The sequence below is a fragment of the Candidatus Tectomicrobia bacterium genome, assembly GCA_016192135.1.
Taxonomy (GTDB): Bacteria; UBA8248; UBA8248; order UBA8248; family UBA8248; genus 2-12-FULL-69-37.
Genome location: JACPUR010000019.1, coordinates 161372 through 216283, shown reverse-complemented (window position 1 = coordinate 216283; position 54912 = coordinate 161372). Strand labels below are relative to the sequence as shown.

Below are 54912 nucleotides of genomic sequence, written 5' to 3'. Positions count from 1 at the left end.
GGCGGGTTTCAAACCCGCCCCTGCGGGCGTGCCCCGCCCCTCGGTAAGATACCCCCTCCCCGCCCGCCGCCCGCTACCGCAATTTCGCGCACTTTCATGCATACCGGATTTTTGAGGAAAACAGCCGGGAACAAGCGGGATTCGGGGCTTTCCTACCGCATCTCCGAGACGAAGCGCGCCACGTTCTCGAGGGCCTCCCCCCGGACCCCCGGGAGGGGGGGCATCCGGCCCCGGCCCTTCTGGACGATCTCCTTGACCTCGGCCACGGAGAGGTTCCGCCCCCGCATGGGCGGGGCGAGGCCCGCCATCCCCTCGCCCTGGGGGCCGTGACAGGAGGCGCAGACCTCCCGGAAGACGGCCGCCCCCGGGCCCGGCGCCGGGGCGGGCCCCTGAACCGCCGGGCGGTGCGCGAGCATGAAGGTGAGCAAAAACCCGGCCCCCACGAGGAAGGCCGCCAGGAAGATGCGGTGCACGCGGATCTCCTTCCCGGCCGGACGGGGCAGGCGAGAGCGGCTTGGATGACCGTGAAGGGTTCCGCGGGGGCGATGCTTGCCATCGCCCTTTCCCGGCAGGCGCGCCCGGGGCGAACACGAGGTTCGCCCCTACGGAAAAATGATAACCCGTTATTTCGTTCCCGGTTCCGGCGGCAGGGGGCGGTGCAGGAAGGGGCGGGCCCCCTCGCCGTCGTACTCGGCGACGCAGTGGCCCTCTCCCTCGACCTGGTACTTGTAGGTCACCAGGCCCTCGAGGCCCACCGGCCCCCGGGCGTGGATCTTATCGGTGGCGATGCCGACCTCGGCCCCGAAGCCGTAGCGGAAGCCGTCGGCGAAGCGGGTGGAGGCGTTCCACATGACGCTGGCGGCGTCCACCCGCCGCATGAACTCGCGCGCGGCGGCGGCGTCCCCCGTCACGATGGCGTCGGTGTGGCGGGAGCCGTAGCGGTTGATGTGGGCGATGGCCTCGCCGAGATCGTCCACCACCCGGACGGAGAGGACGAGGTCGAGGTACTCCGTCTTCCAGTCCGCCTCGCTCGCGGGCAGGGCGTCCCGCAGGATGGCCCGGGTCCGCTCGCAGCCGCGCAGCTCCACCCCCTTCGCCCGCAGCGCCCCGGCCGCCCGGGGCAGGAAGGCGGGGGCCGCCTCCCGGTGCACCAGGAGGGTCTCGATGGCGTTGCACACCGCCGCGTACTGCGTCTTGGCGTCCACGGCGAGGGCCACCGCCATGCCGATGTCGGCCGCGCGGTCCACGTATAGATGGCAGACGCCGTCCGCGTGGCCCAGCACCGGGATGCGCGAGCGCGCCTTGATGTGGCGGACGAACTCGTTGCTCCCCCGGGGGACGATGAGGTCGATGGCGTCGTCCCGCGCGAGCAGGGCCTCCACCTCCTCCCGGGCCTCGAGGAGCTGGAGCGCGGCCCGGGGGACGCCCTCTTGCCGGGCGGCCGCCTCGCCCAGGAGGTCCGCCAGGACCCGGTTCGTGCGGGCCGCCTCGCGCCCCCCCTTCAGGATGGAGGCGTTCCCGGCCTTGAGGCAGAGGGAGGCGATCTGGACCAGGGCGTCCGGGCGCGACTCGAAGACGGCGGCGATGACCCCGATGGGGCAGGTGACGCGGCGGAGCCTCAGGCCCTCGTCCAGCAGGGTGCCCAGGGTGACCCGCCCCACCGGATCGGGCAGGGCGGCCACCGCGCGTACGCCCTCGGCCATCTGGCGCACCTTGGCCGCGTCGAGCCCGAGGCGCTTGAGGAGGGGAAGCGGGATCTGGCCCCGCGAGGCCTCCACGTCCCCGGCGTTGGCGGCGAGGATGGCCTCCGCCCCCTTCTCCACGGCCTCGGCCATGGCGCGAAGGGCGGCGTCCCGGGCCTCCCCCGGGAGGGGAGCCAGCGCCAGCGAGGCCTCCCGCGCCCGCGCGCAGATTGCGTCGATGCCGGACATTTTCGCCTCCCGGAAATCAGCAGCACGAGCGGCATTCCCCGCTCGTTCGCGCTCATTGTCATTCCGAGGGAGCACCGCGACCGAGGAATCTGCTTGTAAGGCTTACAACCGAAAAGCAGATTCCTCGCTGCGCTCGGAATGACAGGCAAACCATTTCAAAACAGCCGCAACGGTCGGTGCGAGACGTACCGCCCCGGCGATTATAGAAGCCGTCCGCCGGGCCCGGCAAACTCACGCCTTCGGAACGCGCCCTTCCAGATGGGAGACGATGCGGGAGGCGATGTCCCCGCCGCCCGACTGCTCGATGGCCTCGAAGCCGGGGGCCGCGTTCACCTCGAGAACCAGGAGGCCGCGCTCCGATTCGAGCAGGTCGACGCCCGCGATCTCGAGGCCGCACAGCGCCGCCGCGCGCAGGGCCAGCTCCCGGGCCTCCTTCGAGGGCCGGGCGCGGGCGGCGCTCCCGCCCTGATGGAGGTTCGATCGGAACTCCCCCCGGGCCGCCCGGCGCCGGACCGCCCCGGCGACCCCGCCCCCCACCACGAGGAGGCGCAGGTCGCCCTTCCTCCCCCTCGGCACGTACTCCTGCACGAGCACCTCGCGCTCTAGGCTCCACATGAACTCGGCCACGGCGCGGGCCTCCTCGCGGCTCGCCGCGAGGGTGACGCCCTTGCCCTGGGTGCCGCGTGGGGGCTTCAGGACGGCCGGGGGGCCTCCCACCGCACTGAGGGCCTCATCGAGCCGGGCCGGGTCGGGCGCGAAGGCGGTGCGGGGGACGGGCAGGCCCCGGCCCGCGAGGAGCTGGAGGGTGCGCAGCTTGTCGCGCGCGATCTCGATGGAAGCCGGCGAGTTGATGACGAGGAAGCGCGCCGCGTGGAGGTGGCGAAGGAGTGCGAGGGAGTGCTCGGAGATGCCGGCCCCCAGGCGGGGCAGGAAGAGGTCGGCCCCGCCGAAGGGCCGGCTCGCGTAGCGGAGGGAGAGCCGCCCGCCGCCCAGCCCGAGGCTGAAGCGGTAGGGCTCGAGAACCCGGACCGCGTGCCCGCGCGCCCCGGCGGCCTCGGCCAGCCGGCGCACGCTGTAGAGCCGCGGGTCCCGGCAGAGCATGACGAGCCGCATCCGTCCTCCGGCGATGGGGAAAAAAGGCGCGGCCGCGGAGAGGGGCCATCCTAGCACAGGGGCCGGGGCGAAACGCATAGGGGGAGAAGAGAGGAATCCCTCCCCGGCGGTCCGGTGCCGGATGGCGAGGCCGCCGGGGAGGGAGGCATGGAAGCGCGGCGTTGGAAGTAGCCGCGGCAGGATTTCGAATGTCGGGCCTAGGCGGCCTGGGTGACGCGGACCTCCTGCGGCGCTTGGTCCTCGGCCGCGCGAATGTCTGCTTCCCGAACCGTCAGGACGGCCGCCTTGACCCTCCGCACGATCCGGGGGGCGAGCCCGGCCAGCCCCGTGGGACGCCGGAACCACCCGCCTTCCTCGCCGCCGAGCAGGACGAGTTCCACCTTCAGGTTCTCGGCCGCCTTGGCGATGGCCGCCCCGGCCTCGCCGAACTGGACGGACTGGGTGACGGACAAGCCCGCCTTCCTGAGCTCCTCGGCGATGGGGCGCAGGTAGTCCTCGGCCATCTCGCGGCGGATCCGGTACCACTGGTCCACGTACAGGACGTAGCCGTCCAGCCGGATCGAGCTGCGGACGGGCTCGTCCACCATCAGCAGATGAACGGACCGGATGGCCGGAGCCATGCGGACGGCCTCCTTCACGGAGGCCTCGGCCGCTTTCGACCCGTCCAGTGGAATCAGTACATGCGTATACATCGGCTCTTCAGCCTCCAATCCAAAGGGCGCCCTCGGGCCCCCTAAAAGACTTCCCAGCCCTCGGCCGGAAAGCCGCCCCGCGCCAGGCGGGCCCGCATCCTCCGGCGGGCCTCGGTGTCGGCCGCGTGATCGTTCCCGTTCCCGCCGGTGAGGATCGCCAGCGCGATGAACGCGGCCGTGAAAAACACCATCAGCAGCAACGTCATGGACGCATCTCCCCGGCTAAGCCGCCCGCCGCTCGGCCTTCCCTTCGTCCTGCCGGGACGTCTCGGCGGGGTGTCTCCGCGGTCCCGTGAAGAGGAGCGCGTAAAGCATCACCGGAAAACCCAGAACAACGGCGGCGACCACGAAATCCATTCTCTGCCTCCCTCACGCGGCCCGGCGGATGAGCTCTTCCTCGAGCAGGGCGTTGATCCGCCGCCGGTCGGCGCGCCTCACCGCCTCCGTCTCCCAGGGGCGGACCTCCCCCTCTCGGTAGGGGCGGAGGCCGAGGCCCACCAGTTCCTGCCGCCTCCGGAGGATGACCCCCAGGGCCAGCGTGGGGACCGCCAGAACCAGCAATCCAACCAGAAAGTCCATGATGCCTTTTCTCCTTTCCTTCTCACCGGCGGCAGACGGCGCCGGGAAAACCACGGAAATCCACAGCGATTTCATCTAAAGCAACCATTGTGCCAAAGACATCCGATACCCTAATATCATTAAAATCAAATATTTACGTCGAATTTTCGGCGAGCGGACAATTGGAAGTGCTTGGAGAGTGACACGAAATTGAGATAATTTACGACATATCGTTATATAGGAGATGAGGAAAACCGTCACATGGGGGCGAAAATCAGGAGTGCCTGGATATTTCGGAGCCGGATGGACGCAATTCTCGAAGCTGGGGAAGCTCGAACCCGGCCAACCGGGCGGGGGACGCTAGCCGGCGATGCGCTCGCCCACCTCGCCGAACTTTCGCTGGGCGCGGATGCCGAGCTTCTTCATCCGCGACTGGAGGGTCGTGGGCTTCATCCCGAGGATGCGGGCCGCGCCGCGCTCTCCGGACACCACGCCGCCCGTCTGGGCCAGCACCCGGAGGATGTACTGCCGCTCGTGCTCCTCGAGGGTGGTGAGGCGCTCCTTGCCGTCCTCGCGCGCCTGGGGGGCCTCGCCGATGAGCTGCTTGTCGAAGCGCAGCACCTCGCCCGCTCCCAGCACCAGCCCGCGCTCCACGACGTTCTCGAGCTCGCGGATGTTCCCCGGCCAGCCGTAGCGGATGAAGCGGTCGAGGTCCCGCGGGTCCACGGCCTTGATCCGCCGGTTGAGGCGGGTGGCGTGCCGGCGGACGAAATGCTCGACGAGAAGCGGGATGTCCTCCTTGCGCTCCCGCAGGGGGGGCACGCGGATGGGGATGACGTTCAGGCGGAAGAACAGATCGCTCCGGAAGCGCCCGTCGCGGACCTCGGCCTCGAGGTCGCGGTTGGTGGCGGCGATGATGCGCGTGTCCACCTGCACCGTGCGGGTGCCGCCTACCCGCTCGAATTCCCGCTCCTGCATCACCCGAAGCACTTTCACCTGGGCCTCCGGGGGGAGCTCCCCGATCTCGTCGAGGAAGATGGTCCCCTTGTGGGCCAGCTCGAAGCGGCCGATCTTGCGCTCCACCGCCCCGGTGAAGGCGCCCTTCTCGTGGCCGAAGAGCTCGCTCAGCAGCAGCGTGTCCTGGAGAGCGGCGCAGTTCACCTTCACCAGCACGCGGCTGCGCCGGGAGCTCAGGTTGTGGATGGCGCGGGCGACGAGCTCCTTGCCGGTCCCCGTCTCGCCCAGGATGAGCACGGTCGCCTCGGTCGGCGCGGCCCGGCGGATGAGATCCTGGACCTTGTGGATGGCCGGGCTCTTCCCGATGATCTCCTCGAAGTTGTGCAGCTCGCGCAGCTCGTCCCGGAGGAGGACCGCCTCGTGGTAGAGGTCCTGGCGGCTGGCCTCGAGCTGGGCGTAGGCACGGGCGTTGGCGACGGCCGTCGCGATGGAGGGCGCCAGGTCCAGCAGGAAGCGCGCCATCTCCTCCGTGAAGCGCCGGGGCGTGTAGCTGGCCACGGCGAGCTCGCCGAAAACCTTATTGTCGATCTCGAGCGGGACGCGGATGCCGCTGCGGATGCCCCGCTTGAATACGATCTCGTCCTCCGCGAACGGGCGCTCGCGCTCGAGGTCCTCGTAGATGACGTGCGGCATGTCGCCCCGGTGCTCGATCAGCCAGCCGAGGGCGCCGCCCTGCAGCGGGACGTTCTCGCCCGGCAGCGCGACCCCGCCCTCGTCCGTCGTGATGTTGGTCCAGCTGTAGCTCTTCCCGTCGGGGTTGATGATGCAGAGCGCCACGTGGTCCAGGGGGAAGATCGCCTTGAGCTCCTGGGCCAGGCGCGGGAGCACCACGTTCAGGTCCAGGCTCGAGTTGAGCACGTGGCCCACCCGCCTGATGACCCGGTAGCGCTCCTCGGTGGTAAGATGCGTGATCGGCACGGCGGTTGGCTCCTCGGCCGCTTTTTAGCGAATATGAAACCGGAAGCCCGAATATAGCAAGGTTTGCCTTCTCCATGCATTCTCACCGGGCCCGCCGCGGAAAACGCGGCGCTCCGCGGAGATAAATCAAGGGGTTCCCCAACATGCCGCGAGCGGAGAAGAACCAGCGGGCCGGCTCCCGCCCGGCCCCCGGAAGCCTCCCCGGCGGCCCGCCGCGGGAAGCCCCCCTCTCGGTCTACGTCCACATCCCCTTCTGCCTCGCCAAGTGCGGCTACTGCGACTTCAACTCCTACGCCCTCGACGGCCTCATCGCCCTCGGCCGAGCCGGGGAGGACTGGGCCGCCCGCTACGCGGACGCGCTCATCCGCGAGGCGGAGGGCCGGAGCCGCACCCTGGGCCTCGGGGGCAGGCGCGTCGAGACCGTCTTCTTCGGTGGGGGGACCCCCTCCCTCATGCCCCCCGGGGAGACGGCGCGGTTGCTGGATGCCCTGCGCCGGCTCTTCCGCTTCGCGCCGGACGCCGAGGTCACGGCCGAGGCCAACCCCGGGGCCGCCGACGCGGCGCGCTTCGCCGCCCTGCGCGCGGCGGGGGTGAACCGGATCAGCGTCGGGGTCCAGTCCTTCGACGACGAGGCCCTGCGCCGCCTCGACCGCGTCCACACGGGGGAGGAGGCCCGGGCCGCCTTCCGCGCGGCGCGCGCGGCGGGCTTCGACAACGTCTCGCTGGACCTCATGTTCGGCATCCCGTTCCAGACGGTGGAGGCCGCCCGGGCCGACATCGAGGCGGCCCTCGCCCTGGGCCCCGAGCACCTCTCGGCCTACGAGCTCACCATCGAGCCGGGCACCGCCTTCCACGCCCTGCACGGCCGGGGCGAGCTGCGCGGCCTCCCGGACGAGGAGACGGCCCTCGCCATGTGGCGGATGCGCGACAGGCTCCTGGCGCGGGCGGGCTTCGAGCGCTACGAGATCAGCAACTTCGCCCGGCCCGGCCGCCGCTGCCGCCACAACCTCAACTACTGGAAGCGCGGGGAGTACCTGGGCCTGGGCGCCGGGGCGCATTCTTTCGTCGGGAACAAGCGCGTCTGGAACCACGCCCGGCCCGATGTCTACCAGGCGCAGGCGGAAGATCCGACCTCGGGGGAGGAGATCGTCGGGGATCCGGCCAAGGCCATGGGAGAGGCCCTCATGCTGGGCCTGCGGCTCAGGGAGGGCGTCTCCCTCGGCGAGGTCGCCCGCGCCTGCGGGGCGGACCCGGAGGAGGCCTTCGGCGCGCTGTTCGAGGAGCTCGGCCGGGGCGGCCTCCTGGAGCGGGAGAACGGGGCCATCCGCCTCACCTCCCGGGGCACCCTCCTCGCCAACCAGGTGCTGGCGCGGTTCCTGTAGCCCGGCATGCGCTCGGCGGCGCGAGGCGGCGCGGCGGTCCCCGAGAATCCCCCGGCCCCCTGTGCGGGAGCCGGGGGAGGATGCTTCTCAGGCCGTGACCTTCACCTTCTCGCCCGGCTCCGGCTCGGGAAGCGCGTTCCACGCCTCCTCGAACTTGGCCCGGTGCGCCGCCGGCGCCGGCGAGGACAGGAGCGAGATCACCACGAACAGGATGAAGTTGACCAGCAGGGCGAAGAAGCCGGGCGCCGGCGCCCCGCCCACGTTGATGGGAGGCGGGCCCGAGGCCCAGAACGTGTAGTAGGTGCCCAGGATCACCCCCACGGCCCAGCCCACCTCGGCCCCCAGCTTGGAGGCCCGCTTCCAGTAGAGCCCCAGGATCAGCATGGGCAGGAACTGCATGTGGAACATCACGACCAGCCGGACGAGCGCCCAGATGCCGGGCGGGCGCTGCAGGGCGATCCAGGCCGCGAGGAGCCCGAAGACGATCATGGCCCACCGCCCGATCCGGACGAGCTGGGAGTCGGAGATGTCCGGCTTGATGTAGCGGCGGATGATGTCCTTCGAGAGCATCGCGTCCGCCCCCACCAGCCCCGAGTCCATGGTGGACATCCCGCACGCCCACACCACCACCACCATCCACGCCATGAGCCAGGGGGCGTGCCGCTGGATGGCGCCCAGGATGGCCTCATCGTTCGGCTTGATGCCGGGGCCCATGATCTTCTGGCTCGCCATCCCCAGCAGCACGAAGACCAGGCAAACCATGAGCAGCGCACCGCCCGTGAGCAGGACGTTCGTGCGGAAGGCGCCCAGGCTCCGGATGGTGTACATGCGGGTCATACGGTCGGAGAGCGTGAGCGGGTGGGAGAACATGAACACGATCCAGCCGATGAAGAGCCCGTAGGCGGCCCAGTCGGTGCCGTGGACGGTCATCTTCGGCGGGAGATCGTCCATCAGCTTGGTGTAGCCTCCCACCGCGTTCAGGATGACGAACACCGCCACGATGCCGAAGAGGAGCAGGATGACCCCCTGCAGGACGTCCGTGTAGATGACGGCCCGCATCCCCCCGTAGGTGGTGTAGACCACGGTGAACACCACCAGGAGCCAGACCCCCCAGACGTAGGGGAGGCCCGCGAACCGCTCCAGGACGAACCCCATGGCGACGGCGTTCGAGGCGTAGTAGGGGATGAGGAAGATGATGCTCCCCACCGCCCCGAACAGCCGGAGGAACTCGCTCTGATAGAAGTCGCCGTAGAAGTCCTGCGGGGTCGAGTAGTTGAACTTCTTGCCCACCGGCCACAGGCGCCTGCCCACGAACCAGAGGCCGAACACCAAGCAGACGTATGCGAAGCCGTAGCCCAGGAAGTTCACCCCGTGGTCGTAGAAGAAGCCCACGGTCCCCAGGTAGATGCCGCCCGAGGCGATGGTGGCCACGATGGACATCGTGTTGGCGAAGGGCCCCACGCTGCGCCCCGCGACGTAATAGTCTTCTTCGGTTTCGACCCCGGTGCTGTACTTCCACGCGACCCACGCCGTGACGACGAGATAGGCGGCGAGCCAAGCGAAAATGTAGTAGGGCGATCCCCAGTTCATCGGTAGCCCTCCTCTCGCGTCACCTTGGCCATCAGCCACAGCCCATAGACGGCGACGGCGGCGTACCAGACGATGGGCAGGTACCGGTGGGTGATGAAGGGGTTGAAGGGTGTGGTGAACACCAGCACGAGGAAGACAACGAAAAGCCAGCCGTTTGTGGTGAGACTCCCGTCCTTGATCATGGAGCTCCCTCCTCCGGGCGCTTGCAGCCGCCGCGGGAGCGGGCTTCCTCCCGCGCGTCTGCCTTCCTGAGCCGAACCGGCGCCGCCTTCCGCGCCGATGGAGAACTCACTGGCGCTGGCTCCAGATGGACGGAACGGGCTCCGGCAAATGGGAGCCTCACCTCCATCTTTCATTATTATAAGATTTCAAGCGAATCTTACGGATTGCGGCGAGGAAATGTCAAGAAAATACGAGAACGTTTTTCCCTGAATGAAATCCGGGTGTTCACTGGGGGCGCCCAGAGGCGCACGGGCGGAAAGCGCCTATTTCCGAGGGAAACCCGGCTGGCCCGCCACGCGCGCCATCTGGTCCTGGTGCAGGTAATCGTGAATTCCGCAATACACAATGCGGTCGTAGCCGTTCAGGTGGCCGAGCCGCTTGCTCATGAAAATGATGAGGCGGCCGAGGTCGCGGGCACGGTAGGGCAGCAGGACCTCCCGGGTGGCCATGCGGTCGGGCCAGAGCGCCGCCTTCATCCCCTCCCAGGTTCCCTCCCCCGCCGGGTGGAGGTGGGCGGGGGCCATCGACGGCCCCTGCTCCCGGCGCCGCATGGCCTCCCAGCCGTACTTCACCACCGGATCGGGGGCGTTGTCCCACACCCCCGTGGCCTCGGCCTCCCGGAGGCCGGCCAGGAAGTTCGCCCGGAAGGACCACTCCTCCCGCATGACGTGCTCGAGGCCCTCCAGGATGGACCACTCCCCGTCCGGCGGCTTCCAGCGCGCCTGCCCCTCGGAGAACGCCCCCAGGAAGCCGATGAGGCCGCGCCTGTCGGCGAGGATGATCTCGATCGCCTGGTCGAAGCGCTCCGCCGGGGTCACGGCCTACTGGGCCTTCGCCCGCTCGTATCCTCTCGCCTCCATGCAGCTCACGTAGCGCTTGGTCACCTCGACCTCCTCGCTCGGAGAGGAGCTGGTGTATCCCGGAGTTCCCGTCGTGCCGGGCAGCGTCCCCGCCGGCGCCGTCCGCCGGATCGACTCGGCGTGCCGCTGGCAAAGCTCCTCGTCCCGCATGACCTGCTGCGGCGTCGCCCCCGCCTTCCTCCATTCGTATCCCGCGCACCCGGCCAGCGTCCCCCACACCACGAGCGCGGCCGCTCCCCGGTACATGATCTTCCTCATCGCGTCCCCCTTTCCCGGCGACGGAACCGGCGGTCAGCCGTCCCGCTCGGACAGCTCCTTCAACAGGCGGCCCCCCTCCTCGGGCGAGGCCAGCACCGTGCCCTGCCCCGTGAAGATGACCTGGCCGGGGCGCGCCCCCCGCGGGCGGCGGAGCCGCTCGACAGGGAGATAGTCCACCCGCACCCGGCCGTCCCCGCGCCCGCGGCTGTGGTAGGCGGCGAGCGCCGCCGCCTGGAGGAGGGCATCCTCCCCGGGCTCCCCCGCCGCGCGCAGGAGCACGTGGCTGCCCGGCAGCCCCTGGGCGTGGAGCCAGGTGTCCCCCGCCCGCGCCACCCGGCGCAGGAGCGCCTCGTTCCCGAGGGCGTTCTTCCCGACGAAGATCTCCCAGCCCCCGGGCGCGGCCAGCCGCCGGTAGGGCCGGGCGGGAGGGGCCTCCGCCCGGCGCCGCCCGCGGGCCGGAGAGGCCGCCTTCTTGGAGAAGCCGCCCGCCTCCAGCGCCTGGCCCACCCCGGCGAGCGCCTCCGGGCCCTCGGCCTCCTCCGCATCATAGAGCAGCCCCTCGAGGAAAGCGCGCTCGGCCTCGAGGTCCTGCCGGCGCCGGCCGCCCGCGCCGAGGAGGCGCTTGAGCTTCTTGTAGCGCCGGAAATACCGCTGGGCGTTCTCGGAGGGCGGGTAGCGGGGGTCGAGCGGGACCTCGATCTCTGTCCCGTCGTGCGGGAGCCGGACGGAGGCCGCGCGCTCCTCCAGCCCCTCCAGGTTCCGGAGCAGGAGCTCGCCCTTCAGGCGGCAGTCCTCGGCCGCCTCCGCCTGGAGCAGGTCCCGCCCGACGGCGGCGAGGTTGCGCTCGGTCCGCTTGAGAAGACTCTTCACCCGGGCGGCCAGCGCCTCCCGCGCCCGGCGCAGGGAAGTCCCGCCGGCCGCGCCGCGGTAGAAGTCGTCCGCCGCCTCGTTCATGGAGGGAAAGGGCCGGGTCCGGCCCGGGTGCAGTCCCGCCGCCCCGAGCGCGCTCAGCCCGGACGGGGCCCCCCGCGCATCCAGGAGGAGGGCGGGCTGGAAGCGGCCCGCCCGGTAGCTTTCCACCGCCCAGGCGAAGGCCTCCCAGAAGGACCGGGTGTCCCCGCCGGCGCGGGCGGCGATCTCGGAAGCGGCGCCGGGGCTGATGCCCGCGAAGGCGCGCACCAGCCAGCGCGCCCGCTCCTTCGGGTCCGCCTCCGCCAGACCGGCCCCGGCCAGGAGGCCGAGGAAGGCCGCCTCGTCCACCGAGTCCGGGGCGGGCTTCTTTTGGGCGGGGGGCAGGCGGTAGGCGCTCCCGCGCGCCACCGGGCGCCCGGGGTTCGCCTCGTCCGTCGAGAGGCGGGTGGCGTCCAGGATGGCGCCCGTCTTCCCGTCCAGGAGGATGAGGTTGCTCCAGCGCCCCATCACCTCGGCCAAGAGGGCGAACGTGGCCGTCCCCTTCCCGGCCGGCCGCTCCAGCGAGAGCTGCACCACGCGCTCCCACTCCCCCGCCGCCACCCGGGAGACCCGGGCGCCCGCGAGGTGCTTGCGCAGGCTCCGCAGGAAATCCCCCGGCTCGGGCACGGAGGGGGGGGACTCCGAGGTGAGGTGGAGCCTCGGGTGGGCGGGGTCCGCGCTCAGGAGGAGCCGCCGCGCCCGCCTATCCCGGCAGGCGAAGCCGAGGAGGTAGGTGCAGGGGCCGGCCTGGGCGGCCTTCTCGAGGCGGGCGCCCCGCAGCGCCGCGTCCAGCTCGCGGGCGACGGCCTGGAGGATGAATGCGTCCATGGGCTATTGTCCGGGTTCGGGGGGCCGCCGGAGGCCCGGCCCCCAAATTGACACGGCTCCCTCCGGAACTTACTGTAATCTTTTTTGATAGCGGCGTTAAATCGCTTGACGGAGGAAACATGGCCACGGAGAGCATGACCGGCTACGGCTCCGGCCAGCGCCCCCTGCGCGGGGGCACCCTGACGGTGGAGGCCCGGTCGGTGAATCACCGCTTCCTCGAGGCCTCCGTCCGCGGCCCGCGCTGGTCGCTCTCCCTGGAGAGCGAGGTCCGGGAGGCCATCAAGGCCCGCTTCGCCCGGGGGCGCTTCGACGTCTACATCCGCCTGGACGAGACCGCGGACGGCGCGCCCGCCGTGGACCCGGCCGCCGCCCGCGCCCTCGTGAACTCCCTCCGGGCGCTCGCCAAGGACCTGAAGCTGCCGGGGGACGTGGACATCTCCCTCCTGGCCGGGTTCCGGGACGCCCTGCGGCCCCAGGAGTCGTCCTTCGCCGAGGAGGAGCTGCGCGGGCCCCTGCTCGGCGCCCTCGGCGAGGCCCTGGACACCCTGGGCGGCATGCGCCGCCGGGAGGGGGCGGCCCTGGACCTCGACCTCATGGGCCTCCTGGCCGAGGTGGAGCGCATCTGCGGCGAGATCCGGGAGCGGGTGCCCGAGGCGCGCGAGGCCATCCAGTCCCGGCTGCGCGAGCGCCTCGTGAAGCTCGCCGAGGGCCTGACCCTGGACCCGGGCCGGCTGGAGCAGGAGCTCATCTACGCGGCCGAGCGCGGGGACATCAGCGAGGAGCTGAGCCGGCTCGAGAGCCACATCGTGCAGTTCCGGGAGATGCTGGCGGCGCCCGGCCCGGCGGGGCGGAAGCTCGACTTCCTCGTGCAGGAGATGAACCGGGAGGCCAACACCATCGCCTCGAAATCCTCCGACCTTCCCCTCACCCAGCGTGCCGTGGACCTCAAGAGCGCCATCGAGCGGATCCGCGAGCAGGTGCAGAACGCCGAATGAGCCGCCGCCGAGGCCACATCTTCGTGCTCTCCGCGCCGTCGGGCACGGGAAAGTCCTCCCTGATCGAGCGCGCGGTGCGCGAGATCCCGGGCATCTGGCACTCCGTCAGCGCCACGACGCGCCCGCCCCGGAGCTACGAGAAGGAGGGCGTGCATTATTTCTTCCTCACGCCGGAGGACTTCCACCGGCGGATCAAGGCCAGCGGCTTCCTGGAGTGGGCCGAGGTGTTCGGCGACCACTACGGCACTCCCTCCGACGGGGTGGACCGCAAGCTGGAGGCGGGCGAGGACGTGATCATGGACCTCGACGTGCAGGGGGCCCTCCAGGTGAAGCGCCGCCGCCCGGACGCCACTCTCATCTTCGTCATGCCTCCCTCGATCGAGGAACTCGCCAAGCGGCTCCGCAAGCGCGGGGCCGAGGCCGAGGACCGCATCGCGCGGCGGCTCGCGCGCGCCGAGGAGGAGATGTCCCGGCGCGCCCTCTACGACTACGTCATCGTGAACGAGGACCTGGACGCGGCCTTCCGGGAACTCTCGGACATCATCGCCGCGCACCGGTCGAAGGCGGCGGGGGCGGGCGCATGAGCGGGGCGCTCGCCGGCAAGAGAATCGTACTCGGAGTCTCGGGGGGCATCGCGGCCTACAAGGCCATCGATCTCGCCCGCCAGCTCGCGCTCCAGGGGGCGGAGGTCCAGGCGGTGCTCACCCAAAGCGCCCTCGCCTTCGTCCAGCCCCTGCCCTTCGAGGTGCTGACGGGGCGCCCGCCCATCTCGCGCATGTTCCCCATCGAGGGCGCCGAGCGTCCGGGCGAGATGCCCCACGTCTCCCTCAGCGACCGCGCGGACCTGATCATCGTCGCCCCGGCCACGGCCAACATCATCGGCAAGTTCGCGGGGGGATCGGGGACGACTTCCTCTCGACCCTCCTCCTCTCGGCCCGGCCCCCCGTCCTCGCCGTCCCGGCCATGAACCCGCGCATGTGGGGGAGCCCCGCCGTCCAGGAGAACGTGCGCAAGCTCCGGGAGCGCGGCCACGCCGTGATGCCGCCCGGGACGGGCCGGATGGCGCGCGCCGAGGAGGGCGAGGGGGCGGGGCGGATGCCCGAGCCGGAGGACATCCTCCGGGAGGCGCTGCGCCTGCTCGTGCCCAGGCACGACCTGGGCGGAATGCGCCTCGTGGTTTCGGCGGGGCCCACCCGGGAGCGGTGGGACGCCATCCGCTACCTCACCAACCGCTCGAGCGGCAAGATGGGCTACGCCCTCGCCGCCGGGGCTGCCGCGCGCGGGGCCGAGGTCACCCTCGTGAGCGGCCCGGCCAGCCTGCCCGACCCGCCCGGCCTCCGGACGGTGCGGGTCGAGTCCGCCGCCCAGATGCGGGAGGCGGTGCTCGCCGCCTGGCGCGAGGCCCACGCCGGCATCATGGCCGCCGCCGTGGCGGACTACCGCCCCGTCCGGCCCCTCGGCCGCAAGCGCAAGAAGGAGGACGGCCCCCTCGTCCTCGAGCTCGAGCGCACGGCGGACATCCTGGCCGAGATGGGGAAGACGAAGGGGGATCGCCTCCTCGTCGGCTTCGCGGCCGAGACGGAGGACCTGGAGAAAAACGCGCGGGAGAAGCTCCGCCGCAAGAAACTCGACCTCATCGTGGCCAACCTGGTCTCGGGGGGGCAGGACGCCATGGGGGCGGACAGCTCGGCGGCCCTTCTCATCGGGGCGGACGGAAGGGAGGAGTCCCTCCCCGCCCAGCGCAAAGAGGCCCTGGCCGGTCTCATCCTCGACCGGCTGGCCGGGATGTGGCAGGCGAGGCAGGGTTCCGTTTCGTAGGGGCGACCGGCCTTCAGTCGGCCGAAGCCGTCCGGGAACGCCGGCCGCGCTGGTTTGTGTAGGAGCGGTTCGCGAACCGCCCCTACGGGACCCGCATGGCGAGCATGCCTCGCCCCTGCAAAGCGTGTCCGCAGCCTTTCTTTTCCATGACGCGTGCATTAGAATTTGCCTGGATAATGGTTTTCCTCCGCCCCGCCCCCACCGGTGACGCCGTGGCCGAACGCGACGAGATCGCCCGGGCCCTGCTCGGGCACATGAAAAGCCTCCGCGCCGCGGGGGTGCAGTACGTCTCCCTCGCGGCCCGGCCCCGGGCGGAGGGGACGCCTTCGCCCGCCCGGACCGCGCCTTCGGCCCCCGCGCCTGTGCCGCGCCCGGCGGCCTACCCCCCGGCGGAGGCCCCCTCGGCCGTGAAGGAAGCCCCTGCGCAGGCTTTCTCCCCGCCGCAGGCGCCGCCCCGGACGGTCCAGCCCGGGCTCCTGCCGATGATGGAGATTTCCCCGATGTCCCCTCCCGCCGCCTCCGGGCGCAAGGGCTCCCTCCCCGCGCCCCCGCCCCTGCCCTTCGACCCGGAGGAGGAGATGACCCTGGAGGCGCTCGGCCTCGCGGTGGCGGGCTGCCTGCGCTGCAAGCTCGGGGCGGGGCGGACGAACCTCGTCTTCGGCGTGGGGAGCCCCAAGGCCAAGCTCGTCTTCGTGGGGGAGGCGCCGGGGGCGGACGAGGATGCCCAGGGCATCCCCTTCGTGGGGCGGGCGGGCCAGATGCTCACCAAGATGATCGAGAACGTGATCGAGGTCCCGCGCAGTGAAGTGTACATCTGCAACATCCTGAAGTGCCGCCCGCCTGGCAACCGCAACCCCGAGCCGGACGAGATCGCCTCCTGCGAGCCCTACCTCAAGAAGCAGCTCGCCATCATCCGGCCCCGGCTCATCGTGGCGCTCGGCAAGTTCGCCGCGCAGTGGCTGCTCCAGACCAAGACCCCCATCGGCAAGCTGCGGGGGAAGTTCGGCCGCTACCAGGGCGTCCCCTGCCTCGCGACCTACCATCCGGCCTACCTGCTGCGGAACCCGGGCGACAAGCGCCTCGTGCTCGAGGACCTGAAGAAGGTGAAGGCGGTCTACTTCGGCGAGAAGGAGCCGGAGATCGAGATCTTCGGGTAGGGGGGCGGAACAGGCTGGCCGGTTGATCGTAGGAACGATGCAGACGCCTTGCCCCCTCTCCCTTTGGGAGAGGGCTGGGGTGAGGGCAGCTCCACCAGCGGCTTTTCCCTCACCCTACCCTCTCCCGGAGGGAGAGGGAAAACCAATCTCTCCCGCGAGCCGACCACGATGCCCTTCCCCGCCTTCGCCACGTTCATCCCCCTGGAGACGGCGCGGCTCATCCTCCGCCCCGCCAGTCCGGCGGACGCCCCCGCCATCGAGCCCCTCCTCTCGGAGTGGGAGGTGGCCCGCCACACGGCGCGGGTGCCGCATCCTTTCCCCGAGGGCGGCGCGGAGGCCTGGCTCGCCCTCGCCTCGGGGGAGCGGGAGGCGGGCCGGGGCCTCATGCTCGCCATCGAGGAGAAGGCGGCGGGGCGGCTCACCGGGTGCATCGGTCTCGAAACCGGGGACAACGAGGGCCGGCTGGAGATCGGCTACTGGATCGGCCGGCCCTTCTGGGGGCGGGGCTACGCCACCGAGGCGGTGCGGGCGCTGACCGGGTGGGCGTTCGGCCATTTGCCGATACGCGAGATCAAGGCGGGGGTTTTTCCGGACAACGCGGCCTCGATGCGGGTGCTGGAGAAGGCGGGCTTCCGGCTGGCGGGGCGGGGAGTCCATCCCGCGCCCGCGCGGGGCGGGGAGCGGGAGGTGCTCCTTTACGTCCTGCGACGGGAGGCGTAGGGGCGGCCCCCTGTGGCCGCCCAATTCCCAGGCAGATATAGGTGTGAGCAGGCACAGGGGCCTGCCCCTACATTTGGCGCTACGCCACGCCCTGCGCCGTCCCGCCAGGAATGCTAGAGTATGCCCGCCCCGGGCGGCCCCGCCCCGGCGGAGGAGGAAGGAGAGAGCATGGAGTGCCCGCGCTGCGCCCGCGAGATCGTGCCCGATCGCCTCTTCTGCATCTGGTGCGACGCCTTCATCCCCAAGCCGGCGGCAGGGGTGAAGGCCAGCCTGGTGCGGCGCCTGCTGGCCACCGTGGTCGACCCCCTGCTCGGCTACATCGTCTTCACCGTGACCCTCCAGATCGCCTCCGGGTGGTCCCGGAGCCCCTTCGACGATTCCCCCCTTTGGTTCGCCCAGGTGGCCTCGATCGCCTACATGGCGATCGGGCTCCTGCTGATGCGCCGGGGGCTCACCCCGGGCAAATGGCTGCTCGGGGAGCGGGTGGTGCACAAGATGACGGGCGAGCCGGCCGGCTTCTGGCGGATGGTGCTCCGGGAAGTCGTGGGCAAGGCGGTGAGCGGGATATTCTTCGGGCTGGGCTACCTGTGGGCCATCTGGGACCGCGACGCCCAGGCCTGGCACGACAAGATTGCGGATACCGTGGTGCTCAAGGAGGAGCGCCCCGCGCCTCTCACCCCAGCGCGCAGCGGCTTCCGGCCCGGCACCAGCACGCCCTGACAGGCCAGTGGCGGAAGATCGCGTTTACGTCGACATCCTGGAGCGGGCGGCCCGCATCGCGGGGACCGCCCTCCGCGACCCCGACGCCGCGCATCTCTTCGCCCTTCCGCTCTTCGACGACGGGACCCCCGGGGGGCGGCGCATTCCCGTGGGCCGCGCGCGGATAGACGACGAAATCCTCTGCTATCCCGAGGGCTCGGCGACACGGGAGAGCAGCGTCCGGGCCCTCGGCCACTATCTCAAAGAGACGCTCCGCTCGGGCTGAGCACGGGCACGGGCGCCCATCCGGTTCCACTCTTTGCAACGAACTGAAACAATTCCCTCTTTACCCGGACCATTCGTTGTGGGACGATTGCTCCATTCTCTTCAAGCGGTGGCTCCCTCTTCACTTGTGCGGGAGGACTCCCCATGCGCATCCGCGTCGCTTTCGTGCTGTTCGCCGCCATGTCTCTCCTCTGGGCCGCCCCGGCGCCGGCCGCGCCCCGGGGCACCATCACCATCGCCATCAACGGCGAGGCGGAGACGATGGACCCCCACGTCTACTCCAGCTTCATCGGCGCCATGGTGTGGCCCTGGACGTCGGACAAGCTGCTGCTCTCCGACACCAAGACGGGCGAGATCATCCCCTGGCTGGCCGAGAAGTACGAGCGGCTCGACTCGCGGCGGATGAAGTTCACCCTCCGCGCGGGGGCGAAGTTCACCGACGGCACGCCCATCAACTCCGAGGCGGTCAAGTTCTCCATCGGCCGCATCATGGATCCCGCCAACCAGAGCTACCAGCGGGCCTACTGGAAGGACTTCGACAAGATCGAGGTGCTAGACGACCGCACCTTCATCTTCCACATGAAGGTGCCCGACAACGGCCTCGTCCGCCGGCTGGCGGGCTGGGGGCACATCGTCTCGCTCGCGAACAAGGGGAAGAGGAAGGAGGAGCTCTCGCGCGGCATCGTCTCGGGCGGCCCCTACATCATCAAGAGCCTGACCAAGGGCCAGCGCTACGAGTACGAGGCCAACCCCACCTGGTGGGGCAACTCCATGTTCCCCAACCGGCCCCAGAGGGTGATCATGCGCCCCATCACCGAGGCCACCACGCGGGTGAAGGCGCTCCAGGCGGGCGAGATCGACATCGCCCACAAGGTGCTCCCCCACTTCATCCCCCAGATCAAGGCGGACCCCAGGCTGGACGTGGTCAACAAGTCCTCCGTCCGCATCGCCTACATCGGCTTCTTCACCCCGGAGGGAAGCCCCTTCAAGGACGTGCGCGTGAGGAAGGCCGCCAACTACGCCCTGAACGGCGAAGCCATGTACAAGACCTTCCTCCGGGGCTACGCCGAGCCGGTACACCAGATCTACCACCCCTGGACCCAGTTCGGCTACAACGAGAGCAAGCGCTGGTACGGCTACGACGTGGCCAAGGCCAAGCAGCTCATGAAGGAGGCGGGCCACGAGAAGGGCTTCAAGGCGGACCTGATCAGCCCGGACGGGAACTCCCCCTTCGACCGGGAGAGCTGCGAGGCGGCGGCGGGCATGCTCAAGCAGGCCGGCATCGACACCCGGTGCATCCCGCAGCCCTTCGCCCTCTACCGGCGCACCTTCAACACCTACCTGGAGGGCAAGAACAAGACTCCGGCCATGCACTTCCTCTCGTTCGGCAACTCGAGCGGCGACAACAGCATCATCCTCCGCGGGACCACCGCCTGCAAGGGTGCCTGGAGCCCCGCCTGCTACCCAGAGATCGACGCCATGATCGACAAGGCGTCCGCCCTCGAGGACCTGAAGGAGCAGCATCTGGCCTTCGAGAAGGTCTCGGACAAGATGCTCGAGCTGGCCACCCACAAGCCGCTCTACCGGCTGCACGACATCTTCGGGATCAACAAGCGGATCGAGTTCACGCCCCGGCACGACGAGCAGCTGCACCCGTGGGAGATCGTGGTGAAGTGACGGGTAATTTGTCATTCCGAGGGAGCGAAGCGACCGAGGAATCTGCTTTGCTCCTCGCCTGTCATTCTGAACGAAGCGAAGCGGAGTGAAGAATCTACGAGTGTGGCCACTCGCGAAGATTCTTCGCTCCTTTCAGTCGCTCAGAATGACATCTTAAGGCAAAAGCGGATTCCTCGCTGCGCTCGGAATGACAAGAACATAGCAGGTCAACATTTTACTTCTCCCCGGGGCCGGCCGCGAGGCCGGCCCCGGGCGCTAGGCCTCTCCCTCCGGGTAGTTCGACACCTCGACGAGGTTCCCGTCCGGGTCGCGGAAGTAGAACGACCGGATGTCCCCCAGCGCCCCGCTCTTGCGCACCGGCCCCAGCTCGATCCCCACCCCGCAGGCGCGCACGTGGGCCATGGCCTCCGCGAGGGGGACCCGGGTGATGAAGCAGAGGTCCTGGGTGCCGGGCAGGGCCTGGGCCGCCCGGGGCAGGTACTCCCGGCCCGCCTGGTGGAGGTTGATCTTGTGGCGGCCGAAGCGCAGCGCCACCCGGCCCCCGTCGAAGGCCACCCGCTCCATGCCCAGCACCCGCTCGTAGAAGGCGCAGGCCGCCTCCACGTCCCGCGCGGTGAAGACCACGTGGTCGAAGTACTCCACCTCCATGCGCATCCCTCCCCCATCCCGCCGCCGGGACACGGAAATGCGGGGGCGTCCAATCGAGCGCCCCCGCGGAACCCGGTGCGATGGCCTCCGAAGGGATGGCGCGCGGGGGCCCCGCCTATCGCCGGGTCTGCTGCCCGCCCGGGCGCGGGTTGACCGGCTGGATCACCCCGCACGCGATGCGCCCTCCGGCGTCCCCGGCGGGCTGGCTCTTGAGGTCGTCCGGCTTGGCGTGAAGGACCACCGCCTTCCCCAGGGCGGACGCCCGCCCGCGGGCCAGGGTGAAGCCCTCGTGCAGGCTCTCGTACTTGATGTTCCCCCCCTCGTCCGCCAGCAGGTTGCCCAGGTCGCCCGCGTGGTTCCGCTTCGCGCCCGGGGCGCCGTGGGGCCGGTTCGCGGGGTTGAAGTGCCCTCCCGCGCTCGTGGCGTCGGGCGCCGAGCAGTCGCCCTTCTCGTGGATGTGGAAGCCGTGCAGGCCAGGGGGCACGTTCCGGGCGTTCACCCGGACCAGGACGCCCCGGCCCCGGATCTCCTCGAAGGTCACCTCGCCCGAGACGTTGCTGCCGCTCTTCGCCTCGAGCGCCGCCCGGGCCGCCCCCTGGCCCCGCCTCTCCGGAGCGGCCGCCTGGGCCCCGGCGGCCAGGAAAGCGAACGCGGCGGCTGTCACGACGATGGGTGCGCGCATGGCGGTTCTCCTGCGGGTCGGCGGCGGGGGAATGAAGTCCAGGATATCAAAATGGGGCTTACGGTTCCTTCCTCTTCTTCCCCCGCTTCCCCGGCATGGCGGGGTCGGAGGGCCGAGGGTCCTCCTCGTAGGGGGGGATGCGCGGGAAGTTCACCCGCTCGGCGATGCGTCCCGTGAGGAGATCCTCCCGCCGGGCCATGCGGCGCCCCACCTCCTCCTCGAAGCCGCGCTGGGTGGGCTTGTAGAAATGCCGCCCCCTGAGCCCGTCGGGCAGGCCCTCCATCTCGACGACCGCGTCCTCGAACTGGTGGGCGTGCTGGTAGCCCTTGCCGTAGCCCAGGTCCTTCATGAGCCGGGTGGGGGCGTTGCGCAGGTGGTGGGGCACGGGCTCGGCCGGGCGCTCCTCGATGGCCCGCTCGGCCTCGCCGAGCGCCCGGTAGACGGAGTCGCTCTTGGGGGCGGTGGCGAGGTAGACGACGAGCTGGGCGATGGCGAGCTTGCCCTCGGGCAGGCCGATGAAGTGGAAGGCCCGCTGGGCGGCCATGGCCAGGACGAGGGCCTGGGGGTCGGCCATGCCCACGTCCTCCGAGGCGAAGCGCACGAGGCGGCGCAGGACGTACATGGGGTCCTCGCCGGACTCGATCATCCGCGCCATCCAGTAGAGGGCGGCGTCGGGGTCGGAGCTGCGCAGCGTCTTGTGGAGGGCGCTGATGAGGTTGTAGTGCTCCTCGCCCGCCTTGTCGTAGAGGAGGGTCTTGCGCTGGGCGGCCTCGGCCACCTCCGCCTCCCCGAGCTGGGGCTCCTCGCCCGCCTGACGGCCGATGGCCGACTCGTCGAGCGCGATGGCGGCGGCCAGCTCGAGGATGTTGAGCGCCTGGCGCGCGTCCCCGCTCGAGAGGACGGCGATGCGGCGCAGGGCGGCCTCCTCGGCCCGGAGCCCCGCGCCGCCCAGGCCGCGCTCCGGGTCCTCGACGGCGCGGCGCAGGAGGGCGGTGATGTGCCCCTCGTCCAGGGGGTTCAGCACGAACACGCGCGAGCGGGAGAGCAGCGGCGCGATGATCTCGAAGGAGGGGTTCTCGGTGGTGGCCCCGATGAGGATGAGCGTGCCGTCCTCGACGTGGGGCAGGAGGCCGTCCTGCTGGGCCTTGTTGAAGCGGTGGATCTCGTCCACGAAGAGGATGGTGCGCTTCCCCCGGCGGCGCATGCGCCGGGCCTCGTCCACCGCCTCGCGCAGCTCCTTCACGCCGTGCAGGACGGCGCTCAGGGTGATGAAGTGGGCGTCCGTGCGGTGGGCGATGATGCGGGCGAGGGTGGTCTTGCCCGTGCCGGGGGGGCCCCAGAAGATGATGGATCGGATCTCGTCCCGCTCCACGGCCCGCCGGAGCACCTTGCCCTCTCCCAGCAGGTGGTCCTGGCCCAGGACTTCCTCGATGACGCGGGGGCGCATCCGCTCGGCGAGGGGAGCGTAACCGGGGGCCGGCGCGCCGCGCTCGGTGGGGAGAACCTCCTTGTCCCTCTCCTCCGGATTCGGGAAGAGTTCTCGTTCCATCGCCCGCCTCCTTTCCGCGACGGCGGCTCCTTGACGCGGAACCAGGGGCCAGGGTATCAGGAAGAAGTCCACCGCTCCAATCCCCGCCATGCCCATTCGGAGGCCCGCGCGGATGAACAAGGAAGTCATCAAGACCGATAAGGCGGCGTCCGGAAAGGTCCCGCTCTCCCAGGCCATCCGCGCGGGCGGGTGGCTCTTCTGCTCGGGCCAGCTTCCCATCGATCCAAAGACGGGGGAGATCGTCCCGGGCGGCATCGCCGCGCAGACGCGCCGGGTGCTCGAGAACCTCGATGCGGTGTGCGAGGCGGGGGGAACCTCGCTCGCGAACGCGGTCAAGGTGACCATCTTCATGGAGGACCTGGCCGAGCTCCGGGAGATGAACCAGGTGTTCGAGGAATTTTTCGGGGTCGTCAGCCCGCCCGCGCGCACCACCTTCCAGGCGGCCAAGCTCATCGCGGGCGCGAAGCTCGAGATCGAGCTCCAGGCCTATATCCCCTGAGGGCGCGGATGGCGGAGGTCCGGGTCGGCATCCTGATGGGCAGCGCCTCCGATCGCCCGGCGATGGAGGAGGCCGGGAAGGCCCTCGACGAGCTGGGCGTGGGGTGGGAGCTGCGGGTCCTCTCGGCCCACCGCACCCCCGAGGCCGTGCGCGAGTACCTGCGCGGGGCGCCGGGGAGGGGCATCCGGGTGCTGATCGCCGGGGCGGGCATGGCGGCCCACCTGGCGGGGGTCTCCGCGGCCGGGACGGATCTTCCGGTCATCGGGGTGCCGATGGGGGGCCCGGCCCTGGGAGGGCTGGACGCCCTGCTCTCCACGGTGCAGATGCCCCCCGGCATCCCGGTGGCCACGATGGGCATCGGGGGCCCGGGCGCGCGCAACGCGGGGCTCTTCGCGGCCCGCATCCTCGCCCTCTCGGACAAGCGGGTGGCCCGGGCCTACCGGCGGTTCGCCGAGGGCCAGACCGAAAAGATCCTGGCGGCCGACCGCGCCCTCCAGGACGAGCGGGGGCGGAAGAAGCGGGCTTCCGCGAAGAAGAACGCCGCCCGCAAGGGCTGACCCTCCCTTGGCCGAAATCCTGACTGTCGATCCTGCGAACCCCACGGAGGAGGTGCTGCGCCGGGCGGGGGAGGCGCTGCTCCGGGGGGAGGTGGTGGCCCTCCCCACCGACACCGTCTACGGCCTGTGCGCCCGGGCGCTGGACGCGGAGGCGATGGAGGCCCTCTACCGTGCGAAGGGAAGGACGGAGGAGAAGGGGGCGCCGGTGCTCATCGGCCACCCGGGCCAGCTCGCCCTCCTCGCGGAGCCGCCCTCCGCGCGGGCCCGGGCGCTCCTGGACGCCCTCTGGCCGGGGCCCATCAGCTTCGTCTTCCCGGCGCGGCCGGGGCTCCCGGCCCGCCTGACGGGAGGGCCGGGAGGCGTCGCGGTGCGGCTGCCCGGGCAGAACCTCTGCCGCGCCCTCGCCCTCGTCGCCGGCCCCTTCGCCGCCACGAGCGCCAACTGGCCGGGCGACCCGCCCCTGCGCGATCCCTCCGCCCTCGTCATCCGCTTCGGGCCGCGGATTTCCCTTCTCCTGGACGGCGGCTTCCTGGACGAAAGGCCCCCTTCCACCGTGGCGGACCTGCGGGGGGAGCGCCCTGCGCTCCTGCGCAAGGGGGCGGTGCCCTTCGACGCGGTGCTGCGGGCCTGGGACCGGGCGGAGCGGCGGGGGATTACTCCGGATCGGGCATCCGGATGACGATGGGGCCGTCCTTCTCGATGACGCACTGGCAGGCGAGGCGGTAGGCGTCCGGGTCCCAGCCGTAGGCGTCGAGGGTGTCGCGCTCGTCCTCGCCCTGGGCGGAGAGGCTGTCGCCCCCCGAGACCACCACGACCTTGCACGTCGAGCAGGCACAGTTGCCCCCGCAGTCGTGGGGATGGTCAATCTCCCGGACGAGGTCGCACTCCAGGAGGTTCCAGCCCTTCTCGGCCTCGTATTCCACGCCGTGGTTCTCGATCCGGACGGTGGGCATCGGCGGTTCTCCCGCGCCCGGGCGCGGCGCGGGCGCCGCGGCGGGGGGCGGTTCGTTGGGTTGTAAGGGTGGCGGAGACCAGAGCGGAGGGGTCAGTTCTCTCCCTCTTCCCCCTCCGCGGGCGCGACGACCTTGTAAGCCACCTCGCGCTGGCGCTTGAAGCTGTAGGCGACGATCTCTTCTTGGTCCTGCTCGTTGATGGCGGTGAACTGGATGGCCGCCTCGCACGCCTTCTTCCCCGACGCGAGCCGCACCTCGCCGTTCTTGACCACCTTTCCGATGGCGCTCACGGTGACGGGGTGGAGGGGCGGCAGCGGGATGACGATCTTCAGGTGGTCACCCTTGTTCAGGGGGACGGCCGTGATGAACCGCATGCCGCCGGAGGAGAGGTCGATGCACATGGCCTTCAGGCGCTTGGCCTGGCTCATCTCCCTGCCGGTGACGGCGGCGTAGAGCTGGTCCACCTTGTCCTCGAGCTGGCGGATGAGCCGCACCGTCTGCTGGAACATCTGGATCTGGGCCTGGGAGGCGCCCATGGAGCTGAACTGGTCGCCCAGGTTGTCCCCCCCGCCGGCGAGGTCCTCGCGCTCCGCGGTGCGCTTGGCGAGGTAGGCCCGCTCTAGGCCGCGGGCGTCGCTTTCGGAGATGCGCTCGAATTCCACGGGAAAGCGTTCCTCGGTCCGCGCCGCGGTGCGCTTCTGCCCGCTTTCCTTGCCCAGTTCCTCGAACTTCTCCTCCGCCATGGAGCCTCCGCTAGATCTGGTCCGTCTCAGCGCCTTCCGGCTCGTCCTGGCCCCGCCGCTTCTGGGCGAGCTCGCGGTGACGCTTGAAGATATAGGCGATGAGCTCCTCGCGGTCTTCCTCGTGGATCGAGTCGAACTGGCAGGCGGTGACGTAGAGGTTGCCGTTCGGCTCCTGGTCCACCCGCACCACGCGGCCCAGCGCCACGACGGAGAAGCCCTGGGGCTCGGGGACGTCCACCACAAGCTTCAGGAACCAGCCCTTGCCCATCGCCCAGAGCGAGGTGAAGAGGATGCCGGAGCCGGAGAGATCGATGCACTGGCCCTCCTCGAGGCTCTTCTCCTTGTCCTGGGCCGGGCCCGCCGACTGCGCGTTCAGGAGGCGGTCGAGCTTCCGCTCGATCCGCTCGAGCTGCGAGAGGATGGCGGCGCTCACCGTGCCGGGCGTGGCCTGGGCGGCGGCCGGGGGCGCCAGGGAGACCGTCTCGCCGCGCTCGCGGGAAGGGCGCTGGGCGTAGGCCTGCCGGAGCTTCTCGGCCTCCTCCTTCGAGACCGGCATGAACCGGATCGGGAAGGAGACGGGCACGCGCGTGTAGGAGCGGTCGGCGACGCCCCGCTTACCGAAGCTCTCCTGGAACTGCTCCCGGAACAGATCGTCCGCCATGCACTCCCCTTCCCGCCCCCTCCGGGGTCAGCCGCTGAAGCCCTCGCGCGAGATGATGACCTCCACCCGCCGATTCTTGGGGCGGTTCTCGGGCGTCGGGGCGAAGAGAGGGCGGAATTCCCCGTAGCCCGTCGCGGAGAAGCGCTCCGGCTCAACCCCTCCCTCCCGGGTCAGCACCCGGACGATGGCGGCCGCCCGCGCCGCCGAGAGCTCCCAGTTGGAGGGATACGAGCCCTGCGGCGGCGGAGGGGAATCGTCCGTGTGGCCCTCGACCATCACCTTGTAGGGCAGCTTCTTGAGCATCTGGGACAGCTCCAGGAGGAAGGGCATGAAGCCCCTCTCCACCGCCGCCGACCCGGCCCGGAAGAGGACCCCTCCCGTCATGTTCAGCACGATGCCCCGCTCGGTCACCTTCACGTCCACCACGTCCTGGAGGTTCCCCTCGAGGACCAGGTTCTTCACCTGGCTCCCCAAGTTCTGGAACGAGGCTTCGGAGCGCTTCTCGCTCAGCATGGCCATCTCGGCCGAGACGCCCGAGGTGCCGAGCGCGCCCTGGATGGACTTGATGGCCTTGTCGATCTTCCCCTTGTCGGGGGAGGACATCGAAACGATCAGGATGAAGAAGGTGAGGAGGAGGGTGACCATGTCGCCATAGGTCACAATCCACTCGTCGACCCCGCCCTCATCCTGGCGACGCCTGGGATTCAGCGCCATGGCCTACCCTCCCGCCTCCTGGGCTTCCTTGCGCTCGCGCCGCATCATGCGCTCGAAGTGCTGGATGCGCTGCTCGGGCTCGAGGTGGGCGTTCAGCCGCTGCTCGATGAGCCGGGGATTCATGCCCTCCTGGATCATCAGCACGCCCTCGATGACGACCCGGATCTGGAGCACCTCCTTCTCCGAGCGGCTGGCCAGTTTGTCCGCGACGGGGATGAAGAACAAGTTCGCGGACAATGCGCCGTAGAAAGTGGTGATGAGGGCGACGGCCATGCCGGGGCCCAGGGCCTCGAGCCCGCCCGACATCGACTTGAGCATGGCGATGAGGCCGATGAGGGTGCCGATCATGCCGAAGGCGGGGGCGTACTTGCCCATGGCCTTGAAGATGCGGGCCCCCTCCTCGTGGCGCGAGAGGAGGCTCTCGAGCTCGGTTTCCAGGACGGCCCGCACGAGCTCGGGCGGCTGCCCGTCGATGATCAGCTGCAGGCCCATGCGCATGAAGCGGTTGTTGACGCTGGCGGCATCCTGCTGGAGGCTCAGGATGGATTCCTTGCGCGCCTTGTGCGCCAGCCGGACGATGGCCGAGATGTAAGCGCTTGCGTCGGAGATCTCCCGCCGGAAGACGTTCCGCATGACGCGGAACACCCCCACCACCCGCTGGAGCGGATGGCTCATGAGGATGGCGGCCCCCGTGCCCCCGAAGACGATCATGACCGAGGGGGGATCCCAGAAGATGCCGATCCCGCCCGAGGTGATGAGGGAGTAGAACATCAACCCCCCGCCGACGATGATTCCGATCATGGTTCCCATGGCGGCTCACGCTCCACTCAAAACGCGCTCGGGGGCGGACCCCTGGCCCGGCCTCGACAGCCGGCCGAGCGGAGCCCCTCCCAGCCATTTCAAACCTTGGCTGCTTATTATCATGAAAACAAAGGGATTTCTCAATCCTCTCCGGAAGGCGCTACACCCGCCCGGCCGGGGGGAGGATCACCATCGTCTCGGTCCAGACCCGGCGGGACTGGGACAGGAGGAACTCCAGGGACTCGGCCACCAGGTCGGGGGGGATCATCCTTTCGGTGTCGAACTCGCCGGGGATGTCCTTCCACATGCTGGTGGCGGTGGCCCCGGGCCGCAGGACGCTCAGGCGGATGCCGCGGGGGCGCAGCTCCTCGGCCAGGGCCCGCGACATCCCCTCGAGGCCGGCCTTGGCGGCGCAATAGGCCGCCGCGCCCGGGAAACCGGTCACGGCGCAGATGGAGGAGACGTTCACCACCTCCCCGCCCGAGGCCTCCAGGTAGGGGGCGAGGGCCCGGATGAGGAGGAAGGGGGCCTTGAGGCAGACGGCCAGGGTGGCCTCGAACTCCCCCGGGGCGAGCGCCTCCAGCTCCCGGAAGACCCCCGCCCCGGCGTTGTTCACGAGGGCGTCCACCCCCCCGAGCCGCCGGGCGGCGGCATCGGCCAGGGCCTCGATCTCCTCCTCCGAGGCGAGGTCGCAGCTGTGGGCGAAGATCCGGCCCGCGGCGGGCTTGGCCTCGAAGGCGAGGGAGGTGAGGGCCTGGGCGTCGCGGGCCACGGCCAGCACCTGGGCCCCGGCGCGGGCCAGGCGCAGGGCCGCCGCCCGGCCGATGCCGCGCGAGGCCCCGGTCAGGACGATCCGCCGCCCCGCCAGCGGCCGGAGGCCCCCGGCGGCCATCAGCTCCCCCCCCGGTAGTCCACGAAGTTGCGCTCGTTCTCGAACAGGCGGACGCGGTGGAGGAGGCCCGGCGGAAGGTGCTCGGCCAGGCGCTCCCAGATGGCCATGGCGATGTTCTCCGCCGTCGGGATGCGGCCCTTCAGGTAGGGCGCGGCGTCCTCGTTCAGGTTCTTGTGGTCGAGCGGCTCGACCACCTGGCGGCGCAGGAGGCCCTTGAGGTCGGCGAGGTTGTAGATCATGCCCGTCTCGGGGTCCACGGGGCCGCGGAGCGTCACCTCCACGACGTAGTTGTGGCCGTGGTAGTGGGGGTTCGCGCACAGGCCGTAGAGGGCCTCGTTGCGCTCGGCCGGCCAGGCGGCGTTGAAGAGGCGGTGCGCGGCCGAGAACTCTTCCCGGCGGGTGATCTCGATCACGGCTCGTCCCCCCGGAGGCGGGGGCCCGGCCGCCTCCGCCGCATCCATGGGGCGTTGTGCGGGCCGGGGCGCTTTGATAGGGTGCCTTCCCACGAGCCAAGATACCCGCATCCCCGAGCCCCCTGCAAGGAGAGCCCGATGGCGCGCGCCGCGAAGGTCCTTCCCGCTCCAGCCAAGACGCAAGGCTTCGTCCAGGTGGTCAAGGGGGTGTACGCCTACATCGGGGGGAACGGCGCCACCAACTTCGGCTTGGCGCTGACGAAGGATCGGCCGGTCATCATCGACAACGACATCCGGGTCCGCAAGCCCTTCCTCGCGGGGATGCGCAGCCTCACCCGCAAGATGCCGGGGCTCGTCCTCAACACCCACCACAACTTCGACCACACCTCGGACAACGGCTTCTACCACGGGCACGGCGCCGTCTCCTTCGGCTGCGAGCTCACCGCCGAGGAGATGGAGCGCGAGGAGAAGGCGGGCGTCTGGGTGAAACAGATGGTGGGCCGGGGCCCCAAGGTGGACCACCTGGTGGGCAAGCTCCACGTCGCGCCCCCCATGGTGACCTTCGAGGAGATGATTACGGTCCGCTACGGCGGGCGCGCCTTCCAGATGATCTACATCGATCACTGCCACACCCTGGGGGACACGGTGGTGTGGATGCCCGAGGAGCGGGTGCTCTTCTCGGGCGACCTCCTCACCCACCGCACCCTGCCGGTGAACCGGCTGGGGAACTTCGCCAACTGGATCGCGGCGCTCGACGTGCTCGACATGTTCCCGGTCCGGCGCATCGTGCCCGGCCACGGGCCGCTCCCCCCCGCCGGCAAGGGGATCATCAAGGAGAACCGCGACTGCCTCCTGCGCCTGCGCGAGCGCGCCCAGGCCGCCCTGCGCAAGGCCAAGGCGCCCGAGAAGGCCGCCCAGCTCGTGCAGATGCCCGAATACCGGCGCTGGTTCCGCTACGGGAACGTGGGCGTGAACGCCCTCAAGATGGCACAGGAGCTGAAGGGGAAGAGGAAATAGGGTTCCCGTGCTCCCTCACGTTTCCTCGCCCGCCTCGCGGGCCCGCCGCGCGACGTCGGCGTGCTCGGGCTTGGGCCCCGCGAGGAGCGAGGCCGCGACGCCCGCCGCGAGGATGAGCAGGATCGCCCCCAGCAGATGGAAGTTGTAGTTCTTCCCGAGCATCTCCTTGATCCAGTCCGCCGCCAGCATCTTCGCTCCCACCAGCGCCAGCACCGCCGCGAGCGAGACGTTGAGGTAGCGGAACTTGTCCATCAGCCCGGCCAGCGCGAAGTAGAGCGCCCGGAGTCCCAGGATGGCGAACACGTTGCTGGTGAAGACCAGGTAGGGGTCGGTGGTGATGGCGAAGATGGCCGGGATGGAGTCCACGGCGAAGATCAGGTCCGTCGTCTCCACCATGATGAGGGCGAGGGCCAGCGGGGTGAGCATCCATGTCCCCGCCCCTGCGCGCTCGGCCGCCCGGTCCGGGGCGTGCGAGTCCGTCTCCCGCGCCTCCGGGGTCCCGGCCCGCACCATGAAGTGCGGGCCGTGGAACTCGTCTGCCACCGGGAAGAAACGCCGCGCCAGCCGCACCACGGGGTTCTTTCCCGGGTCGCCCCCGTGCTTCCCCCCCGTCCAGAGCATCTGGACGGCCGCGAAGAGGAGGAAGGCGCCGAAGGCGTAGAGCAGCCACTCGAACTCCTCGATGAGCCGCACCCCCACGGCGATCATCGCGCCGCGCATCGCCAGGGCGCCCAGGATGCCCCAGAAGAGCACCCGGTGCTGGTAGCGCGCCGGGACGGCGAAGTACCGGAAGAGCATGGCGATGACGAAGATGTTGTCCACGCTCAGGGACTTCTCGATGACATAGCCGGTGAGGTACTTCACCGCGGCCGCCGAGCCGTCGTTCGGGGCGCCGTCCACGGCGTCGCGGGCCTTCCCCAGCCCCAGCCATTGGTTCTCGTAGCCGAGATAGATGAACGCGGTGAAGGCGAGGCCGAGCGCGACCCAGAAGCCGGACCAGGCGAGCGCCTCCCGCATCGACACCGCATGCGACTTGCGGTGAAGGCCCAGGTCCAGCGCCAGCAGCAACAAGACGATGACGAGGAAAATCAGCCAGGACCAGGGCATGCCACTCCTCCGCCGGGACGGGCCCGGTGCATTGGACATCGATCGGCGGCGAGGCGTCCGCGGGATGGCGGCGATGAGCGGACGGATTGAGGCATTCAGGAAAGGCGAAAGCGGCCGGGCGGGCCGGGGTCCGCCCGGGGGATTCCCGCGCCTAGTCCCACCGGCCGGGCGCGGGCTCTCCCTTGAAGTAGCCCTCGGGCGCCTGGCCGCGCGCCTTACGGCCCAGCAGCCGCCCCGAGGGCAGCGCGAAGCGGCTCTCCATCTGGACGGAGGTGGACCAGGGGGCCCCTTCCCGGAAGCCGCCCGAGCGGACCTCGCCCTCCACTACGAGCACGTCCCCCTCGGCGCGCGGGGTCCGGCGCACCACGCCGGTGCGGTCGTCCCAGAAGCGCACCTTGCCGCCCAAGGCCTCGAAGGCGTAGACCGCCCCGCCCCGGCGCCAGTCCACCTGGGCGAATTCCCCGCCCTCCTCGCGGCGGCGCATGTCGGCCGTGCTCGTCCCCACGATGAAGAGGTCCTCCCAGATGAGCGGCGGGGCGATGACCCAGCCCGCCGAGTTCTCGACGCGCCAGAGGAAGTTCCCCTTCTCGCGGTCCACGGCGAAGAAGTGGCCCCGGTCGCGGCCGTTCAGGGCGGCAAAGACGTGCCGCCCGCTCGCGGCATAGAGGGGGGTGTGCACCCCGAGCCGGACGAGGAGCTCCTCCGCCGGAATCATCCGCCATCTCCCTACGGCAAAGCCCGACTTGCGGCCCGCCCGGCAATCCTGGGATCATCTCGGCGCGCGCCGGAGCCGCCGGCCGGCTTCTCTTCCACGGGGGTCCCCGATGCCCGAGTCCCGCCCGAGGGCCGCCGAGGAGCACGTCGCGATCATCGGGCGGGCCTTGCCCCACCCGCTCCGCCTGCCCATTCTAGCATTCGGGCTCTTCCTCTCCGACCAGGCCCACCTGCGGGCGGCGGCCCTCACCTACACATCGCTCCTCTCGCTGGTGCCCGTGCTGGCCTTCGCCTTCTCGATGCTGCGCGGGCTGGGCTTCGAGGAGAACCTCCTGACGTACCTCATCCTCCAGTACTTCCCCGCCACGGACCAGGGCCTGCACGAGAAGCTCCTGACCTACGTCCGCCAGGTCAACGCGGGGACGCTGGGGGTCGCGGGGCTGGCCGGCCTCCTGTTCTCGGTGTGGCTCACCCTCGGCACCGTCGAGCGCGCCCTGAACGCCACCTTCGGCGCCCGCCGGGAGCGCACCTGGGTCCGGAAGGTCACCGATTATTTCGCCATCCTGTTCCTGAGCCCGCTGATGATCGCCATCATCATGAGCGGCATCACATTGCTTCAGGTCCGGGAGACGCTCGGCGGCATCTGGCTCCTCTCCGAGGCCCTGGAGCTGGCCCTGCGCCTGGTGCCCATTCTGGGCGCGATCCTGCTCTTTTCTTGGATCATCATCGTCATGCCGAATACCCAGGTGTCCCCCCGGGCGGCGGCGTGGGGCGGGGTGGTCGGAGGGGCGATCTGGTTTTTCCTGCAATGGGGGTACGTGCGCTTCCAGGTGGGCTTCGCCCGCAACGAGGCCATCTACGGGGCCCTGGCCCAGCTCCCCCTCTTCATGGCCTGGGTCTATCTCTCTTGGTGCGCCCTGCTCTACGCGGCCGCCCTGGCGGCCCTGGCCGAGGGGCGCCGCCCCCCTCCGGAGCCGGGCGAGGCGCGCCACCCGACGGACCCGCGGGAGCTGGCCCTCCACATCCTGACCGAGGCGGCGGTGCGCCTGGCGAAGGCGCAGCCCCCTCTCGCCCGGGAGGACGCCCGGAGGGGGCTGGACGTCCAGCCGGAAATCCTGGAAACTGTCCTGGATCAGCTGCAAACGCGAGGCTACCTGACGGAGACGCGCGAGGGCGGGAGGTTCATGCTGACCGTTCACCCGGCCAGCATCCGGGCGGTGGAGGCGTGGGATCTCTTCACCCCCCCGCAGCCCCACTGCTCTCCCGGCGCCGAGATGGTCATCCAGGAGATGCGCCGCAGGGAGCGGTCCGCTCTGGAGGGCCTGACGCTCGAGGACCTGCGCCTCGCGCCGGAAAAGACCCGGGAAGACGACAAGCCGGCGCCCCGCGCCGCGGCCCCCGCCGAGGAGCCGGCGGCCGGCCCGGAGGGGTGACATCCGCGCGCCGACCCGCGCAGAGGAGGGTCCCATGGCCGTCATCACAGTCTCCCGTCAATACGGCACAGGCGGCATGACCATGGGCAATCACCTTGCCCAGCGGCTGGGCTACACCTTCGTATTCCGGGAGGAGCTGGCCCGGGGCTGCCGCGAGCGCGGGCTGGACATCGACCTCGACCGGATGGAGGGGCGGGCGCCCAACGTCATCGAGCGCCTCTTCGGCGTGAACCCGGAGAAGCTGCGCCGCGCGCTCAAGGAGACGATGGAGGAGGCCGCGCGGGCCGGCGGCGTCGTCATCGGGGGCTGGGGCAGCCAGGTGCTCCTCAAGGAGCGGTCCGACGCCCTGCACATCCGGGTGGTGGGGAGCAACGAGGCGCGCATACACCAGCTCATGGAGAGCGGGGGGGTGACGAGGTCGGCCGCCGAGGACATCGTCAAGAACGCCGACCGCGACCAGAAGCTCTTCTCGGAGTATTTCTTCGGCGTGGACTTCGCGGACCCCAAGCTCTACCACGCCGTGCTGAACATCGAGCGCTTCTCGCAGGACGGGATGATCGACTTCATCCACGCCATGCTCCACGAGAAGACGCAGGCGGTTTCCTAGGCCGCTTCGCGCCGGCGGGCGCCCGTGCCCCCCCGCACCGCCGCCGCCGCGACCGTCGCGAGCGAGAGCACGTCCACGATCACCACCAGCCAGAAGGCATACCGGTAGCTTCCCAGGACGTCATAGATGTAGCCCGCGAGCCACGGCCCCGCCGCCGCGGCCAGCCCGGAGCCGATCTGGCTGTAGCCCAGGATGCGGCCGAAGCTCCGCGCCGGGAAGAGATCGGCCTTGATGGACAGGAAGGTGATCCCGCGCGCGCCATCCCCCAGGCCGAGGAAAACGACGTAGAGGTAGGCCAGCAGCCAGCGCTCCGCGTTCACGTTCATCAGCAGAAACACCCCCGCGAGGCCCGCCGCGCTGGAGATAAAATAGGTGCGCGTCCGCCCGAGCCGGTCGCCGCACCACCCGCCCGCCATGCCCCCCAGGGTCCTGAGCGCGGCCAGCGCGCCCATGAGGGAGGCCGCCGTCATGGCGCCCACCCCGGCGTCCACCAAATGGGCCACCTGGTGGAGGCCCACGATGCTGAAGCCGACGCCGTGGAGGAGGCCCGCCGTGAAGACGAACCAGAAGGCCGGGCCCCAGAGCCCCTCCTCGGGCGGGGAGCCCGGGGCCAGGGAGCGCTCCTCCGCCGGGAGGGGAGGCCGCCGGTGCAAGGCGGCCGTCAGGGGGAGCAGCGGCAGGGCGATCCCCGCGGCCAGGATGAGGTAGGCCCCGCGCCAGCCGTAGGCGCCGATGAGGTAGGCGGAGAAGGGCACCAGCAGCATTCCGCCGAAGCTGCGGCCCGAGAGGGCGAGGCCCATGGCGGTCGCCCGCCGGCGGCGGAACCACCGGCTGACCACCGTGCTCGTCGGGACGAACCCGATGAGGGTGATGCCGAGCGCCACCACGACCCCGTAGTAGATATAGAGCTCGGCCAGGCTGTCCACCGTGGACATCAGCGCCAGGCCCGCCCCCAGCACCGCGACCCCGCAGGGGATGACGGCCCGGGGCCCCCAGCGGTCGATGAGCGAGCCGATCGCCCCGGCCGAGAGGGCGAAGGTCACCATGGAGAAGGAGAAGCCCAGGGCGGTGTCGCCGCGCGACCAGCCGAACTCCTCGAGGAAGGCCACGTAGAAGACGGAGAAAGTGCCCACGACGGCGCCGCCCGTCGCCATCGTGAGGAACGTCAGGCCGACGGCGAGCCAGCCGTAGTAGCGGAGGCTCGTCTCGCCGGCTTCGGCGGTGAAGGGATTTTTCAAGCGGGGGCCGGGCGGGCGAAGCCCGGCCGGGGGGCCCGGGAGGCTTCCCCGGGCCCTCCGGCCGGCTCAGTTGGCCGTGGCGTGGGCATGGACGATCAGGAACTGCGCGACCGAGCGCGCCGTGTTCTCGAAGGTCACCCGCCCGTTGGCTTGGTAGTGGAGGGAATCGCCTTCCTTGAGCTGGAACGTCTCGTCTCCCCGCTGAACGGCCAGCTCGCCCTTGAGGCAGTAGACGAAGTGCTCGCACCCGGCCTGGACGTGGGGGGCGCGGCTCCTGGCGCCGGCCTCCAGGGTGCGGAAGAGCGTCTCCAGCCTTCCCCCGCGCAGGCGCTCGGCGACCACCTCGGTGCGCCCTTCCTGGCCGCTCGCCAGGAGCATGCGCTCGCCCTTTCGGATGCAGCGGACCTCGGGCAGGCTCTCCCCCTGCTCCACGAAGTAGCTCACCGGCTGCTCGAGCGCGACCGCGAGCTTCACCAGGGTCGTGACCGTGGGGACCATTCCGTTGGTTTCGATCTTGTAGATGCCGGCCGGGGAGACGCCCGACAGCTCCGCGAGCTTCTGGATGGAGTACCCCTGCTTCTTGCGCAGGCCGCGCACCTTCTCACCGATCCGGACCTCGGGCACCTGCACGGCGCCCTTCCTGCGGCCGGCACCCTTGCCGGCCTTCGGGCCCCGCGCCGCGGGGCGGCTTCCATTCGCCATTTCCGAGTTTATCCTCATTGCTCCCACCAAACGCATATCCGGTTGGAGGAACCGGGACCCTGGCGGCAAGGCAACGCCGTTCACTTTTCGATGGGCTTTGAGATGATCCTACCGTCCAGCGGCTCTCAGGCTAACATTGGGATGTCTGGAATGTCCAGCCGGAGCGGGCCCTACACCCGCATGGGCATGACGACGTAGGTGTAGCCCTCGGATCCCTCGGGCGTGATGACGCCGGGGCTGAGGGAGTCCTTCAGCTCGAACCGCACCTTGGGCTCGTCGAGGATTCCCAGCACGTCGAGGCAATAGCGCGAGTTGAAGCCGATCTCGAGCTTCTCGCCGCCGTAGTCGGATTCCAGGACCTCCTCGGCCTCGCCCGCCTCCGAGCCGTTGGTGGTCAGCGTGAGCTGGCCCGGCTGGAAGACGAACTTGACCATGCGCGTCTCGTTCGAGAGCAGCGACACGCGCCGGAGCGCGCGCACCAGCGCCTCGCGGTCGGTGAGGATGGCGCTGCCGTCGTGCTTGGGGATCACCTGGCGGTACTTGGGGAACTCGCCGTCGATGAGGCGCGCGGAGAGCTCCACGCTCTCCATCTGGAAGAGGATGTGGTTCTGGGTGAGCGCGACCGCCACCTCCTCGCCCGAGCCCTGCAGGAGCTTCACCAGCTCCCCGAGCGCCTTCTTGTGGACGATCACCCCGCGCTCCAGCTTGAGCCCCGGGCAGGGGCGCTCGATGAGGGCGAGCCGGTGGCCGTCGGTGGCCACGAGACGCAGCTTCTCGTCCTCGGACTCCATGAAGACGCCGTTGTAAGTGTAGCGGGTCTCGTCCTGCGAGATGGCGAACATGGTCTTGCGGATCATGTCGCCCAGGGTCTTGGCCGGGAGCTTGTGGGACTCGGCCCCCTTGGCCTCCGGCAGGCTCGGGAAATCCGCCGGGGGCAGGCCCGGCAGGCGGAAGCTCGAGCGCTCGCAGACGATGCGCGCCCACTGGCCCTGCTCCTCGGCCAGGCGCACGTCGGCTTCGGGCAGCTCCCGCACGATGTCGAAGAAGCGGCGGGCGTTCAGGGTGGTCTTCCCCGCCTTGCCGACCTCGGCCTCGAAGGCGGCCTTGAGGCTGATGTCGAGGTTCGTCCCGAGCATCCGGAACTTCTTCTTGCCCTCGGTCTCGATGAGGACGTTCTGGAGGATCGGCATGGCGCTGCTGCGGCTCTCGGCCACGCCCTGCATCATCTGGAGGGCGCGAAGCAGCGTGTCGCGCTTGACCGTGATCTCCACGATTCCGCCTCCCAACGCCAGGGCGGGACGCCAACCTCGCCTGAATCAAGGCGAAATGAATACAAAGGCCCGTGCCTGCGGACCGCCGGACGGACCTCTCCTATAAACCAAAGCGCCCCCGGGGACAAGGAGGCCCCCGGCGTCCTCCCGGGGCGGAGTTTTCACCGGGGCTTAACGAGAGGAAACACGATCTCTTCGCCCGCGGCCAGGCGGCGGAGGTCTTTTCCGGGATTGTAGCCCCGGACGAGCCAGAGCGGGATCTTGTAGGTCCGGGTGACCAGCACCCAGACGTTTTCCTTGGGCGCGAGCTTGTGCCGCACCGTTCCCGATACCTCGAACTTGCGGTCGAACTCCTCCTTGAGGCCCCGGTGATAGGAGAGCCGCCGTTCCAGGAACTCCGCCCGCGACACCCGGTCCAGCGGGACCTTCAGGGTCCGGCCCATGGGCATGGCGCGGCCCCCCCGGATGTCGTTGAGCTGCCGGAGCCGGACGGGCGACACCTCCAGCCATTCGGCGAAATGGCTGATCGTCTCGCTCTCGTAGATGCTGACCCGGCCGATCTGGCTTCCGTTCGGAACCGAGACGGCCAGCGCCTGCCGGAGGGCCTCCTCGCGGAGGGCCGCGAGCGGCGCGGTGGGCGCCGCCTCCTTGGCATCGAGCGAGGCCGGGGACTTCACGGACGGGGGCGCCGCCGGGACGAGGGCCGCCTGGACCGGCGCTTCCTTCTTCTTCGGCTTCTCCGGAGCGGGCATCCCCGGCAGCGCGAGCCTGTCGCCCGGGCGGATGAGGGTGCCCCGCAGCTTGTTCGCCGCCATGAGGTCCTGCACGCTGACCTTGTGTCGCGCGGCGATTTCGACGAGCGTATCGCCCTTCTTCACGACGGCCACGCGCGGGGCGGTCTCTTCCCGGGCCTGGAGCGGGGCCGGCGGCCCCTCCTTTTGGGGGACCGCCTCGGCCAGGAGGAAGCCGTCCTCCGACTGCGTCTCGATGTCCTCCAGCTCGGCCGCCTCGATGAAGTCCTGAATGGTGAGGCCGTCCGCGCGGGCGATCTCCTTCAGCGCCTCGCCGGGCTCCACCGCGGGGGGCTCCTCCTTCCTCGCGGCCTGGACGGGGGCGGCCTCCTTCTTCGCCACCTGGACGGGGGCGGCCTCCCGCTTCTCCGGCGCCTTCTTCTCGGGCTTCCTTGAGGACACGGCCGGGACGCTCAGGCGGTCCCCCGGATGGATCAGGGCGTCCTGGAGCCCGTTCGCGGACATGAGAGCCGCCACCGTGACCTTATGGCGCGAGGCGATGGCGCTCAGGGTGTCGCCGGGGGCGACGAAGGCCCACTCGGAGCCCTCCGGAGCGGCCGCGGGCTGGGAGGCCCCCGCCGCGTAGGCCCGTGCCACCTGGGTCCCCTGCCCCGCCGGCACGCGCAGGGGATACCCTCTCGGGATGTGCCCCTTCCCCCGCGCCACCCAGGCACCCAGCGCCGGATTCATGGGGCGCAGGGCCTCGCGCGGGACGCCGATGCGGCCCGCGAGATCGGTCAGCGAGACGGGCCGGGGCACGTGGAAGACGTCGAAGCGCGCGGGCGGGTCCTGCCGCAGCGGGCCGTAGAACTCCCGGATGTTGCGGTGGATGTGGACCGCCGCCAGGAACTCCCCGTAGAAGTTGCGCGAGGCGAAGCCGAAGAGGCGCCCCTTGTAGCGCCTCACGATTAGGTCCATGTCGCGCGAGCCCACCGTGGCCACCGCCCGCTGCATCCCCTGGGCGCCGTGGTTGTAGGCGGTGAGGGCGAGGGGCCAGGCGCCGAGCTCCTGGTAGTTCTGGCGCAGGAGATCGGCGGCTCCCTCCGCCGCGATGAACGGATCGCGGCGCCCGTCCACCGCGCCGTCCGCCCGCATGAAGAGGCGCGCCGTCGGCTGCATGAACTGCCACATCCCGACCGCGCGGGCCTTGCTGTAGGCGCGCTCCTCGAAACCGCTCTCGACGTGGGGGAGCAGGGCGAGGTCGGCCGGCAGGTTCCGCGACCGGAAGATCGCCTCGAAGCGCGGCAGGTAGCGGCCCGAGCGGATATACCCCTCCCGGAACTTCTCCTTCAGGCCCGGCTGGGCCCGCAGGCTGTAGGCGGCGCGCCGCATCTCCTGGCGGCTCTCCCCGGCGAGCGCCTTGCGCAGGCGCTCGGCCAGCGCCGCGGTCCCGGGGGGCGGCGTCCGCCCGTCGGCCAGCGCCAGGAGGACCGCCTCGTGCCGCTCCCGCTCGGCCCGGATGGCGTGGCGCTGGCTGCTCCGGCCGTCCCAGGGAGCGTCGAGCCGCATGACGGAGAAGACCTGGAGGGTCTCCTCGTCGTGGATGACGACTTCCGAGGTCGACACCCGGGCGAAAACCCTCACCCAGAACTGTTTTTGTTCTTGAATCACGCCCGAAACGGGGAAAAGGGAGGGATTTTTCGCCCCCTCGGAGGGCCTGGCGGGAGAGGCGAGAATGGCGAGGGCGGCGGCTCCGAGAACGAGTTTCCGGCTCCAGCTCAAGGCGGCTTCATCCTTTTTGGCCGAGCCGGCTCACGCTCTTGCGAACCGGCGGGGCGGAAATAACGGGCTGACCCTTTCTTATCGGGTGACTTTAAGGTTTCGATTATATGAGAAATCTGTGATGACTGAAAGATATGACGTTAAAGTTTTTTTAAAGAAGGTTCGGCGAAAACGGAGGGAATGGGCGAGGGATTCTAGCGCTTGAAGCAGTCCACCCCGATCCAGTAGGACCGCTCATAGGGCGAGAGGGAACCCGCCCCGTTCTTCCGGGCCTCCCGGACCGGACGGGCGGAGACGGCGCTCACAGGCTTGGAAACCAGCGTCACCCGGCAGACCGCCCGGCCCTTCTCAAGGGCGAACGCCCTCTGCCCGTTCTCCTCGGCCCGGAACTTCCGCGCGAAATGCTCCTCCGACCAGTCGGCGCGCCGGAGGGCGCCGGCGATGTATCCGGCGATGTCCTCGGCGGAGCGAATCTTCTCGCTCTCCACGTGCTCGCCCGTTCCCACCGCCAGCAGCCGGCAGAACCGCCCGCTCACCCAAGGGACGCCTGGCGGGAAGGCGGATTCCGACATCCGCCAGCCGGGCCCGATGGGCACCGCCTCCTCCAGCATCTCGCGCACCGCCGCGCACTCGCTCCGCGTGAGGGGGTGCACTTCCTGCGGCGCCGCGAGCGCGGCGTCCGCCGACAAAGTCCAGATGGCGACCACAACCGCGAGCATGCGAAACACCGCCATTTGCTGATTTTCCTGACCCCGCTTCCGCCGGGGCATCTCAATTCGAGATAACCCTATCAGGAATTCGGAAGGGCGGCCAACCGGCCGTGCTCCAGGCGGATTTCCCCCCGGACGCCGGCCCATTCCGGCTGATGGCTGCACACCACCACGGTCTTTCCCGCCCCGGTCAGCGCCTGGACGGCCGCGCGGATGCGCTCGGCCGATTCCCGGTCCACCTCGGCCGTCGGCTCGTCCAGCAGGAGGGTCTCGGCCCCGCAGGCAATCGCCCGCGCCAGGGCGGCGCGCTTGCGCTCCCCGCCCGAGAGGGAATGGGCGCTCCGCTGGGAGAGGTGGAGCAGTCCCGCCGCCTCGAGCGCCTCGCGGGCTCCCCCTTCCGCCTCGGCCCGGGGGACCCCCCTCGCCCTCAGGCCGTAGGCCGCGTTGTAGAGAACGCTCCCGCTGAAGAGGAATGGCGACTGGGCGAGCATCGTCACCCGGCGGCGGTGGGCGAGGCCCGCCTGTCCGAAGGGGACCGGGTTCCCCCGGTAGGTCAGCGCGCCGTCCTCCGGCGGGAGGAGGCCCGCGAGCAGGCGCAGGAGGGTGGTCTTGCCCGCCCCGTTCGGCCCGGTGAGGAGGGTGGCGCCCCCGGCGGGGATGGCCAATTCCTCCACATCGAGGACAACCGCCCCGCCCAGGCGCACGCGCACGCCTTCCAGCCGGAAGCCCCCGCCCGTCACGGTCCTCCCCTCCATCAGGGCCTCTGCAGGAGGCGGGAGAGGAAGCTCACCGCGATCATGATCGACATCAGCACCATCCCCAGCGCGATGCCGAAGCCGAACTCGCCCTTCATGCTCTCGAGCGCGATGGCGGTGGTGAGGGTGCGGGTGTGGCCCTCGATGTTTCCGCCGAGCATCATGGCGATGCCCACCTCGGAGGCCACCCGCCCGAAAGCCCCCAGCACGGCGGCCATCAGGCCGAAGCGCGCCTCCCGGAACACCGTCCAGGCGGCGCGGCCCGCGGAGGCGCCGAGGGTGAGCGCCGTCTCGCGCGCCCCGGCGTCCACCCCGGCGACCGACGTCATTCCGTATACGGCGGCGATCGGAAGGGCCAGGACGCAGAGCCCGGCCACGATCGCCGAGGGCGAGAAGAGCAGGTCCATCCCGCCCAGAGGGCCGCGCCGGGAGAGCAGGCCATAAACGAGGAGGCCGATGACGACTGTCGGAAATCCGAGGAGGCTCTGAAGCAGCCCGACGACGAGGCCGCGTCCCCGGAACCTCGCCACGGCGAGCAGGTACCCCGCCGGGAGCCCGAGCGAAGAGGCCAGGAGAGTCGCCCACAGGCTCACCTGCAGCGTCACCCCGGCGGCCCGCCAGACCTCGGGATCTCCCGTCAGGACGCGGAGGAGGCCTTCGTAGAAGCCTTCAATGAGAAAGTCCATCTTTTTCCCTGGCCGAGCGCGGTACCCATGAGGGTGTCATTCCGAACGGAGCGAAGCGAAGCCTCGCCCCTACGTATTTGGACCTGCGGCCCTGGAACCCCGGAATGCACCAGCCGGAATGCACCAGAAGGCCCGAACCGTCAGTTGCCGCCAGCCCCCCCCGCCGAGGGGAAGAAGAGCACCTTCCCCTCCATCGCAAAGCCGCCGATGAGCTTTTGGCCCTCAGGGGAGACGAGGAAGTTCACGTACTTCATCGCCAGGTCGTACTTCACGTGGGGATGCTTCTTGGGGTTGACGGCGATGACGCCGTAGGGGTTGAAGAGCTTCTTGTCGCCCTCGATGGCGATCTCGAGCCCGATCTTCTTCTTGGCGGTCAGGGCGATGTAGGTGCCCCGGTCGGCGAGGGTGTAGGCCCCCTTCTCGTCCGCCGCAATGAGAGTGTTGCCCATCCCCTGGCCCAGGGAGCGGTACCACCCGCCCGAGGGCTTGCCCAGGCCCGCCGCCTTCCAGAGCCGGAGCTCCATCTTGTGGGTGCCCGAGTCGTCGCCGCGGCTGAACCAGAGGGCCTTCTTCCCCGCCACTTTCTTGAAGGCGGCCACGGCGTCCTTCATCCCCCGGACCCCCGCTGGGTCCTTCTTGGGGCCAGCCACGATGAAGTCGTTGTACATCACGTCCCGGCGGTTCACGCCGTGGCCCTCCGCCACGAACTTGTCCTCGGCGGCGCGGGCGTGGACGAGCACCACGTCCACGTCCCTGTTCCGCCCGAGGCGCAGCGCCTGGCCTGTGCCCACGGCGATCACGTCCACCTTCACCCCATGCTTCTCCTCGAAGACGGGATGAAGGTACTTCAGCAGACCCGAGTTGGACGTGCTGGTGGTGGTGGCGAGCTTGAGGCGCTCCGCCGCGCCGGCAAGGCCCGCGGAGGCGGTGACGAAAGCAAAGAAGAGAGCGAAACCCGCGAGAGAGCGCATCCGCATGAAAACTCTCCTTTCCTGAACCGCTACTTGCCGACTGAAAAAAATCAAAAGGACTGTCAGCCCACTCGCGCCCGCGGATTTCGGCACCCCTCTCCCGTCTTTTCGGGTCCCCGAACCGGCCTGCCGGTTCGGGAGGGGGAGAGGGGACGGGGGTGAGGGAAACATCTCTCGGCGCCGCCCAATCCCTCCCTCACCCCTGCCCTCTCCCAAGGGAGAGGGAGAAGTGCGCGTCCTCACCATCGGACGGCCTGTCTAGAATTCGGCCTGGACGGTCCCCGTCTCCCGCAGGTCGTAGCCCGGCCAGGCGGCCCCCCGGCGCCGAAAGGAGGGCGAGCGCAGCGCCTCGACGAGGCTTCCGGCGCGCCGGCCCGCCTCCCGGGGCACGATGAGGTCGAAGCGCTCCTCGCGCAGGGGCACGAAGCCCAGGCCCGCCTGGCGCCCCGCCCACTCGCAGGCGATGGCGGCGTCGGCCTCCCCGCGCACGACGCGCAGGGCGGCCTCCTCATGGGTGCTCACCTCGATCTTGTAGCCGGGGAGGCTCTCGGGCTCGGCGCCGGCGCGGCGCAGCTCAGCGTCCAGCAGGAGCCGGGTGCCCGAGCCCGGCTGGCGGTTCACGATGCGGAGGCCGGGGCGGCGCGCCAGGTCCGCCACGCTGCGCAGGCCCAGGGGGTTGCGCGGGGCGGTGAGGATGCCCTGGCGGCGGTGGGCCACGGTGACCACCCGCCCCCGCACGCCCGGGGCGAGGCGCGGCAGGAAGGGCAGGTTGAACTCCCCTTCCTCCTCCAGGTGGGAGCAGGCGAGGTCGGCCAGCCCCCCGGCCAGGGCCCGCAGCCCCCCGGCGCTCCCCAACTCGGCGAAGGCCAGGAGGCCCTGCTCCGGCTGGCGGTTCAGGCCGCGCAGGAGGGAGCGGAAGAGGGGGTCGTCGCTCCCGGCGAGGACGAGGGCGGCGGGGCGTCGCGCGCGGGGGACCTCGCCCCGCACGCCCCCCCGCGCGAGACTTTCGAGCCACTCCTCGAGCGTCGCCCGGGGGAAGATCCATTTTCCGGTGAGGCGGACGGCGGGAATTTTCCCCGCCCTGGCAAGGGAATATACCTTCTTTTCGTTCAGGCCCAGGAGCTCCGCCGCCTCGGCCGTGGAGAGCATCTCACCCATGAAATTTCATTGACCTCATCAAGCACAGGCATAAATCCTTCCAAATAATAACAAAAAATAACAACTTTTCGATCAAAAATCGGCGGATTCCGGCCAAAAATCGGGATTTTCAAGCCGCCTTTGCCGCTTTTCCCCGCCTTGTGCCGGGGGGCGGCCTCCCCTCACGTTAGGCGTGGGATTGGAGATTTCCGCCTGAGCGCCCCCCCTCCGGAGGGGGCGGTTCCCAATGGGGATTCCGATCATGCGCACCGCCGCGATTTTCCTGGGCGCCATCGCGGGGATCATCGTTCTCGCGGTGGCGGGAGCGTTCATTTACATCAAGACCCTCGACCCGAACCAGTACAAGGGCTACATCGCCGGCAAGGCGAAGGAGGCAACCGGCCGCGACCTCAGGATTGAGGGCCCCATCCGCTTCGAGCTCGGCCTGAGGCCCGTGCTCGTGGTGGAGGGGGCGAGCTTCTCCAACACCTCCTGGGGGAGCCGCCCCCAGATGGCCACCCTGAAGCGGCTCGAGGTGGAGGTGGAGATCCTCCCCCTCATCCGGGCCCGGGAGATCCGCCTGAAGCGCCTCGTGCTGATCCATCCCGACATCCTGCTCGAGAGGAACAAGGAGGGCCGGGGGAACTGGCAGTTCGGCACGGCCGATGAGAAGCAGCCCCAGAAGGATGAGAAGCAGCCCCAAAAGAAAGAGGGCCGGGGCGTCCCGGCGGGCCTGGCCCTCGCCACCCAGGTGGAGAACGCCTCCGTCACCTACCGCAACCACCAGACGGGCAAGGTGCACCGGGTCACCATCGAGCGCATGTCCGCGAACGCCGAGAGCCTCGACTCGCTGGTCGCGCTGAAGTTCAAGGGCGCCTACGAGGAGATCCCCGTGACGGTGGACGGCAAGGTGGGCCCCTTCGGCACGGTCCTGAAGGGCACGGGGCCGTTCCCGGTCGAGGTCTCCTTCTCGGTGGGCGAAATCCAGAGCTCGGTCAAGGGACGGATCGGCGACATCGGAGACATGAGCGGCATCGACCTCCATTTCGCCTCGGAGGGCGGGGGGTTCTCCTCCGTGAAGTCCCTCGTCGGCTCCATGATCGGCGGGACGGGCAAGTTCCGGCTCGCCGCCCAGGTGAAGGGAGACACGGCCTCCCTCGCGATCACCGGGATGACCCTGCGCTCCGGCGAGAGCGACATCGCCGGGCGCTTCAAGGCGAACTTCAAGGGCCCCCGCCCGCGCTTCGAGGGCGAGCTCGTCTCGAAGCGCCTCCTGCTGACGGAGTTCATCCAGCCGGCCAAGGGCGGGCAGGCGCCCAAGCAGGCGCCCAAGAAGGAGCCCGGGGCCGGCAAGGGCGAGCTCTTCCCGAAGACCCCCATCCCCTACGACAGCCTCCGCCACGTGGACGCCCGCGTCCGCCTCTCGGCGGGAGAGCTCATCGCCCCGCGCGCGTACTTCCACGAAGTGTCGGCCGACCTCAACCTCCAGGACGGCCGCCTCGGCCTCACCGCCCTCAAGGCCAAGACCGCGGGCGGCTCGATGGAGGGGAACCTCCACGCCAACGCCAACACCAAGGTCGGCGGCCTCAAGGTCACGGGCCGGAACCTCGAGATGGCCGAGCTCCTCAAGAACGCGGGCACCTCCGCCTGGGTGAGCGGCCGGACCGACTTCTCCCTGGACCTCCAGGGCCGGGGCGAGGACGTCGACACCCTCATGGGTAACCTGGACGGGGAGACCCGGCTCCTCGTCGGCGAGGGGACCATGAACACGGCCGGCCTCGACTACCTGGTCGGCGGCTTCACCCAGGTGCTCGGCACCCTCCTCTCGCAGGGCACCACCAACATGAAGCTCAACTGCGCGGCGGCCGACTTCGCCGTGAAGAAAGGCGTCGCCGAGACACGCGCCCTGGTGGCCGACAGCCAGTTCTCCACCATCTCGGGCGAGGGCAAGATCGACCTCGGCCGGGAGACGGTCGACATGCGGGTCGTGCCGAAGGCCAAGTCCGTCACCCTGAGCATGTCGGTGCCGGTCCGGATCGAGGGCCCCCTCCGGAAGCCGAGCGTCCGCCCGGACGAGCTGGCGGTCGCCCGGAGGCTCGCCGGGGTGATCGGGGCCTTCGTCTTCCCGCCGGCGGCCATCATCGGCCTCGGCGAGCTGGGCACCTGGAGCAACCCCTGCATCGACATCATGAAGAGCGGGGCCGCCCCCGGCGCCCCGAAGGACGGCGACCCGAAGGACGGCGACCCGAAGAAGGGACTCGAAGGGGTGGGCAAGGAGCTGAAGAAGGGCATCGAGGGGATCGGCGAGGGGCTGAAGGGGCTGCTCGGGAAGTAGGACGCAAAAGGCGGGGCGCGAGAATTAGCCGGGTCAGGCGGCGCATCCGCATCCGCATGGTGAGGCAAATCGTGTTCCGATGAGCGATTCGGGGAGGCCGGAATGATGCGCTTGACCAATTTTTAGAGTGGTTTTAATTTAACTGGGCGGGGGCGTTCCTTAGAGGGGGGTGCCCCCGCCCAATCCTAAGCCGGGTGCCTTAAGCCACTCGGCCAACGCTCCGATGAAAAGAAAGAGCCCCGCATGGTCATGTGCCCTGCGGGGCGTTTTCTATCCGCTTATAAAAATTGCCCTTGTTGGTCGAGATTAACCTGATCAATCCTTCTTGGGCCAACCGCCGAAGAGTCGTAGATACCGATGGTTCTGGTCTCTCAGCCCTGAATTTGTATCCCCCACCTTGAGCCCGCTCGGCCACTTGTCGAACTGTCAATACATCATTAGAACTATTTATTATTCTAAGGCACGTCTCCCTTTGGCTTAAATTCTCAAAGAGCTTTTCTTCCGAGGGGCCAGAAGGCTTCGGACTTTCAATTGCCACCCTGACACGCCATGGCGCGTGCTCCCTAAAGAAAGTCTCTAGAAGGGGCAGTGTGTCCCGGACTAGGTCGAGAATTTGGGCGGGGACATTTTCTGCACGGAAACGAAGGCGTACCTGTCTCTCCGCCTCCGTGTCCACTTCAACTTCCCTGAAGAGGACTTGCCGCGCCGGTCTGAGGGATTGGATCGCCTCCCCCCAGAGCCTCCGTGCCTCAATGGGATCCCAAGGCCTTGAAAGGGGCCTTCTACGAAGTAAGCCAGGGAATGGAGGCGCAGTGGAGGATTTGTTGTTTGGTTCTTCCTCCTGCCATTTCAACATGATTTCAAGGGCCAAAATTCGCTCATCTATTTGATTTCTTTTATCTTTGAGATTGTCGATTGCTTTTTGGATTGTTTCCCTGTCCAAAACCGACGGGAACTCCATGGTGGTACCTCCCAATCCAAGCCCGCCGTCAATGTATGATTTTGTTGGCAATATGTCAACGATTTATATGCCAACAAACAAAGTCAAAACATAGCTATTGTGTGGCAATTCGGGATACCCGAAATTAAAAGGGCCGTACACCCCGGATGGTGAACGGATAATTGGCCGAAATAGGCCGCCTGAGGGTAGCCCGGTGCCCGAACTTCACATTGACGCTGTGGTTTACGAAGAAGATGGACTTTTCGTGGCCCATGCGCTCCAGTTGGATTTGGTTGTGACCGCGCCTAGCGAACATGAGGCCATTGATGACCTCTTGGAGGTTTGCCAGGCCCAAATTGTCTATGCCGCCGAAAACGATAATTTTGAAAATATTTTTAGACCGGCCCCGCCCGAAGTATGGCAGCGGTTCTTTAAAACCAAAGCCCAAGCCCAGAAGCGCCAGCGGGAAACCAAAATATCCCGGTGGGATTCAATAACCTCTGGGCTATCGCTTTCGGCGGTGCCTGTAATGGTATAAGGGAGTAATGAATCCTCACCCTATTAAATTCCGGGAATTGGAGCGGATATTGCGAGACTTGGGGATTCTTTCTCTTGCCGATCGAGGCAAGGGAAGCCATGTGGTTTTTCTGCGGCCTGAAAAAGAAGGGTCAAGAAAGGGAGTAACCTATCCAGTCAAGCACCACGGCGATAACTCTGATGTCAGCGTCCATGTTGTGCAATCAATTATTAGAGCCTTTGGCCTTTCCCCCAAGGATTTTTGGGGGAGTTAAACTGACAACGTCACGGGTTTTCCGGAAACTGCCATCCAATCTTTAGAACCCCTCCAATTCGTCAAATGTCGACCACTCGGACCAATTCAAATTAGGACACACCAGCCGCCCGCTGTCCCTTCCCCGCGGCGGCGCCGTGATACAATTCCGCCCGTCACCCAGGCCGCTTCCCGCCGCCGGAAGGCGCGGCCGTCCTCCTGCCTGTCCCCTTCCCCTTCCCCTTCCATGGGAGACGCGGCCATGCGCATGCGCACCGTCGCCGGCGCCCTCGCCCTGCTTCTCGTCCTCGCGATCGCGGGCGGAATCGCCTACATCAAGTCCATCGACCCCAACCAGTACAAGGGCTACATCGTCCAGCAGGCGAAGGCCGCCACGGGCCGGGACCTCAAGCTCGAGGGCCCCATCTCGCTCGCCATCGGGTGGAGCCCGGCGCTGGTGGTGGAGGGCGCCAGCTTCTCCAACGCCTCCTGGGGCACGCGGCCCGAGATGGCCCGGCTCAGGCGGCTCGAGGTGGAGGTGGAGCTCTGGCCCCTCCTCTCCAGGGACATCCGGCTGAAGCGCCTCGTCCTCGTGGGGCCCGACATCCTCCTGGAGACCGACCGCCAGGGGCGCGGCAACTGGATGTTCGGCGAGCCGGGCGCGGGGGGCGGCGCCGGGGGGGGCCTGCCCGCCGGGCTGAGCGTCTCGCTCCGGCTCGAGGACGGCCTCGTCACCTACCGCGACGGCCAGACGGGCGAGGTGCAGAAGCTCGCCATCGAGCGGATGACCACCCGGGCCGAGGGCCTCGAGGCGCCCGTGACGCTGGACCTCAAGGGCGCCTACATGGATCTCCCGCTCCGGGCGAAGGGGAAGGTGGGGGCGCTCGGGCGCATCCTGGGCTCGGGCGGGACCTTCCCCTTGGACATTCAGGCCTCGCTCGCCGGGGTGGAAGCCCAGGTGAAGGGCGAGATCGGAAACCTCCAGAAGATGAGCGGCGTGCGCCTCGCCGTCTCGGCCTCCGCCGCGAGCCTCGCCGCCCTGAAGCCCATCGCGGGGGAGATGGCCGCGAGCCTCGGCAAGCTCTCCTTCTCCGCCGAGGTGAAGGGAGGCCCCGATATCTTCCAGGCGGACAACCTCAAGCTCGCCCTGGGCGGGACGGACCTCGCGGGCAAGGCGGGGGTGAACCTCAAGGGGGCCAAGCCCCTGATCACGGCCGAGCTGGCGTCCAAGCGCGCCGTCCTGGCCGATTTCCTCGGCGCCCCGGAGGGCGGGAAGGCGGCGGGGGGCGGGCAGAAGAAGTCCGCGGCCCGCAAGGGCAAGGTCTTCCCGAACGATCCCCTCCCGCTCGACGCCCTGGGCCTTCTCGACGCGGACGTGCGCTATACGGCGGGCGAGGTCGTGGCCCCCGGCGCCACGCTCAGGGAGGTCGCGGCCCGTCTCGTCCTGCGCGGCGGGAAGCTTTCGGTCCAGCCCTTCACCGCGAAGGTGGCCGGCGGGGAGGCGGCGGGCGGGCTCTCCCTCGACGCGGGGACGAAGGCGGCGGCCGCCGGGATGAAGGTGAAGGGCCTCGAGCTGGGCGCGCTGCTCAAGGAGGCAGGCCACCGCGACTGGGTAAGCGGCCGGGCGGACCTCGCCGTGGACCTCAAGGGCCGGGGCGCGAGCGTGGCCGCCATCATGGCCAGCCTGAACGGGGAGACCAAGTTCGTCATGGCCAACGGACGGGCCAGCACCGCCGGGCTGGACTACGCCATCGGCGGCTTCACCCAGGTGCTCGGCACCCTGCTCTCCAAGGGCACCGACAAGGTGGCCCTCAACTGCGCGGTGAGCGACTTCCTGGTGCGGGACGGGGTGGCGACCAGCCGCGCCCTCGTCGTGGACAGCGAGTTCTCCACCATCGCGGGCGAGGGGAAAATCGATCTCGGCAGGGAAACCCTCGACATGAAGGTGACGCCCCGGCCCAAGTCGGCCACGCTGAACCTCTCGGTGCCGGTCAACATCCAGGGGACCCTCGCGAATCCCAAGGTCCGCCCGGACGAGCTGGCCGTCGCGCGCCGGCTCGGCGGCATCGCCGGCATCTTCATCTTCCCGCCCGCCGCCATCGCCGGCCTCGGGGATCTGGGCTCCGCGGACAACCCCTGCCTCAAGCTCATGGCCGCCCCCGGCCAGCCCCCCGCCAAGCAGCCCACCTCCGCGGCCGGCAAGGCGGCGGAGGAGCTCAAGAAGGGCGTCGAGGGGATCGGCCAGGGCCTCAAGGGCCTGTTCGGGAGGTAGGGGCGGAGAGAGCGGGCGAACGCTCGCCCCGATGCCGGCGATGGCCCCGCGGGAGCCTGCGTCCCCCGGCGCTCTTCCTCATGCGAGCCCCCGCTTGGCTTGACGGCCCCGTGGTTTGCGGCTAAAAAGCGGCCCGTCCGGCGGAATTGCACACAAACAATCATTCATGCGGCTTCGTTCACCTTAGCGGCGCCCGCCCGGGAGAGACCGGCACATGCCCCTCCACCTGACGCCGGAAGAACGCCTCATCCTCGCCCTGGACGTCGACAGCGGGGAGGAGGCGCGCTCGCTCGTCCGGGAGCTGGAGGGGGCCGTGTCGTTCTACAAGGTCGGGCTGGAGCTCTTCGCCGCGGCCGGCCCCGACTTCGTGAAGGAGCTCGTGGGGTCAGGCAAGAAAGTGTTCCTGGACCTGAAGTGGATCGACATCCCCGAGACGGTCGCGAAGGCGGTCCGGGTGGCCGCGCGCTTCGGGGTGACGTTCGCCACCCTCGACGGGAACGGCGACCGGAAGAGCATGCAGGCCGCCGTGGCGGCGCGGAACGCGGCGAGGGGGGAGGGGAGGGAAATCCGGCTGCTCTGCGTGACCGCCCTGACCCACCTGGACGACGCCGCCTGCCAGCACATGTACGGCAGAACGGTGAGCCAGCTCGTCGGGGAGCGGACCGAAAAGGCGCTGAACGACGGCCTGGACGGGGTGATTTCCTCGGGAAAAGAGGTGAGCCTGATCCGCGGGATCGCGGACCGCCATTCCCGGCCGGAGGAGTTCCTGATCGTCACCCCGGGGATGCGCTTTCCGGATTCAAGCAAGGACGATCACCAAAGCCGGGCCACCCATCCGGAAACCGCCGTCGCGGAGGGCGCTTCCTGCATCGTCGTCGGGAGGCCCATCCGGGGGGCTTCCGACCGGAAAGGGGAGGCCAGGCGCTTCATCGACGCCATCCGGGGCGGCCTGGCAAAGAGGCCGATCCCGGCCTAGCGGCCACATATAGATAGGCTTCTCCTTCTCTCCGAAACATTCTCGTCTTTCTCTCGTTCTCCCATTCAAATTCCACCGGAAGCCGTCTTCGCCGGATAGGCCGGAGGCTCCCGCTCATCCTCGCCCTCTCGGCCGCTTCCCCCGCGCCCGGGCCCCCGGCTTCTCGTCGGGGAGAAAATCCGGCGCGCGCCCGGGCAGGGAGACGCCGCACTCCGCCGCGAGGACGGCGAGGAGGCGCGCGAGCCGCTCCCGCATGTCCGGGGTGGAGGTGATGCGCCCCAGGGCGACGGGCCGGCGGTCCGGCCCGCGCCGGACGCACTGGTCGAGGGTCTGGTAGTAGCCGAGCTCCTCGTGGCCCTCGAGGACGCCCTGGAGGTAGTTCTGCTCGGAGGCGGGGACCTCGATCCACCAGACGAGGCTGCCCTGGAAGGGCTCGGGGTTGGGACGGCTCCCCCCATCCGAACTCCGTTCGGCGGGGTCCCCGGGGCGGTCCGGCATGGAGGGGATCAGGCGGTGCGGATGCGGCTCACGGCGCGGCGGACGATCTCGGGCATCTCGCGCACGAAGGCGGAGCGCGCGAGCACCTTGTCGAAGCCGGCCCGCTCGGCGCCCTTGAGGAGGTCCACCTCGGTGTGGGCGCCCCAGGCCATGGCGTAGGCGCCCTTGTTCTTGGGACTCTCGCGGAGCTTCTTGACCAGCTCGCCCGCGGCCGCGCCGCCCAGCGCCGGGTGGTGGAGGTCCACGAGGAGGAGGACGATCCGGAAGTTCTTGAGCGCCTCGTCGTACTTCTCGGGCGTGCCGACGAACTCGAGCGCCGCGCCGGGCGAGAGGCCCGCCTCGCGGATCTTGGCGTTGAACATGAGGTCCGAGCAGACCACGAGGATCCGCCTGGGCTCTTCGATCATTTCTTGCTCCTGCCGCGGGAACGGCCTCATGTAGGGGCGTTCAATTGAACGCCCCTGCGAACGTGCAGCGCCGTCCGCGTTTGTAGGGGCGACCGGCCGGTCGCCCCTACGGATGAATATTGTAGATGATGGAGATGCCCTACCCCTGCGCCGGCCCCAGAAGCTCGATGAGGGAGTGGATGTTCTCGATCGTGTCCACCTTGTAGAGCAGCCGCTCGATCTGGGCGATCTGCTTCTCGCCGTACACCAGGCCGCAGCACTCCTTGAACTTCTCGTAGAGCTCCTCGCGGTCCATGGGGCGCTGCGGGGTGCCGCGCGAGAGCTCGGACATCCGCTCGTGGACGGTGCCGTCCTCCATCTCGATGGAGATCTTGCCGCGGATGAGGGCGTAGCCCTGCTTCTCGATCTCCTCGTCCTTGTAGGGCTCGACCTTCTTCATGGCCTCGCGCACGTCGGGGCGGCTCACCACCTCGTCGCGGTACTGGTGGATGCCCGCCTTCCGCTCGAGGAGCAGGATGCCCAGCCCGAACTGGAGGGAGAACTTGGCCTCGAGCTCGTTCTGGGGCTCGGCGTAGCGCAGGGGCTCGAGCACCTTGGAGGTGGTGCCGAAGCGCACCTTCTTGACCTTCTTGGGGTCGATGTCCTTCTCGATGACGAGGTCGCGCATGGCGTCCATGGCCGGGTGGCCGAGGGAGCCCGAGGGATAGGGCTTGATGGAGACGCCCGGATCGACGGCCGACCAGGGGCTGCCGAGCTTGCCGAGGAGGTGGTCCGGGTCGCAGCCCCCGCCCATGATCTGGAAGAAGCCCCAGCGCCCGTCGAGGACGCCCGGGTCGGCCGTGAAGCCCCCGGCCGCCAGGCGCGCGGCCACGACCCCGTTCTCGGCGGCGCGTCCGGCGTGGAAGGGCTTGGTCATGGTGCCGAAGTTGGCCCGGAGGCCGGCGCTCTCCGAACAGGCGATGCCCAAGCACATGCGGAGCTCCCGCTCCTCGAGCCCCAGGAGTTTGGCCGCGGCCGCCGCCGCGCCGATGGCCCCGATGGTGCCGGTCGAGTGGAAGCCCTTGACGTAGTGGTCGGGCTTGATGGCCTCGGCCACCTTGCACTCGACCTCGAAGCCGACCGCGAAGGCGGTCAGGAGCTCCTGGCCGGTCGAGCCCATGGCCTCGGCCATGGCGAGCGAGGCCGCGAGCACGGGGGTGGTGGGATGGGTCAGGAGGCCGTAGACGCGGTCGGGGTAGCTGCTGAGCTGGGTGTCGTCGTAGTCCATGGCGTGGGCGGCGGTGCCGTTCAGGAGGGCGGCCAGGCTGGCCGGGACGGTCATGTCCGTCCCCACCACCTGCGCCTCGGGCTCACCGCCCAGCTCGCGGGCGTACTTCTGGAGGATGCGCCCGCTCGCCTCGGTCGAGCCGGCGACCATGAGCCCTATCCCGTCCACGCAGCACCGGCGCGAGATGTTCTTCACGTCCTCGGGGACGCCGTCGTGGTCCGTCGCGAGCACGAATTGGACGATGGCGTCCGTCAATGCGCTTTCTGGCTTTGCCATGGTTTCACCTTTCATGCCGCCGGATGAGGCTCCCCGGGGCCCCGGTCAACGGGGCGGGGCGGCGGGCTCCCCGGGGGGAGCGGGCCGCGGAGGAGCCGGTAAGGGCCGATTGCAAAAATAACGCGAAAGGCCCGGGAAGCGCCCCGGGCTGCCGCAGATTCCGCTCAGCGACAACAGCAGGAGCCCCGCGAGGATCAGGGTCCCCGCGAGCCAAAGAAACCCGCGCAGCATGGGGCTTTTTCCCCCTCGGCCAAAAAAAAGCGGGCCTATCTGCCCGCGGCCCGCAAGCCGGCTACCGGGGGAAGGGAGGGGGCTGGCACCCGCCTCCCATTACCCAGAGGCACTCGCGCAACGGAGGAAAACTAGCAGAAAGCTCCCCCAGGGGCAAGAACAAACCCCCCGGGGCGATTGCTCCCCGGGGACTTTCGTGAAATAATTCACCCGCGCCTGGGACATCGCGCCCCGCCGCCCCGCTGGGCGGCGGTGGCCTCCCGTGAGAGCGCACCGCGGCAGGCGGCGCGGGGAACGTGAAGGCCGGGGCTTGTGAAAAATAGAACAAGCCCTCCCCCGCCCCTCCATTCCACCGCCCGCCCCAGGCGGGCACCGAATGCGCAAGGAGCGCCCGAATGTTCGACAACCGCGTGGTGGAGGCCGGCGACATCCTTCCCGCGACCGAGGCCATCGAGATGATGGACCAGGTGGACCTCGGCCCCACGATCGACATCCCGGAGATCCCGCCCGAGGCGGACTCGGCGAACCTCACGGAGGAGGAGCGCGGCTTCCTCCAGGGCGAGATCCGCCGGCTGAAGACCGAGCGCAACGCCCTGGTCCTCGCCCACAACTACGTCCCCGCCGACATCCAGGACGTGGCCGACGCCGTGGGCGACTCGCTCTACCTGGCCCGGATGGGCGCGGACTCGGACGCCGACGTCCTGGTCGAGCCCTCGGTCCTCTTCATGACCCAGATCCTGGCCGCCCTGAAGAAGCCCCACCAGAAGGTGCTGGCGCCCCACCTGGGGGCTCTTTGCTCCCTGGCCGCCCACGCCGACGCGGAGAAGGTGCGCGCCTGGCGTGAGGAGCACCCGGACGGCCTCGTCATCAGCTATGTGAACACCTACCTGGACGTGAAGGCCCTGAGCGACTACTGCTGCGCCTCGGCCAACGCGGGCAAGGTGCTCCTCCACGTCGTCAAGAACTCGCGGCCCGGCCAGCCCATCCTCTTCCTGCCGGACCTCTTCCTGGGCTTCTACGCCGCGCGCCTGCTCGAGAAGCAGGGCCAGCCCCTCGATCGCCTCTGGCTCATGATGGGCGCCTGCCACGTGCACGAGCGCATCCGGCCCTCCCACGTCGAGGAGCAGCGGCGGCTCCACCCGGGCGCCATCACGGTGGTCCATCCCGAGTGCGGCTGCACGAGCGCCTGCATGCGCCAGGTGCGCGAGGGCATCGTGCCCGAGACCATGCTCCAGTTCCGCTCCACCCAGGGCATGGTGGCCCTCATCAAGGAGGTGCCCCAGAAGGAGGTCATCGT

The 54912-nt window shown here is 69.6% G+C and carries 57 protein-coding genes and 1 pseudogene (1 of these 58 running past the window's edge); 21 read left to right on the top strand and 37 right to left on the bottom strand.

Features of this window, described 5'->3' with window-relative positions; all coding sequences use genetic code 11:
* Window positions 1-152: 152 nt before the first annotated feature.
* The 7 genes from HYZ11_09800 to HYZ11_09770 all read right to left on the bottom strand — a co-directional run bounded on the left by HYZ11_09800 (window position 153) and on the right by HYZ11_09770 (window position 6229).
* Window positions 153-473, bottom strand: a complete 321-nt coding sequence (locus HYZ11_09800; GenBank protein ID MBI3127885.1) for a cytochrome c — start codon at window positions 471-473, stop codon at window positions 153-155.
* Window positions 474-623: 150 nt separating this feature from the next.
* Window positions 624-1931 (bottom strand): glutamate-5-semialdehyde dehydrogenase, encoded by a 1308-nt coding sequence (locus HYZ11_09795; GenBank protein ID MBI3127884.1) that lies wholly within the window; start codon window positions 1929-1931, stop codon window positions 624-626.
* A 231-nt stretch (window positions 1932-2162) separates the two neighbouring features.
* Window positions 2163-3044, bottom strand: coding sequence for a RimK family alpha-L-glutamate ligase (locus HYZ11_09790; GenBank protein MBI3127883.1), 882 nt, complete (start codon window positions 3042-3044; stop codon window positions 2163-2165).
* A 197-nt stretch (window positions 3045-3241) separates the two neighbouring features.
* Window positions 3242-3736: a universal stress protein gene (locus tag HYZ11_09785; protein ID MBI3127882.1), complete on the bottom strand. Its 495-nt coding sequence runs from the start codon at window positions 3734-3736 to the stop codon at window positions 3242-3244.
* Between the two features lie 41 nt (window positions 3737-3777).
* Complete coding sequence (locus tag HYZ11_09780) at window positions 3778-3942, bottom strand: hypothetical protein (protein ID MBI3127881.1); 165 nt, start codon at window positions 3940-3942, stop codon at window positions 3778-3780.
* A 163-nt stretch (window positions 3943-4105) separates the two neighbouring features.
* A complete protein-coding gene (locus HYZ11_09775; GenBank protein ID MBI3127880.1) occupies window positions 4106-4315 on the bottom strand; it encodes a hypothetical protein in 210 nt (69 codons plus the stop codon).
* Window positions 4316-4654: 339 nt separating this feature from the next.
* The gene (locus HYZ11_09770; GenBank protein ID MBI3127879.1) at window positions 4655-6229 is read right to left on the bottom strand and encodes a sigma 54-interacting transcriptional regulator; all 1575 of its coding nucleotides are present in this window, start codon (window positions 6227-6229) and stop codon (window positions 4655-4657) included.
* A gap of 143 nt (window positions 6230-6372) precedes the next feature.
* Between HYZ11_09770 and hemW the strand changes: the two genes are divergently transcribed.
* Complete coding sequence (gene hemW, locus HYZ11_09765) at window positions 6373-7611, top strand: radical SAM family heme chaperone HemW (protein ID MBI3127878.1); 1239 nt, start codon at window positions 6373-6375, stop codon at window positions 7609-7611.
* A gap of 87 nt (window positions 7612-7698) precedes the next feature.
* Here the strand turns inward: hemW and HYZ11_09760 are convergent, their stop codons facing one another.
* The 5 genes from HYZ11_09760 to HYZ11_09740 form a co-directional block, all read right to left on the bottom strand.
* Window positions 7699-9201: a sodium:solute symporter family protein gene (locus tag HYZ11_09760; protein MBI3127877.1), complete on the bottom strand. Its 1503-nt coding sequence runs from the start codon at window positions 9199-9201 to the stop codon at window positions 7699-7701.
* Complete coding sequence (locus HYZ11_09755) at window positions 9198-9383, bottom strand: hypothetical protein (GenBank protein MBI3127876.1); 186 nt, start codon at window positions 9381-9383, stop codon at window positions 9198-9200. The genes HYZ11_09760 and HYZ11_09755 overlap by 4 nt, the downstream gene beginning before the upstream one ends.
* Before the next feature lie 303 nt (window positions 9384-9686).
* Complete coding sequence (locus tag HYZ11_09750; GenBank protein MBI3127875.1) at window positions 9687-10241, bottom strand: DinB family protein; 555 nt, start codon at window positions 10239-10241, stop codon at window positions 9687-9689.
* A 3-nt stretch (window positions 10242-10244) separates the two neighbouring features.
* Entirely contained in the window at window positions 10245-10541 is a 297-nt protein-coding gene (locus tag HYZ11_09745) for a hypothetical protein (GenBank protein MBI3127874.1), read from the bottom strand.
* A 33-nt stretch (window positions 10542-10574) separates the two neighbouring features.
* A complete protein-coding gene (locus HYZ11_09740) occupies window positions 10575-12320 on the bottom strand; it encodes an NFACT family protein (GenBank protein MBI3127873.1) in 1746 nt (581 codons plus the stop codon).
* Window positions 12321-12439: 119 nt separating this feature from the next.
* Between HYZ11_09740 and HYZ11_09735 the strand changes: the two genes are divergently transcribed.
* From HYZ11_09735 to HYZ11_09700, 8 genes and pseudogenes are all read left to right on the top strand, one after another.
* Window positions 12440-13315 carry a YicC family protein gene (locus tag HYZ11_09735; GenBank protein MBI3127872.1) on the top strand — a complete coding sequence of 292 codons (876 nt, stop codon included), beginning with the start codon at window positions 12440-12442 and terminating at the stop codon, window positions 13313-13315.
* Window positions 13312-13899 (top strand): guanylate kinase, encoded by a 588-nt coding sequence (gene gmk / locus HYZ11_09730; GenBank protein ID MBI3127871.1) that lies wholly within the window; start codon window positions 13312-13314, stop codon window positions 13897-13899. The genes HYZ11_09735 and gmk overlap by 4 nt, the downstream gene beginning before the upstream one ends.
* Window positions 13896-15133: pseudogene (gene coaBC / locus HYZ11_09725) on the top strand (bifunctional phosphopantothenoylcysteine decarboxylase/phosphopantothenate--cysteine ligase CoaBC). Before gmk ends, coaBC begins: the two are co-directional and overlap by 4 nt.
* Window positions 15134-15309: 176 nt before the next feature.
* Window positions 15310-16290, top strand: coding sequence for a uracil-DNA glycosylase (locus HYZ11_09720; protein ID MBI3127870.1), 981 nt, complete (start codon window positions 15310-15312; stop codon window positions 16288-16290).
* Between the two features lie 168 nt (window positions 16291-16458).
* The gene (locus HYZ11_09715; protein ID MBI3127869.1) at window positions 16459-17010 is read left to right on the top strand and encodes a GNAT family N-acetyltransferase; all 552 of its coding nucleotides are present in this window, start codon (window positions 16459-16461) and stop codon (window positions 17008-17010) included.
* Between the two features lie 120 nt (window positions 17011-17130).
* On the top strand, window positions 17131-17730 hold the full coding sequence (locus HYZ11_09710; protein ID MBI3127868.1) for an RDD family protein: 600 nt from the start codon (window positions 17131-17133) through the stop codon (window positions 17728-17730).
* 7 nt (window positions 17731-17737) lie between these two features.
* Entirely contained in the window at window positions 17738-17995 is a 258-nt protein-coding gene (locus HYZ11_09705) for a hypothetical protein (protein ID MBI3127867.1), read from the top strand.
* 143 nt (window positions 17996-18138) lie between these two features.
* A complete protein-coding gene (locus HYZ11_09700; protein MBI3127866.1) occupies window positions 18139-19671 on the top strand; it encodes a hypothetical protein in 1533 nt (510 codons plus the stop codon).
* Window positions 19672-19926: 255 nt separating this feature from the next.
* On the opposite strand, the gene HYZ11_09695 is transcribed toward HYZ11_09700, so the two are convergent.
* The 3 genes from HYZ11_09695 to HYZ11_09685 form a co-directional block, all read right to left on the bottom strand.
* Window positions 19927-20319 (bottom strand): VOC family protein, encoded by a 393-nt coding sequence (locus HYZ11_09695; protein MBI3127865.1) that lies wholly within the window; start codon window positions 20317-20319, stop codon window positions 19927-19929.
* Window positions 20320-20434: 115 nt separating this feature from the next.
* Complete coding sequence (locus HYZ11_09690; GenBank protein MBI3127864.1) at window positions 20435-21001, bottom strand: superoxide dismutase family protein; 567 nt, start codon at window positions 20999-21001, stop codon at window positions 20435-20437.
* A 58-nt stretch (window positions 21002-21059) separates the two neighbouring features.
* Window positions 21060-22550: a replication-associated recombination protein A gene (locus HYZ11_09685; protein MBI3127863.1), complete on the bottom strand. Its 1491-nt coding sequence runs from the start codon at window positions 22548-22550 to the stop codon at window positions 21060-21062.
* 112 nt (window positions 22551-22662) lie between these two features.
* Here HYZ11_09685 and HYZ11_09680 point away from each other — a divergent pair, with 112 nt between their 5' ends.
* Genes HYZ11_09680 through HYZ11_09670 form a run of 3 tightly spaced genes read left to right on the top strand, consistent with a single transcriptional unit; the run spans window position 22663 to window position 24285 of the window.
* Window positions 22663-23049 (top strand): RidA family protein, encoded by a 387-nt coding sequence (locus HYZ11_09680; protein MBI3127862.1) that lies wholly within the window; start codon window positions 22663-22665, stop codon window positions 23047-23049.
* Window positions 23050-23057: 8 nt separating this feature from the next.
* On the top strand, window positions 23058-23606 hold the full coding sequence (gene purE / locus HYZ11_09675; protein ID MBI3127861.1) for a 5-(carboxyamino)imidazole ribonucleotide mutase: 549 nt from the start codon (window positions 23058-23060) through the stop codon (window positions 23604-23606).
* A gap of 7 nt (window positions 23607-23613) precedes the next feature.
* On the top strand, window positions 23614-24285 hold the full coding sequence (locus tag HYZ11_09670; GenBank protein MBI3127860.1) for a threonylcarbamoyl-AMP synthase: 672 nt from the start codon (window positions 23614-23616) through the stop codon (window positions 24283-24285).
* On the opposite strand, the gene HYZ11_09665 is transcribed toward HYZ11_09670, so the two are convergent.
* The 7 genes from HYZ11_09665 to HYZ11_09635 form a co-directional block, all read right to left on the bottom strand.
* Window positions 24260-24559, bottom strand: a complete 300-nt coding sequence (locus HYZ11_09665) for a (2Fe-2S)-binding protein (protein MBI3127859.1) — start codon at window positions 24557-24559, stop codon at window positions 24260-24262. The two genes, HYZ11_09670 and HYZ11_09665, sit on opposite strands and share 26 nt — an antisense overlap.
* 92 nt (window positions 24560-24651) lie before the next feature.
* Window positions 24652-25302 carry a PilZ domain-containing protein gene (locus tag HYZ11_09660; protein MBI3127858.1) on the bottom strand — a complete coding sequence of 217 codons (651 nt, stop codon included), beginning with the start codon at window positions 25300-25302 and terminating at the stop codon, window positions 24652-24654.
* Between the two features lie 10 nt (window positions 25303-25312).
* Window positions 25313-25963: a PilZ domain-containing protein gene (locus tag HYZ11_09655; protein MBI3127857.1), complete on the bottom strand. Its 651-nt coding sequence runs from the start codon at window positions 25961-25963 to the stop codon at window positions 25313-25315.
* Between the two features lie 27 nt (window positions 25964-25990).
* Window positions 25991-26677: a flagellar motor protein MotB gene (locus HYZ11_09650; GenBank protein ID MBI3127856.1), complete on the bottom strand. Its 687-nt coding sequence runs from the start codon at window positions 26675-26677 to the stop codon at window positions 25991-25993.
* A gap of 3 nt (window positions 26678-26680) precedes the next feature.
* Complete coding sequence (locus HYZ11_09645; protein MBI3127855.1) at window positions 26681-27487, bottom strand: motility protein A; 807 nt, start codon at window positions 27485-27487, stop codon at window positions 26681-26683.
* Window positions 27488-27638: 151 nt separating this feature from the next.
* Window positions 27639-28370, bottom strand: coding sequence for an SDR family oxidoreductase (locus HYZ11_09640; GenBank protein ID MBI3127854.1), 732 nt, complete (start codon window positions 28368-28370; stop codon window positions 27639-27641).
* Window positions 28370-28831: a 6-carboxytetrahydropterin synthase gene (locus tag HYZ11_09635; protein MBI3127853.1), complete on the bottom strand. Its 462-nt coding sequence runs from the start codon at window positions 28829-28831 to the stop codon at window positions 28370-28372. The genes HYZ11_09640 and HYZ11_09635 overlap by 1 nt, the downstream gene beginning before the upstream one ends.
* Window positions 28832-28921: 90 nt before the next feature.
* Here HYZ11_09635 and HYZ11_09630 point away from each other — a divergent pair, with 90 nt between their 5' ends.
* Window positions 28922-29800: an MBL fold metallo-hydrolase gene (locus HYZ11_09630; protein MBI3127852.1), complete on the top strand. Its 879-nt coding sequence runs from the start codon at window positions 28922-28924 to the stop codon at window positions 29798-29800.
* A 15-nt stretch (window positions 29801-29815) separates the two neighbouring features.
* Here the strand turns inward: HYZ11_09630 and HYZ11_09625 are convergent, their stop codons facing one another.
* Together HYZ11_09625 and HYZ11_09620 are read right to left on the bottom strand one after the other, a co-directional pair.
* Window positions 29816-30907, bottom strand: a complete 1092-nt coding sequence (locus HYZ11_09625; GenBank protein MBI3127851.1) for a TerC family protein — start codon at window positions 30905-30907, stop codon at window positions 29816-29818.
* Between the two features lie 151 nt (window positions 30908-31058).
* A complete protein-coding gene (locus tag HYZ11_09620) occupies window positions 31059-31622 on the bottom strand; it encodes a hypothetical protein (protein MBI3127850.1) in 564 nt (187 codons plus the stop codon).
* A gap of 109 nt (window positions 31623-31731) precedes the next feature.
* Here HYZ11_09620 and HYZ11_09615 point away from each other — a divergent pair, with 109 nt between their 5' ends.
* Both HYZ11_09615 and HYZ11_09610 read left to right on the top strand, forming a co-directional pair.
* Window positions 31732-33054 carry a YihY family inner membrane protein gene (locus HYZ11_09615; protein MBI3127849.1) on the top strand — a complete coding sequence of 441 codons (1323 nt, stop codon included), beginning with the start codon at window positions 31732-31734 and terminating at the stop codon, window positions 33052-33054.
* Window positions 33055-33088: 34 nt separating this feature from the next.
* A complete protein-coding gene (locus HYZ11_09610; GenBank protein MBI3127848.1) occupies window positions 33089-33661 on the top strand; it encodes a cytidylate kinase-like family protein in 573 nt (190 codons plus the stop codon).
* Here the strand turns inward: HYZ11_09610 and HYZ11_09605 are convergent.
* The 9 genes from HYZ11_09605 to HYZ11_09565 all read right to left on the bottom strand — a co-directional run bounded on the left by HYZ11_09605 (window position 33658) and on the right by HYZ11_09565 (window position 43665).
* Window positions 33658-34899 (bottom strand): MFS transporter, encoded by a 1242-nt coding sequence (locus HYZ11_09605; GenBank protein ID MBI3127847.1) that lies wholly within the window; start codon window positions 34897-34899, stop codon window positions 33658-33660. The genes HYZ11_09610 and HYZ11_09605 overlap by 4 nt on opposite strands.
* Window positions 34900-34965: 66 nt before the next feature.
* Window positions 34966-35601, bottom strand: coding sequence for a helix-turn-helix transcriptional regulator (locus HYZ11_09600; GenBank protein ID MBI3127846.1), 636 nt, complete (start codon window positions 35599-35601; stop codon window positions 34966-34968).
* Between the two features lie 170 nt (window positions 35602-35771).
* Entirely contained in the window at window positions 35772-36872 is a 1101-nt protein-coding gene (gene dnaN, locus HYZ11_09595; protein ID MBI3127845.1) for a DNA polymerase III subunit beta, read from the bottom strand.
* Window positions 36873-37033: 161 nt separating this feature from the next.
* Window positions 37034-39385, bottom strand: coding sequence for a LysM peptidoglycan-binding domain-containing protein (locus HYZ11_09590; protein ID MBI3127844.1), 2352 nt, complete (start codon window positions 39383-39385; stop codon window positions 37034-37036).
* A 194-nt stretch (window positions 39386-39579) separates the two neighbouring features.
* Entirely contained in the window at window positions 39580-40119 is a 540-nt protein-coding gene (locus tag HYZ11_09585) for a hypothetical protein (protein ID MBI3127843.1), read from the bottom strand.
* 56 nt (window positions 40120-40175) lie between these two features.
* Window positions 40176-40850: an energy-coupling factor ABC transporter ATP-binding protein gene (locus HYZ11_09580; protein MBI3127842.1), complete on the bottom strand. Its 675-nt coding sequence runs from the start codon at window positions 40848-40850 to the stop codon at window positions 40176-40178.
* Window positions 40850-41536, bottom strand: coding sequence for an ABC transporter permease (locus HYZ11_09575; GenBank protein MBI3127841.1), 687 nt, complete (start codon window positions 41534-41536; stop codon window positions 40850-40852). The genes HYZ11_09580 and HYZ11_09575 overlap by 1 nt, the downstream gene beginning before the upstream one ends.
* Before the next feature lie 140 nt (window positions 41537-41676).
* Window positions 41677-42507 (bottom strand): substrate-binding domain-containing protein, encoded by an 831-nt coding sequence (locus HYZ11_09570; protein MBI3127840.1) that lies wholly within the window; start codon window positions 42505-42507, stop codon window positions 41677-41679.
* Window positions 42508-42765: 258 nt separating this feature from the next.
* Complete coding sequence (locus HYZ11_09565; GenBank protein MBI3127839.1) at window positions 42766-43665, bottom strand: helix-turn-helix transcriptional regulator; 900 nt, start codon at window positions 43663-43665, stop codon at window positions 42766-42768.
* 241 nt (window positions 43666-43906) lie between these two features.
* Between HYZ11_09565 and HYZ11_09560 the strand changes: the two genes are divergently transcribed.
* Window positions 43907-45979, top strand: a complete 2073-nt coding sequence (locus HYZ11_09560) for an AsmA family protein (protein ID MBI3127838.1) — start codon at window positions 43907-43909, stop codon at window positions 45977-45979.
* A 247-nt stretch (window positions 45980-46226) separates the two neighbouring features.
* On the opposite strand, the gene HYZ11_09555 is transcribed toward HYZ11_09560, so the two are convergent.
* Window positions 46227-46940: a hypothetical protein gene (locus tag HYZ11_09555; protein ID MBI3127837.1), complete on the bottom strand. Its 714-nt coding sequence runs from the start codon at window positions 46938-46940 to the stop codon at window positions 46227-46229.
* A gap of 193 nt (window positions 46941-47133) precedes the next feature.
* Here HYZ11_09555 and HYZ11_09550 point away from each other — a divergent pair, with 193 nt between their 5' ends.
* The 4 genes from HYZ11_09550 to pyrF all read left to right on the top strand — a co-directional run bounded on the left by HYZ11_09550 (window position 47134) and on the right by pyrF (window position 50936).
* Complete coding sequence (locus HYZ11_09550; protein MBI3127836.1) at window positions 47134-47457, top strand: hypothetical protein; 324 nt, start codon at window positions 47134-47136, stop codon at window positions 47455-47457.
* Between the two features lie 7 nt (window positions 47458-47464).
* The gene (locus HYZ11_09545) at window positions 47465-47710 is read left to right on the top strand and encodes a type II toxin-antitoxin system HicA family toxin (protein ID MBI3127835.1); all 246 of its coding nucleotides are present in this window, start codon (window positions 47465-47467) and stop codon (window positions 47708-47710) included.
* A 240-nt stretch (window positions 47711-47950) separates the two neighbouring features.
* On the top strand, window positions 47951-49960 hold the full coding sequence (locus HYZ11_09540; protein MBI3127834.1) for an AsmA family protein: 2010 nt from the start codon (window positions 47951-47953) through the stop codon (window positions 49958-49960).
* A gap of 214 nt (window positions 49961-50174) precedes the next feature.
* Complete coding sequence (pyrF, locus tag HYZ11_09535) at window positions 50175-50936, top strand: orotidine-5'-phosphate decarboxylase (GenBank protein MBI3127833.1); 762 nt, start codon at window positions 50175-50177, stop codon at window positions 50934-50936.
* A gap of 114 nt (window positions 50937-51050) precedes the next feature.
* Here pyrF and HYZ11_09530 read toward each other — a convergent pair whose 3' ends face one another.
* The 3 genes from HYZ11_09530 to HYZ11_09520 form a co-directional block, all read right to left on the bottom strand.
* Entirely contained in the window at window positions 51051-51434 is a 384-nt protein-coding gene (locus HYZ11_09530) for a hypothetical protein (protein MBI3127832.1), read from the bottom strand.
* An 8-nt stretch (window positions 51435-51442) separates the two neighbouring features.
* Window positions 51443-51841: a hypothetical protein gene (locus HYZ11_09525; protein MBI3127831.1), complete on the bottom strand. Its 399-nt coding sequence runs from the start codon at window positions 51839-51841 to the stop codon at window positions 51443-51445.
* Between the two features lie 139 nt (window positions 51842-51980).
* The gene (locus HYZ11_09520) at window positions 51981-53384 is read right to left on the bottom strand and encodes an MmgE/PrpD family protein (protein ID MBI3127830.1); all 1404 of its coding nucleotides are present in this window, start codon (window positions 53382-53384) and stop codon (window positions 51981-51983) included.
* Window positions 53385-54073: 689 nt separating this feature from the next.
* Between HYZ11_09520 and nadA the strand changes: the two genes are divergently transcribed.
* A protein-coding gene (gene nadA, locus HYZ11_09515; GenBank protein ID MBI3127829.1) for a quinolinate synthase NadA crosses the window boundary here: on the top strand, window positions 54074-54912 show its 5' portion. The gene runs 217 nt beyond the window's last position; 839 of the gene's 1056 nt are visible here — the first part of the coding sequence; the start codon lies at window positions 54074-54076; the stop codon falls past the right edge of the window.

Excerpts from the sequence above, each read along its gene's own strand:
- HYZ11_09795 (MBI3127884.1), bottom strand. The coding sequence starts at position 1,931 with ATGTCCGGCATCGACGCAATCTGCGCGCGGGCGCGGGAGGCCTCGCTG.
- HYZ11_09790 (MBI3127883.1), bottom strand. The coding sequence starts at position 3,044 with ATGCGGCTCGTCATGCTCTGCCGGGACCCGCGGCTCTACAGCGTGCGC.
- HYZ11_09785 (MBI3127882.1), bottom strand. The coding sequence starts at position 3,736 with ATGTATACGCATGTACTGATTCCACTGGACGGGTCGAAAGCGGCCGAG.
- HYZ11_09780 (MBI3127881.1), bottom strand. The coding sequence starts at position 3,942 with ATGACGTTGCTGCTGATGGTGTTTTTCACGGCCGCGTTCATCGCGCTG.
- HYZ11_09775 (MBI3127880.1), bottom strand. The coding sequence starts at position 4,315 with ATGGACTTTCTGGTTGGATTGCTGGTTCTGGCGGTCCCCACGCTGGCC.
- hemW (MBI3127878.1), top strand. The coding sequence starts at position 6,373 with ATGCCGCGAGCGGAGAAGAACCAGCGGGCCGGCTCCCGCCCGGCCCCC.
- HYZ11_09760 (MBI3127877.1), bottom strand. The coding sequence starts at position 9,201 with ATGAACTGGGGATCGCCCTACTACATTTTCGCTTGGCTCGCCGCCTAT.
- HYZ11_09755 (MBI3127876.1), bottom strand. The coding sequence starts at position 9,383 with ATGATCAAGGACGGGAGTCTCACCACAAACGGCTGGCTTTTCGTTGTC.
- HYZ11_09745 (MBI3127874.1), bottom strand. The coding sequence starts at position 10,541 with ATGAGGAAGATCATGTACCGGGGAGCGGCCGCGCTCGTGGTGTGGGGG.
- HYZ11_09740 (MBI3127873.1), bottom strand. The coding sequence starts at position 12,320 with ATGGACGCATTCATCCTCCAGGCCGTCGCCCGCGAGCTGGACGCGGCG.
- HYZ11_09735 (MBI3127872.1), top strand. The coding sequence starts at position 12,440 with ATGGCCACGGAGAGCATGACCGGCTACGGCTCCGGCCAGCGCCCCCTG.
- gmk (MBI3127871.1), top strand. The coding sequence starts at position 13,312 with ATGAGCCGCCGCCGAGGCCACATCTTCGTGCTCTCCGCGCCGTCGGGC.
- HYZ11_09720 (MBI3127870.1), top strand. The coding sequence starts at position 15,310 with ATGGTTTTCCTCCGCCCCGCCCCCACCGGTGACGCCGTGGCCGAACGC.
- HYZ11_09715 (MBI3127869.1), top strand. The coding sequence starts at position 16,459 with ATGCCCTTCCCCGCCTTCGCCACGTTCATCCCCCTGGAGACGGCGCGG.
- HYZ11_09710 (MBI3127868.1), top strand. The coding sequence starts at position 17,131 with ATGCCCGCCCCGGGCGGCCCCGCCCCGGCGGAGGAGGAAGGAGAGAGC.
- HYZ11_09700 (MBI3127866.1), top strand. The coding sequence starts at position 18,139 with ATGCGCATCCGCGTCGCTTTCGTGCTGTTCGCCGCCATGTCTCTCCTC.
- HYZ11_09695 (MBI3127865.1), bottom strand. The coding sequence starts at position 20,319 with ATGGAGGTGGAGTACTTCGACCACGTGGTCTTCACCGCGCGGGACGTG.
- HYZ11_09690 (MBI3127864.1), bottom strand. The coding sequence starts at position 21,001 with ATGCGCGCACCCATCGTCGTGACAGCCGCCGCGTTCGCTTTCCTGGCC.
- HYZ11_09685 (MBI3127863.1), bottom strand. The coding sequence starts at position 22,550 with ATGGAACGAGAACTCTTCCCGAATCCGGAGGAGAGGGACAAGGAGGTT.
- HYZ11_09680 (MBI3127862.1), top strand. The coding sequence starts at position 22,663 with ATGAACAAGGAAGTCATCAAGACCGATAAGGCGGCGTCCGGAAAGGTC.
- purE (MBI3127861.1), top strand. The coding sequence starts at position 23,058 with ATGGCGGAGGTCCGGGTCGGCATCCTGATGGGCAGCGCCTCCGATCGC.
- HYZ11_09665 (MBI3127859.1), bottom strand. The coding sequence starts at position 24,559 with ATGCCCACCGTCCGGATCGAGAACCACGGCGTGGAATACGAGGCCGAG.
- HYZ11_09660 (MBI3127858.1), bottom strand. The coding sequence starts at position 25,302 with ATGGCGGAGGAGAAGTTCGAGGAACTGGGCAAGGAAAGCGGGCAGAAG.
- HYZ11_09655 (MBI3127857.1), bottom strand. The coding sequence starts at position 25,963 with ATGGCGGACGATCTGTTCCGGGAGCAGTTCCAGGAGAGCTTCGGTAAG.
- HYZ11_09650 (MBI3127856.1), bottom strand. The coding sequence starts at position 26,677 with ATGGCGCTGAATCCCAGGCGTCGCCAGGATGAGGGCGGGGTCGACGAG.
- HYZ11_09645 (MBI3127855.1), bottom strand. The coding sequence starts at position 27,487 with ATGGGAACCATGATCGGAATCATCGTCGGCGGGGGGTTGATGTTCTAC.
- HYZ11_09640 (MBI3127854.1), bottom strand. The coding sequence starts at position 28,370 with ATGGCCGCCGGGGGCCTCCGGCCGCTGGCGGGGCGGCGGATCGTCCTG.
- HYZ11_09635 (MBI3127853.1), bottom strand. The coding sequence starts at position 28,831 with ATGGATGCGGCGGAGGCGGCCGGGCCCCCGCCTCCGGGGGGACGAGCC.
- HYZ11_09630 (MBI3127852.1), top strand. The coding sequence starts at position 28,922 with ATGGCGCGCGCCGCGAAGGTCCTTCCCGCTCCAGCCAAGACGCAAGGC.
- HYZ11_09625 (MBI3127851.1), bottom strand. The coding sequence starts at position 30,907 with ATGCCCTGGTCCTGGCTGATTTTCCTCGTCATCGTCTTGTTGCTGCTG.
- HYZ11_09620 (MBI3127850.1), bottom strand. The coding sequence starts at position 31,622 with ATGATTCCGGCGGAGGAGCTCCTCGTCCGGCTCGGGGTGCACACCCCC.
- HYZ11_09615 (MBI3127849.1), top strand. The coding sequence starts at position 31,732 with ATGCCCGAGTCCCGCCCGAGGGCCGCCGAGGAGCACGTCGCGATCATC.
- HYZ11_09610 (MBI3127848.1), top strand. The coding sequence starts at position 33,089 with ATGGCCGTCATCACAGTCTCCCGTCAATACGGCACAGGCGGCATGACC.
- HYZ11_09600 (MBI3127846.1), bottom strand. The coding sequence starts at position 35,601 with ATGGCGAATGGAAGCCGCCCCGCGGCGCGGGGCCCGAAGGCCGGCAAG.
- HYZ11_09585 (MBI3127843.1), bottom strand. The coding sequence starts at position 40,119 with ATGGCGGTGTTTCGCATGCTCGCGGTTGTGGTCGCCATCTGGACTTTG.
- HYZ11_09580 (MBI3127842.1), bottom strand. The coding sequence starts at position 40,850 with ATGGAGGGGAGGACCGTGACGGGCGGGGGCTTCCGGCTGGAAGGCGTG.
- HYZ11_09575 (MBI3127841.1), bottom strand. The coding sequence starts at position 41,536 with ATGGACTTTCTCATTGAAGGCTTCTACGAAGGCCTCCTCCGCGTCCTG.
- HYZ11_09570 (MBI3127840.1), bottom strand. The coding sequence starts at position 42,507 with ATGCGCTCTCTCGCGGGTTTCGCTCTCTTCTTTGCTTTCGTCACCGCC.
- HYZ11_09565 (MBI3127839.1), bottom strand. The coding sequence starts at position 43,665 with ATGGGTGAGATGCTCTCCACGGCCGAGGCGGCGGAGCTCCTGGGCCTG.
- HYZ11_09560 (MBI3127838.1), top strand. The coding sequence starts at position 43,907 with ATGCGCACCGCCGCGATTTTCCTGGGCGCCATCGCGGGGATCATCGTT.
- HYZ11_09555 (MBI3127837.1), bottom strand. The coding sequence starts at position 46,940 with ATGGAGTTCCCGTCGGTTTTGGACAGGGAAACAATCCAAAAAGCAATC.
- HYZ11_09545 (MBI3127835.1), top strand. The coding sequence starts at position 47,465 with ATGAATCCTCACCCTATTAAATTCCGGGAATTGGAGCGGATATTGCGA.
- HYZ11_09540 (MBI3127834.1), top strand. The coding sequence starts at position 47,951 with ATGCGCATGCGCACCGTCGCCGGCGCCCTCGCCCTGCTTCTCGTCCTC.
- pyrF (MBI3127833.1), top strand. The coding sequence starts at position 50,175 with ATGCCCCTCCACCTGACGCCGGAAGAACGCCTCATCCTCGCCCTGGAC.
- HYZ11_09530 (MBI3127832.1), bottom strand. The coding sequence starts at position 51,434 with ATGCCGGACCGCCCCGGGGACCCCGCCGAACGGAGTTCGGATGGGGGG.
- HYZ11_09525 (MBI3127831.1), bottom strand. The coding sequence starts at position 51,841 with ATGATCGAAGAGCCCAGGCGGATCCTCGTGGTCTGCTCGGACCTCATG.
- HYZ11_09520 (MBI3127830.1), bottom strand. The coding sequence starts at position 53,384 with ATGGCAAAGCCAGAAAGCGCATTGACGGACGCCATCGTCCAATTCGTG.